Source organism: Flammeovirga pacifica, assembly GCF_000807855.2.
Lineage (GTDB): Bacteria > Bacteroidota > Bacteroidia > Cytophagales > Flammeovirgaceae > Flammeovirga > Flammeovirga pacifica.
The window spans coordinates 3950489-4008159 of record NZ_JRYR02000001.1; the positions used below are offsets into that span (position 1 = coordinate 3950489).

Genomic DNA, 57671 nt, shown 5'->3' on the forward strand with positions numbered 1-57671 from the left:
TAGCTTCTAGCTTCTAGCTTCTAGCTTCTAGCTTCTAGCTTCTAGCTTCTAGCTTCTAGCTTCTAGCTTCTAGCTTCTAGCTTCTAGCTTCTAGCTTCTAGCTCGTATTTCCTTATTACCTATTAGGTATTACTTATTTTATCGAGTAACAAAAAGACCTGATTTACTTCAATGTAAATCAGGTCTTTTTGTTTTGTTGTAAACCAACCTAGTTTTTAGTTTGATCTACAGCTTGCTTTGAAGCTAAAATTTCTTGTTTGATGTCGTTTTTAGCATAGGTAGGACAAGTCTTGTATGTTCTGCAAGAAGATAATGCAAATAAACCTAGGCAAGAACTGATAATTAAAAAGCGTTTCATATTATTAAATTATTGTACCATCAAATTACAACCTCTAATATCGGTATTATCGAATCGACCTAAAACATAAAAATGATTAAAGTCTTTTCCAGGAGCACCGATGTCTTTTGTTTCAATAAAACAGCAAGATTCAATATTGCCTAAATCAACAATATTAATTCCGCCCCTTTTTGTAGTAGTTAAAGAAAATGGATCGTTGATTTCTCTAAAATAAATCTTCATCCATGGTGGTGTTATAAATTGCTCATCACCTAAAGAGTAACCTTGTGAAAGTAGTTCAGTCATGCCATATTCCGAGTGTATATTTTCAGATTTGAATGCATGCTTTAATTGATCGTGTACTTCACTTCGGGTAAGTTCTTTTCGTCTACCTTTCATACCTCCAGTCTCCATAATGATAATATTAGAATAGTCACCAGGATGTTTTTCAGCAAAATCTAATAGAGCAAATGTAACCCCGAATAAGATTACTTTCTTACCACTATTTTGTAAATCCTGCAATTTATGAGCCAATGTTTGATAATCATCTAGATAAAAATTGGATTCACTAGAAGATTGCTCCATAAAGTCAGAGACCATACGAATAAGAGAAGCATCATTCCTTTCTAAATAGCTAGGAAGGAGGGCTAATATGTGTATATCTTTTAAAGGTCCGTATATATTTTGGAAGTAGTTTGTTGTAATATTTTTATAATGATTTAAATCGGCAACATAGTGCTGACTCTTAGTCGATCCTGTTGTTCCACTACTTCTGAAAATTTGTTCTTCAGTTATATTTTCACAAATTACTCTTTGAGTCTTAAAAAACTCAATAGGCATAAATGGAATTTCAGTAATCTTATGTATATTATTAATAGAGATATTTAAATACTTTAAATATTCAGCATAAACAGGATTATGAATCGCTTGAAACTTAAAAGCCTCTAAAGTAGCGGTTTCAAAATCTTGTTCACTTTTAATGGTGAATATTTTTTTCTTAAATTGTTCAATGAATTCTGTCGGCTGCATATGTATGAACTTTTATAGATTTAATTATCTTTCGAATAATATAAAGAATTTACTAAAAGTGACGTAGATTAACCTATAAAAATAGATCATCTGTTTATGACTTCGCTAAAATATATAACACAGTATATAAAAAATATACCTTACTTGTTAATACTTCTTTTGATGAGTTCTTGTTTTGGAGAACCTGAATTTCCACTCGAGCCTGAAATTGATTTTGCATGGATAGAAAACCGTTCAGGTATGGAAGGAGATTCACCTCAGGGTAAACAAGATTCTATTTATATCGCCATTAATTTTAGAGATGGAGATGGTGATTTAGGCTTATCAGGTGAAGAACAAGATCCGCCTTATTCAGGAACTATTCCAGATCCTAATAATCCCGATACAACCATAGTCAATAAATACTATAATAATTATTTTATAGATATTTTGAGAAAAAGATCTGATGAAAGTGATTATACCAAAGTTGAATTTGATGATGGTGCAACTTTTAATGGTCGTTTTCCTATACTAAATACCTCCGGAAGAGATCGCCCTCTAGAAGGCGAACTTAGATATGAAGTAAATCTGGTAGTGGATGAAAATCTACAAGACCGTTTTCTAAAAGGAGACTCCGTGAAATTTGAAGTTCATATTTGTGATAGAGCACTAAATGAAAGTAATCTGATTACAACCGCAGGAATTGAAATTGGCACTTCAAAATCACGAGATGAAGAAGCCTCTACTGATTAATATCAATAGAGGCTTCTTGCCTTTAAAATATATATAGACTATCCTTCAAAATTAATAATGAAAGATATTTTATGTGTCCTTATAGCATCTACTGTATGCATAATTAATGAATTGTCAGGTTTATCTGCCACATTTATTAAACCATGTGATACTCTGATTTCTGGTGATAAGCAAAACATGCTGTTATAAATGTGAAATCCAAAGCCCCAAGTAAGTGACATATTGAATTCACTTAAAGTAATAAAATATTCTTTTCTTGATGACTCATGTTTTGAAGCAACCATGTAAGATGGAGTAATACCACCTAGTAAGTACATTCTATGGTTCTTTCTCCTATCAGATTGGTACTTAAGAAGCAAAGGTACTTCTAAAGTTGTATTTGATTGTAATTGAGCTACATCTCTAGAATCTAAGTTTCCACCTTCTAATAAATCAATCTCAAATCTTCTTGAATAAAAAGAGACATTTGGAGATGTTCTAAAATGCCAATGATTATCTTGAGATAATTTGATATTCATTAAAAAACCTAACAAAAAACTAGCAGTAGTCTGAGGAGTAATATAAGTCAATGCTTGTTGAGGATCTCCATTTTCATCAGGAATGATGATATAAGGATTATCAGATGGGTCTAGCCCTACAGGAGACGAAATGTATCCAATTTGAAATCCGTAGTGGAAAGTCTTTTTGTCAAAACTCATTAAATTATATACAGTACTTTCTGTTTTTTTCCTTTTTTGTTGAGCATTTGTTGTGTTAGCAAAAGAAAAAATTAGGAAAATACTTACAACTGAAAAAATTACTTTTGTCCTGTGTAAACTGAACTTATACCAAAAGTGAGTGCTGTACATGTGACTGATTTATAACCTAACTTACTAAGTATATCTGTAAATGCTTTTCCATAAGGAAATTTCTCAACAGATTCAGGAAGATAAGTATAGGCAGAGTTATCTTTTGAAACTAATTTACCTATCAAAGGTAAAACATGCATAGAATAGAATCTATATAAATGCTTGAATACAAAATTTGTAGGTTGCGAGAATTCAAGTACAACTAATGTGCCATTAGGTTTTAATACCCTATGGATTTCAGCTAGTCCTTTTTCAAGATTTTCGAAATTTCTAACACCAAATGCAACTGTAACAGCCTCAAAAGAATTATCTTCAAAGGGTAAATTTTCAGAATCACCAATTTGTAAATCAATAACATCTGATAACCCTCTTTTCGCAATTTTTTCACGACCTACCTCAACCATACCAGCAGAAATATCCGCACCAGTAATTTTTTCTGGTTTTAGTGTTGCCCATGCCTGTAAAGCTAAGTCACCTGTACCAGTAGCTACATCTAATACTGTTTTTGGTTGCTGACTTTTAAGTTTATTGATAGCTACCTTTCTCCAGTAAATATCAATGCCTCCACTAAGAACACGATTTAGTAAATCATACTTTGTAGATATGTTATTGAACATATTTGCTACCTGTTCTTTCTTGCCGTCTTCGCTATCTTTATATGGTAATACCGTCATGTTTTTTTCTAATTGATGTTTTCAGTAAATTGTACTGAATTAAGTCAAAGTATAATATCTTTGATTACTCGAGTGCAAAATTACAATTTTCAATGTTTAGACCAATGCTTTTTGCATTTTAACTGATAATTGTATGATTTTGTTTGCATTATCTAGCTAGACTTCACGACAATTCTATTTTTTTTAACATGAATCTTACTATAAGGCATATTTTTTTATTGATATTATGTACAGTATTATCAAGTGTTGTATTCTCTCAGAAAGTTAAACATACCTCAGATTTTAAAAAAGCGATTCGATACGCCAAGGACTATATGAAGTATGATGAGTTTCATCACGCTGAAGAAGTATTGAAACATGTAGCTGAGGAAGGAAAATCTAACGAGGAATGGAATTATTTAATGGGGTATGTGTATATACATTCACCTATCTTAAATAAGAGTCATGCACTCCCTTATTTAGAAAGAGTAAGTGATTTTATTACTTATCCAGAATTACAGCGATTAAAAGCGATATCTCTTCAGTATAATCATCAATTTAAGGATGCATATGATTATTATGATAACTATTTATCAACGATCAATACGAGGGATAAAAAGTTAATAAAAGAGATAGAGTTATTAAAAAAACAATGTCTAACTAGTATTGATTTAATGAATGATTCATTAGAAATGATCATCATGAATCTAGGCCCAGAAATTAATTCACAATATCAAGACTTTGCACCAGTGCTTTCGGCAGATGAAAAAACATTGATTTTCACTTCTAGAAGACCTGATAGTAAAGGAGGAGATATTGATCCTATAGATGGTCTTTATTATGAAGATGTTTATATCGCCCATAATGATGATGAAGGTGAATGGCAAAAAGCTAACAATATTGGTAATGTTGTCAATACAAAAGGGCATGATGCAGCTGTAGGTTTATCGCCTTCAGGTAATTCACTTTTCTTATATAGAAATACAGGTAGTCATTCTGGAGATTTATTTTTAAGTCAATGGAATGGAAAAGATTGGTCAAAGCCAATGGAGTTATCTAAAAATGTTAACTCAGACAATTGGGAAACACACGCAACATTAACAGCAGACGGGAAATCACTTTATTTTACAAGTAATAGAACAGGGAAGGATACTCAAGGTGGAAAAGATATTTATGTTATTCACAAAGAGGAAGATGATACTTGGGGGGCTCCTCAAAACTTAGGACCTGTGATAAATACTGAATATGATGAGGAATCACCTTTTATTCACCCCAATGGTAAAATACTATACTTTAGTTCAAAAGGGCATAATGGTATGGGAGGTTATGACATTTATTTCTCTGAGTGGGATGAAAATAATACTTCTTGGTCAACACCTCAAAATATTGGGTATCCTATAAATACAGCAGGTGATGATATCTTCTATTCAATATCTTCAGATGGACAGAGAGGATACTTTTCTTCAATTCGTGAAGATAGTTATGGAGGTCAAGATATTTATGTAGCGATGATACCATCAAAAACGGTGGAAGCAATTGCACTTATAGGAGAGGTGAGAGATGCTACATCAAATAATTTAGTAGAAGCATACTTATCTGTAGTGGAAAATGACACAAAAGAAATTGTAGTGTCATCTAGTGCAGAAGGAGGTAAATATCTATTATATCTAGAACCTAAGCATAATTATGGTTTTAGAATAAAACAACCGGAGTACCTTTTTCATTCAAAGAACATCAATATTAAAGAGTTGGATCAATATCTTGAAATCAATGATATAGTGAAATTAAAGAGAATTGCTCCTCAAGAAAGAGAAGAACTGAATAATATTTTCTTTGATGAAAATAAAAACATCCATAGTAACTCCGAAGCAGAATTAGAAGATCTATCTTTATTTATTAAAGAAGTGAATGATTATAAAATAGGAATTCATGTGCATGAAGCTCAATCCGATAATGATTCGATAGAGATATTTAATTTAACTCAAGAAAAAGCAGAAAAAATCTATAAAGATTTAATTGCTAGAGGTGTAAATGCGGATAAATTAGAGGCTAAAGGTTTTGGTTGGCAGCATCCAATAGCAACTAACAAAACAAAAAGTGGTCGTTTAAAGAATCAAAGAATTGAATATGTATTTTTACCGAAAGATGTAGAAGAAGTAGTATTTGTTGAGGTAAAAGAAGAAGAACCTCTTCCTGAACTTACACCAACTTTAGGAGAAGTATTGGATGTTGTAGGAACCATTCATTTTGCATTTAATAGTAATGCAATTACCTCAGAAAGCTATAGAGTAGTTGAACAGATCTTCGATGTAATGTATAGATATCCGAATCTAGTCATTGAAGTTGGAGGGCATACTGATAATAAAGGTTCTGCTACATTTAATACTATCTTAGGAGAGAAACGAGCAAGAGCTATTGTGCAACAATTAGTGATAATGGGAATTGAAAAAGATAGATTGACCTATAAAACATATGGGTTTACTCAACCAATTGCAGACAATAGTACTGAAGAAGGGCGAAAAAAGAATCGTAGAATTTCATTTACTCCTCTAGAATTTCGTAATTAGTGGTTTAATAATCTGACTTTCTCAAAATGAATTACCCCAAAAAAAGACTGTTACTTCTACTATTCTCTATTTTTACTGCTTCACACCTCATTGGTCAAACGGTGAAGTCATCTGATAAAAAGGCGCTTAAAGAGGCCGAAAGGTATTTAAAATTGCAAGAATACCATTTCGTTGAAGATGAAATGCTTGAAGCGACTAAACTTAGTCAAGGTAATGCCTTGATGTGGTATTATTTAGGAATTGCAACTTATCATTCTCCAACAAAGAATAAAGTGGATGCACTCCCGTATTTTCAAAAAGCGGATGCCCTAACCCCTGATTTAAGACAAATTGATTACTGGTTAGGGAGAAATTATCAACTTATAATGGAGTTTGATTCTGCCATTTTATACTATAAAAAAGCACAAGCTTTATTAGAAAAAGAAACGGAAGAATCTTTAAAAGAGGATAAAAAATTGGCTGGATATACTGAGTATTCTAAAGAAGAACTCTCAAGGTATATAGATCAATGTGAAAGAAGCCCTGCTTTTTTTAGTAAATCGGATAATAAGTTATTGCTAAATTTATCATTAGCGAATACTTACTTACCAGATTTAGCACCAATTATTACTGTAGACGGATCTAGGTTATACTTTACTTCTCACCGTCAAGATATTTCTAGTCATCATGAATTAGATCCTTATGATCAACTTCCTTATCAGGATGTTTATTATATGGATAGAAGGGAAGATGGTTTTTGGCATTCTCCTAAAGAATTTAAAGAAATTAATACGGAAGAACACGACGCTGCTATTGCTTTATCCTCAGATGGGAAAAAGTTATTTATGTACCGAAGTTATGGTAAAAGTACTAGTAACCCAGGTAATATTTATGAAACTCAATTTGAAAATGGTAAATGGTCTGAACCAGTAGCTGTTAAAGCTCCTATCAACTCAACCGCTCATGAGACACATATGAGTTTGTCTAGAGATGGAAAAGTTATTGTATTTGTGAGTGATAGAGCCGATGAAAATGCTCAAGGAGGGAAAGACCTTTATATCATTAGAAAACTTCCTAATGATGAATGGGCTGTTCCTCAAAATTTAGGTAATGTAATTAACTCTGATTTAGACGAAGAATCACCTTATATACATCCTAATGGAAAGACTTTATATTTTAGTTCTCAAGGACATCATAGTGTAGGTGGTTTTGATGTTTTTAAAATTGACATAGACTTAATGTCTGGGAAATTAGGAGAACTAGAGCAGTTAAATTACCCTGTAAATTCACCTGCTGATGATATTTTTTATGTGATGTCTGCGGATGGAGAGGAATCCTATTTTTCTTCTATTCGTCCTGAAGGCATGGGAGGATTGGACATTTATTGTGTGAAAAATAATGAAGCCAATCAGCAGAAAGTAGTTTTCTTTAAACTAAAGGCAACAACAGAAGACAACAAAAATGTTCCAATCAATCTAAAATTGATCAACATTGAAACTCAAGAAGTAGAAAAAGAAATCAATTTTGCTAAGATTGATACCCCTGTTGAGTTTATGATGCGTTGTAAAGGGAATTATGGTATGATCTTAACGGCAAATGATTATTTATTAAAATCTGAACGAATTGATTTTAATAAATATTCAACGGGTACTGTTAATTATGAGCAATCGTATACATTACAAACCTTTGATATTAATAAGTCGGAAGCTCTGAACAATATTTATTTCAAAAATAATGAGTTAGATATGGCTGCATCAGCTATAGAACTAAAATTATTGAAAGAGTTTTTAGATACTCATGATAAGGAAAGTATTGAAGTAATTGGACACAGTAACTACGATTCTGACAAAAGTGACTTAGTCTTAGAGTTTGAGTCTAAGACAAGATCTATGGAGTCTCAAGAAGGTATGGAAACCAAAGGCTTTAGTGATGATCAATTAGTCAAACAAAATATTGGTTATGGTACTCGTTTCCCGATATATCTAGCAGATGATGAAGATGCATGGAGAAATGAAAGAATGGAATATATTGTACGTCCTAAAGGATATTCAAAAAACTTATCTAGAGCAGCTAATTGTCAACATGGAGAGGTAGATTTAGCTTACCATGAATTAGATGGTTCTGGAACAGAGGGAGATCTATTAGATATAAATAAGGATATTTTAAATGTACTTTTGAATGAGCTAAAAAACTGTGCTGTCTTGGAACTCGTTATTACTGCAGATAATACTAAAGAAGGTTTGGCAGAAGTCAATAAGATTATTCAGTACATGCAGGAGAATGGTGTAGAAAGAGAGCAGTTATCTTCAAATTTAGTTGATGGAGTCAAGACAGGAGTTAATTTACGTTATATCGAAAATCCAAATTCAGAAGATGGTTACGTAAATTATGATCCTGAACACGATCATGAAGAAATTCATGATGATATCATCCAACCAGTTTCGAATGAAGATTTAGCCTTTGAGAAAAGAATTGAAGAAATGACGATTCAATTCCCTTTTGATTCCAAAGAATTTAAAGGAGAGAAGAAAGTCATCTTACAAGAAATATTAGATTACCTAGAGAAAAACCCTAATAAGTCAATAAAAATTACGGGACATACTGATAGTGCTGGTCCTGCTGTTTACAATACTTATTTAGGAATGGAGAGGGCTAAAGCTGTAGGTTTCTTCTTTAAGGATATATCTAACCCTAACAGAATTTTAGTGGATAGTAAAGGTGAAGATGAACCTTTAACCTCAAATGCAACTAGAGAAGGAAGGCAACAAAATAGAAGAATACATTTTAAATTTGGTCGAGTAGAAAATGGCCAATAAAACAAAAGGGCTGATCAGTAATGATCAGCCCTTTTGTTTTATTTATAAGTAAGTTGACTAACAAAATTCTTTATAAACAGCAGTTAAGTGTTCAGCAATCATTTCAGCAGAACGACCTTCAATATGATGTCTTTCAATAAAGTGTACTAGCTCACCATCTTTGAACATTGCAATACTTGGTGATGATGGAGGGTAAGGAAGCATTAATTCTCTAGCTTTCCCTACAGCTTCAGGATCTACACCTGCAAATACAGTGGCTAATTGCGTTGGCTTTACATCTGATTGTTGTAATGATTGCAATACACCTGGTCTACAAGTACCAGCAGCGCAACCACAAACAGAGTTGATTACTAATAAAGTTGTTCCTTCTTTAGCAATTGTTTCTTCAACTTGAGAGGCAGATGTAAGGTCTGCAAATCCATTATCAGTTAACTCCAGTTTCATTGGAGCTGTTAAATGTTCAGGATACATAATTTCCGTTATTGTTTATACGTTTGTATTTTCTATAAAAAACCGAGCTCTAACTTTGCTTCTTCAGACATCATGTCTGTAGTGTAAGCAGGCTCGAAAGTAAGCTCAATTTCAACATCACTCACTTCTTCCACACTTCTAACAACTTGCTCAATTTCACCTGGAATTTGCTCCGCAGATGGACAAGAGGGTGTAGTCAGTGTCATTAAAACATGCACTTTATTAAGTGGTGGAATGATGTTGATATCATATATTAATCCCAATTCAAATACATCAACTGGAATTTCTGGATCATAAACTGTTTTTATAGCAGCAATGATTTTATCTTTTAATTCCTCTGTAGTGCTCATAGTATTTACAGATTCGTTATTATTTTCTGACATGTTATTTTTGATTAGTTTTTAGCACTGTAAGCCAATGCATAAAACTTCATTTGTTTGATCATTGAGGCAAAACCATTAGAACGTTGAGAACCAATTACGCCATTCATTCCAATTTTATCAAAAAAGAATAATTCTGCATTCATGATTTCTTGAGGAGAACGACCATTTAATACTCTAATCAATAAGCTTATTAAACCTTTTGTGATATCTGTATTACTATCTGCCTTGAAAATAATTTGACCATCCTCAAATTCTGTCGTTAACCAAACCTTAGACTGACAACCTTTGATCAAATTTTCATCAACCATATGTTTTTCATCTAATGCCGATAACTCTTGTCCTAATTCCATGATATAAAAGATAGTTGACTCTCTATCACCATCTAACAAATCAAAATCGTCGATGATATCGTTTTGTACTTCTTCTATACTTTTTGTTGCCACTGACATATTTATATCTTGTTTTTTAACCAAACATTTTAACTATTCTTTTGAGTGCCTCGATAAATTTGTCGATTTCTTCAAAAGTATTGTAAACTGAGAATGATGCCCTAACGGTTCCCTCTAAGCCATATCTTGCCATCAAAGGTTGTGTACAGTGATGACCCGTTCTAACAGCTATTCCTCTTGCATCCAGCATCATTCCAATATCGTAATTATGGATGTTGTCTATTATAAATGAAAGTACGCTTACTTTGTTTGATGAAGTACCAATAATTTTTGCAGTAGGTACCTCTTCAATTAGTTTTTTTGTAGCGTAATCCAATAACTCCTTTTCTCTTGCAGCAATATTTTCTTTACCATATCTATTGATAAATTCAACTGCCTTAGCGTAGGCTACTGTATCTGCAATATTTGGAGTACCTGCTTCGAATTTGTAAGGAAGGGTATTAAAAGTTGTACCATCAAATGATACTTCTTTAATCATTTCCCCGCCACCCATAAATGGAGGCATATCGTTTAAAATTTCTTCTTTTCCGTATAAAAAGCCCATTCCAGTAGGTCCGAACATTTTATGTGCAGAAGTAACAAAGAAATCACAGTCTAAAGCTTGAACATCGATAGGTAAATGGGCAGCAGATTGTGCTCCATCAACTAAAACTACCGCTCCAATTTCATGTGCCTTTTCAATTATTTTTTCTACAGGATTAACCGTACCTAAGGCATTTGAAGCATGTACAACTGATACAATTTTCACTTTATCAGATAACATTTTTTCAAATTCCTCAAAGATGATCTCACCTTCATCAGAAATTGGTATGTTTCTAACTGTTGCACCTTTTTCTTGAGCAATCATTTGCCAAGGGACAATGTTAGAGTGATGCTCCATTGTTGTTACAATAATTTCATCACCAGCTTGTATGTTAGCTCTACCATAGGTATTGGCTACTAAGTTGATTCCTTCTGTAGTACCTTTTGTAAAAATGATTTGCTCCGATTTTGGAGCATTGACAAACTGTTGTAACAATTCACGAGTTTGCTCAAAAGCTTGTGTAGCTTTATCTGCAAGTGAATGTGCCCCTCTGTGAACATTAGAGTTGTACCCTTTATAATATTCTGATAAAGCATCAATTACTGATTGAGGTTTTTGATTTGTAGCCCCATTATCAAAATATGTTAGCGGATGACCATTTACCTCTGTTGCCAATATTGGGAATTCGCTGCGAAGTTGTTCAATGTCAATCATTATCAAAAAAAGTTATTTAGAATAAATCTATATATGTATTAACTGCAAATTTGTGCAAAAGTTCTACGTATTCAAAGTTCTTGACGTTTTCATCTAGAAAAATCCATCAATATAAATGAAAATATGATGAATTATTAATGTTTGAATAGATGTTTAGCGTCAAATTCTAGTGTGAATTTTATTTTTGGAGGTATGTTAGCATAAATTATGTAAATGCAACCACATCTTAATTGCAACAAGTTTGCAAATAAACGAAACACATTTTACTTTTGTTTCATGATGAAGTCCCTAAACAATAGAATTGAAAAATACGCAGATCAAATAGGTTTCACAGGATCATTATTCTGTTTAATCCATTGTATCCTAACATCTGGAGTAATTATCTTCAGTTCTGCGGTATCTCACATGCATGAGGGGCATGATCATAGTCATGCACATTCATTAGACTTTTTTGGTATGCTCGATATCTCTATGGTTTTAATAGGAGGTATTGCGGTGTATTTTGCTTCAAAAAAGACGCATGTTAAATGGATGAAGGTAGGTATGTGGTTATCTTATTTAGTGTATGCTACAACAATGTTGGTAAAGTACGCTGGATTTGAACCAATGTGGTTAGCAATAATTTCATACACCGCATCATTTTCATTAATTGCATTACACTTAATGAACTTGAAAAAAGCCCATTCAAATGAACATTCTTGTGATTCTGAACTTTGTGTAGCAAAGGTAAAATAATATAGAAATAGATATACCACATTTATATTATAAAGGTGGTGAAATAAAAAAGTCTTATCTGATTTAATCGGATAAGACTTTTTTTATGTTCAAAGAATAGGTATGTATATCCAACCATTTCTTAGTACAAGAAATAATGATTTTTTTAGTCTTCTACTTTGATTAATTCTGTATTTTTCAATTTGTAAATTAAGCTGTAAAAGTCGTCTCTATTAAGTACAAGTTGTCCTCTGACTGTCACTTTTTTGTTGACTTGACTTTGAACTTTCGGGACATCCAATTCCATGACAGTTTCAGGGCCTGCATTTCCGCAAAAGAAGCAACTAGCAAACGGCATATACGATAGTATACTAGTGCCATCTTCACTATCAACAGGTAAAATATAGCCTGAAATAGTAATGAATGATCCATCAAGCATTTCTACTTCTCCACCGAAAATAGGTTCAGATACTTCAAATCCCAACATTTCATCCATGTAGGTTTTCATTTGTACATGCCCTAATGTTTTCCAAGGGTCAGAGTTATCTTGTCCAAAAGTAGTGGTAGTAAGTATAAAAAATAATAGAATGGAAGTAATATGTTTCATGTTATTCTGATAATGCTTGAGATATGTTTGTACGTGCAGCTTGAATGGCAGGAATTACTGAGGCTAAGAAGCCAATTCCTAATGTACTTGCAAATAAAATGATTTCTCCTGAATTAAAAGCTGTTCCACCAATGTTTAGTGCAGATAATGTATCTATTTGAGTGGCGGCAATATATATACTTCCGTGACTGAGAATCATACCAATGGCAAAACCCATAAAAGCACAAATTAAACCTTCAATTAATAGTAAACTGAAGATATAAGATTGAGGAGTACCTAAAGACCTGAGATAAGCCAATTCATATTTTCTTTCTTTTAAAGAATTGTACAATGAAATAAAGATACTTAACCCAGAAACAACCATAATGGCAATAGCTAATGCTTTTAATGCAGTAATAGCATCTCCTAAAAGAGATAATAATCTAGAGGTTTCATATGCAGGCGATGCTGCCTGCATCGATGTTTGTTCATTCACCATTCTAGGAAGTGTAATGGCTCCCATCGGGTTTCTAAATTTGATCAAAAGGTTTGTGATCTCTTTTTCATCCGCTTCTTTTTCTACCTTTTTATCCGATAGATTACCAAAGTTGGCTTTACTTGGTTTTTCATGTTGATGAACATCCCAAATAGAAGATAAGCTTGTCAATAAAAGTTGATCAATTACAGTACCTGTAGGTTTTAGAATACCGACAACTTTAAAATGTTCATGGTCATGATCGTGTCCACCTTCTCCAATACCATGGGCAGAATGAAAATCATCACCAATTTTTAACCCAATTTTTTTAGCTACAGCAGCACCAACAGTTACTTCTAAGGATTTATTTTCATCAAACATTTTTCCTTCTGCAATTTCAGCTTTATACAGCTCAGGATATTCGTGGGTTGTTCCTACAATTCGATACCCCTTGTAGGAGTCACCTAATGACTGAGGAATAGCTTTAGCAACTAACGGATGTTTTTTTAATTTTTTTGTTTCTGATAAACGGATGTTTCCAGTAGGTGTATCCACTTGGTAAATGGCACATAAAATTAACTGTAAAGGACTCCCTTTGGCCCCTACAACCATACCTATACCTGCTTGATTTTTTTTAAGTGTTTTCTCAAAATAATCTTGAGTAAGCAATAATGCAGATATAATACTTACACCAAATGCAAAAAGAATAAGGTTAAGTGATGTATTTAAAGATTTATGCCAAAGGTTTTTCCAGGCAAATTTAAAGATATTCATAATTCGATTAGTGAAGTTTTGAAAGAGTAAGTGTTCGTTCAGCAAAAGCCTCTTTTAATCGGCTATCATGAGTAACAATCACTAATGCTGAGTTTTCTTCTGAAGCCATTTCTCTTAATAATTGAATTACTTCATTGGCATGTTCATCGTCCAAACTAGCTGTGGGTTCATCAGCTAGTAATAAAGCAGGCTTATTGATGAGGGCCATGGCTACACTCATTCGTTGTTTTTCGCCTTCACTCATTTTAGATGGACTTTTATCAATATGTTGACTTATCCCTAATCGATCTAATAAATGATGTATTCTTTTATGATCTACTTTTCTTCCAGCAGCTTTTTGTGCAAAGGCTAAATTTTCATGTAAGGTAAGCGCACGAGCAAAATGTGGCTTTTGGAAAATCACGCCAATGTTTTCTCCTCTAAATTGATCTATTTTATTTCCTTTGAGTAGAGTAATGTCTATATCATTGATGATCACTTTACCTGATGTTACTGGAAGTAAACCTCCCAATACATGCAGTAAAGTGGTTTTTCCACATCCGGAGGCACCAAGAATCAAAATTTCTTCTCCTGATTTAATTTCAAAATCAGGGAAACTGATTTCGATACCCTTAGGGTATTTATATTTAAGTTGTTGTATATGAATCATATCGATTAGTAATTTCCTCGTAAAATTACAAGAGAATGCAATATTATCGCATTAATTATTGTAGTATTCTCTTAAAAAAATAGTCTTATTCTTAGTTTTTAATGAATTATAAGAATAAGCTAAAAATAACTAAATATCATTTAGCTGAAATGTTAATATGATGCACTAATTTCAACAAGCAAACTTATCAACTTCAATTATTCTGATAAGCTAAATTTCTAATCATTTTTTTATTTTTCAATAATGAAAAACTATTTATTAACTATTTTATTGGCTTTTTCTTGCCTTTTTTCTTCAGCCCAACAAAATCCTGATTGGAGTTTTCCAATCGAAGGAAAAGAAAAGCAAATTTTTGTTCACAATTTTACGGGTATCACAGTTTTAGAAACGACTAAATTCTATTATGGACTGGACCCGGTAAACAAAACTAAATTATGGGAAATTCCTAAAGATGCTACTAACGAGGCATTAAACACAGCAAGTAACGTGTCTTCAATGGCAGGTGCTGATGTAGGATTGGATAAATTCGCAAAAAAATCATGGGACCCAATTCCAAATTCTCCATTAGTATCTATTGATCAGCAACTTGTAAATGTAACTACTGGTGAGGTCTTAGTTTCAAATGGTAGTTACAAAGAGGTATTGAAGAGTAACTTTATTGCTACTGCATTCACAAGTGTGATTGAGGTTGTAACTGAAGACAATATCAGAAAACTTTATAACATTGACCTAAATACTAAAAAAGTAGTTTGGGAATCTAATTTAGGAAAGTATTCTACAGCAGCTCAATTGGCAAATAAATCGTCGTCAATTCCTTCTACTGCTTTGACTCCAAAAACAACTAAAAATGGAGACTTACTTTACAAAGAGAAAAAAGACTTAATTCTTTTTGATGGTAAATCAGGTCAAGAAAAGTGGAGATTAGAGTGTAACCCAGGTTCTTTCTTCTTAAATGAAGCAGAAGATATCGTAGTAGTAGTAGAGGCTCCATCGGGCTTAAAAGCGGCAAGTTCTTACAAGCCGAAGTTAACTAAGAAGATCATGTCTGTAAACTTATCAAATGGTAAGCCTTTATGGAAAAAGCCAATCAAATTAGAAGATAACTTCATCGATGCTCAAGTCGTAAATGCGGATGAATTCCTTGTGAATTTTGGATCAGGTATCAATATTTATGAGTTTAAATCAGGTGATCAGCGTTGGAAGAAGAGCTATAAAGCGAAAAACGTGAAAACAATCAACCAAAAAGGGGATGAACTAGAGGTATTCTATAGTAACAAGGTTATGATGGTTTCTGCTGAATCAGGTAGCGAAATCTGGAAGAAACCAATCAAATTTGATATGGATGAGGACATCGAAGGTGGTGTTATCAAAAAAGAATATGATCAAGGCATCTTGATGGTTCATGGAAGTGGTGTTGGTTTCTACAATAAAGAAACAGGTAAGAAAAAGTGGTTTGCCAAAGTAGAAACAGACAAAGTTGCGTTTAATGATGCAAAAAACATTGTAGCTGTTTTAGATAAAAAGAAACTATACTTATTTAATCCAAACGAGGTAGTTAAGAAATTAGATAAACTGAAATTAGATATAAACAAGCCAGATGAAATGGTAGCGTTTAATATCTTAGATAATGGTTATTTCTTAAGAGGTTTGAATGAGTACTTAACATTAGACAAAGATGGTAATGTTTTAGGACAAGCTTATTATAAGCAACTAAAAACAGATAGATTGTTAAAAGCAGCATTAGCGGCATCTTCTATTGGCATGAATGTAGCTTCTACAGGTGGGTCTTACGGATTCTTTATGTCTCCAGAAATGGCAGAGGCAGCTGGAGATATTTCAGACATTCAATCTGAAGCTTTAGGTAAATTATACGATCAATCTGCTTTAAGAGGTAACTCTCAAGAAAGTAAGTTATATGCTTATTTTATGGAAGGAATCAAATCTGAGGAAGGTGCTTCTTTAGAGTTTGTTAAAGTAGAAAAAGCTTCTGGTAAAGAAGTAAATCGTATTAATGTTGGCCAAAACAGAAAGGTAATTTACAAGATCTTACCAATGCAAAGTATGTTGTATGCTGTTGTTGATGGTAAACTTAACGCATATATCTTAGATTAAATATCTAAGAATTGAAGTTGATAAAAAAGCCACCTTAGAAATAAGGTGGCTTTTTGAATTAAAAATTATATAATTTGATAAAAGAAGTTTGTATTTATTTACAACTATTCAATAGTTAGTGATATTTGTTGTCAAATTGTTTAAGAATAGTGATTTTTGATTTAAATTATCGAAAATTTCGAGAATAGGTTGGGAATTAACTTTCTACTCACTACTTTTATCGCATAATGAATAATGCAATCAAAAATATCGTTTTGTCGTGGTGGTGGCGCTCAGTTAATTCCAATTGAGTGAACAGTCGCGTATAGCTATATTTTCAAGATATATTTCTTTAAGAAGCTCGCTGATCACTCAGCGAGCTTTTTTTGTTTTTTCACTTTGCTTTTAAAAAAATAAATTAAATATAACATGTACCGTTTCATTAACACACACGCTGAATTACTAGCCGATACGGTGACTCCAGTAAGTATATACTTAAGGGTGAGGGATCGATTTGCCAATAGCTTATTATTAGAAAGTTCTGATTACCATGGAGCAGATAATAGTTACTCTTTTATATGTTGTGAACCTGTAGCAGAGTTTGCTGTAACCGATAAGGAATTAAGAATTCAGTACCCTGGAAAAAGTGAGGAGAAATCTACTTTAGAAAGTTATGACCAAGCTTTAGCTGCACTTTCGACTTTTTCAAAATCATTTGAATATAAACAGGAGGAGCACCAAAAGTTTGCATCACACGGCTTGTTTGGTTACATGACTTACGATGCGGTACAATCTTTTGAAGAAATTACTTTTGATAAAGAAAAAGTAGACACAGAAATTCCTCAAATTAGATATCAAGCATTTAGATATGTAATTGCTATCAATCATTTTAAAAATGAACTACACATTTTTGAACATATTCCTGAGGAAGAAAATAGTGAAAGCAACATAGAAGAAATTAAAACACTGATAAAAAGTAAAAACTTCCCTGCTTATCATTTTTCAAGAATAGGAGAGGAAACGACCAACTTTACGGATAAAGAATTTTTAGAGGTAATTAAAAAAGGAAAAGACCACTGTTTCAGAGGAGATGTTTTCCAGATTGTTTTATCCAGACGTTATCAACAAAACTTCCAAGGCGATGAGTTTAATGTCTACAGAGCCTTGCGTTCGATTAACCCATCTCCTTATTTATTTTATTTCGATTACGGTACGTATAAGATCTTTGGATCATCGCCAGAGGCACAAATTATAATCAAAGATAAACAGGCTACTATTCATCCAATTGCTGGTACTTTTAAACGTACAGGTAATGATAAAAAGGATGCTGAAATTGCTCAAGAATTATATAACGATCCCAAAGAAAACTCGGAACATGTTATGTTGGTTGATTTAGCCAGAAATGATTTGAGTAGAAATGGTGATAATGTAGAAGTAGAGGTCTTTAAAGAAATTCAATATTACTCTCATTTAATTCATTTGGTATCTAAAGTGAATGGTCAGCTGACAGAAGGAACAGATCCTTTAAGAGTCGTTGCTGATACGTTCCCAGCTGGTACTTTATCAGGATCTCCTAAATACAAAGCCATGGAGTTAATTGATAAATATGAAAACGTTAGAAGAAGCTTCTATGGAGGGGCCATCGGGTTTATGAGTTTTGATGGTGACTTTAACCATGCTATTATGATCCGTTCTTTCTTAAGTATTGACAATCAATTGACTTATAGAGCAGGTGCTGGAGTAGTGGCTCAATCGTCTGAGGAAAGTGAATTGCAAGAAGTGCACAACAAATTAGCTGCACTGAGAAATGCATTGGATAAGGCGGAGAATTTATAATAAGAGAAAAGAAGAGATAAGATGAAGAAGATATTAGTGCTCGATAATTATGACTCTTTTGTATATAACCTAGTACATTATTTAAGAGAACTAGGGCAAGAGGTAGATATATATAGAAACGATAAAATTACCTTAAAGAAAATAGGTGAATACGATAAAATTTTACTTTCACCAGGTCCTGGTATACCGTCTGAAGCGGGTATTATGCCTCAAGTGATTAAAGAATTTGCCTCATCCAAAAGTATTTTAGGTGTTTGTTTAGGGCATCAAGCCATAGGAGAAGCTTTTGGTGCAACTCTAGAAAACAATTATCCATTACATGGTGTAGCTGATACTGCTCAGGTTACTACTCCCGATGCTCGTCTGTTTCAAGGGCTTCCAAATACTTTTAAGATTGGTCATTATCATTCATGGGTGATACAATCGGATAGTTTAGCAGGAACACAGTTACAAGTGACCGCTAGAGACGAAAAAGGGTATGTAATGGCTGTACAACATAAAGAATTTGATGTTCAAGGAGTACAATTCCATCCAGAATCAGTGTTGACAGAACACGGTATGGAAATGCTGAAAAATTGGGTGCAAGGATAAATCAATAATTATGAAAAAGATTTTAAACAGACTTTTTGAGTATGGTTCTTTGTCGGAAGTAGAGGCAAAAGAAACCTTAACTAAACTGGCAAAGGGTGAGTTCAACCCTTCACAAATAGCAGCGTTTTTAACGGTTTATTCTATGCGTAGTATCACTGTTGAAGAATTGACAGGTTTTAGAGATGCTATGTTGGAATTATGTTTAAGAATTGATTTGGATGATTTTGACGCCATGGATTTGTGTGGTACAGGTGGTGACGGTCAAGATACTTTCAATATTTCTACATTATCTTCTTTTATCGTTGCAGGTGCAGGACAAAATGTTGCCAAGCATGGTAATAATGGTGTGTCTTCTGTCTGTGGATCATCCAATTTGATGGCCCATTTCGGATATGACTTCACTAATGATGTGGATACGTTAAAAAGAAATTTAGAAGAGGCAGGGATTTGTTTTATTCATGCTCCATTGTTTCACCCAGCAATGAAAAATGTGGCTCCAATTCGTAGAGAATTAGGTGTGAAAACATTTTTCAATATGTTAGGACCAATGGTGAACCCTTCTTTTCCTAAAAAGCAGATTGTAGGTGTATTTAGTTTAGAGATTGCCCGTTTGTATGGTTATTTATATCAACAAACAGATAAGCAATTTGCCATTCTTCACTCATTAGATATTTACGATGAGATTTCTTTAACCTCTCCATTTAAGATGATTACTAAAGATGCGGAGAAGTTATTGAAACCTGAAGATTTAGGATTAAACTACCAAACAAAAGAATCATTATTTGGTGGTGGATCAATTGCAGAATCAGCCAAAATTTTCACAGATATATTAGAGAATAAAGGAACAGAACCTCAGCAACAAGCGGTATTAGCGAATGCAGGTGTAGCCATTGCTACTGGTAAGGGTATTTCTTTATTAGAAGGTGTAGCTCAAGCAAAAGAATCTTTAGAATCTGGAGCTGCATTCAATTCATTCAAAAAATTAATAGCACAATAAAAGGTCGATATCAAATGACTATTTTAGATAAAATCGTTGCCCATAAAAAGATTGAGGTAGCAGCAAGAAAAGAAATTTTAACGGTGGCTGATTTACAATCAAGACCATTATTTGATAAAGAGCCAGTATCGGCGAAATCTTGGATCGGTAGTCCAACGAAATCGGGAATTATTGCTGAGTTCAAAAGACAATCGCCTTCTAAAGGATTAATTAATGGTACTGCCAAAGTATCTGATGTTGCCGAAGGATATTTTAAAGCAGGAGCATCTGCCATGTCTGTACTTACAGATCAAGAATTCTTCGGAGGTACAGTGGATGATTTATTGGCGGCTCGTTCAGTATCGCCAGTGCCTATTATCCGTAAGGATTTTATAGTAGATGAATATCAAATTATTGAAGCAAAATCGATTGGAGCTGATTTTATTCTTTTGATTGCTTCATGTTTAACTCCTGCTGAGAGTAAAAAGTATGCCGCTGTTGCTCGAAATTTAGGAATGCAAGTTCTTCTTGAGGTACACAACGAAGAGGAACTAAATGCTCATGTAGATCCATGTATGGATTTAATTGGAGTAAATAATAGAAACTTGAAGACTTTTGAGGTAAGCATTGAAACTTCAAAAGCTTTAGCAGATAAGATTCCAAATGAGTTTGTAAAGGTGTCTGAAAGTGGTATCAGTAATATTGAAAACATCAAGGAGCTAAAAACGTATGGTTATAAAGGCTTTTTGATTGGTGAAAATTTCATGAAAACTGAAAATCCGGCTAAAGCAGCCATCGACTTTATTGGTCAGCTTTAGGTTTATTGAAAAGAGTTTTTTTCTCAGAATGAAAACGAAGGCGATTGACCTGAGGGTAATAATCAAAAGATCTGTAAAAAGTATCTTTTGTGCCAGGCATAGTATACTTTCCTAGCACTTTGATGTTACCCCCTTTAATATAAACCTCGGAAGGTCCGTCTTCTGTACCGAAAACCACCACTAAGCCAGATTTGTGATGAAGATCAATTGAATCGGCTGAGATTTCGATTTCGGGACCTATAAATCGGGCATTTCCTCTGAGACAGAGCATGTTTTTCTTCTGATCGATATAGGCATTATCGGCAGTATACTCTAGAGATCTTTCTCTATCATAATACTGACGGTTGCAAGAACTGATAAATATCAGAATGAATAAGATGAAGCAAAACATATTTTTCATACATCAAAGATAAAAAGTAAGATGACAATAGAGAAGTTTAAGTGGAAAGTATGTGGTATGAGGGCAGAAAGTAATATTGCTGAAGTGCTACAGTTAAACCCTGATTATATGGGTTTCATCATGTACCCACCTTCTTCCAGATTTATAGAAAGAGAAGATGTTTCTTTCTTACAAGAAAAATGGCCTAGTGATATTCAAACCAAGAGAGTAGGTGTATTTGTGAATGAAAAGGAAGAGATCATCCTTGATTTTGCTAAGAAATACCATTTAGAGGTCATTCAATTGCATGGAAAAGAGACTCCTGAGTTGTGTCAGTCTTTAAAAGAAAAAGGCTTTGAGGTGTTTAAAGTTTTCGGAATTAAAGATGAGTTTAACTTTGATGAACTCAAGCCCTACGAATCTTTTGTTGATTATTTTCTTTTTGATACAAAATCGCCTCAACACGGTGGAACAGGAGAAACATTTGATTGGGGAATTTTAGAACAATATAATTCAACAAAACCTTTTCTCTTGAGCGGAGGTCTATCACTAGAAAATATTAAGAATATCAGAAAGTTAGATCACTTACCTTGCAAAGGAATTGATGTAAATAGTAAATTTGAGAGATCACCAGCTTTAAAAGATGTCACGCAGGTAGCATCTTTGGCAGAGTGGGTGAAATCCATCAACGATAAATAAAGAAATATGACTTATCAAGAACCAGATCAAAATGGCTATTATGGCCAATTTGGAGGAGCATATATTCCAGAGATGCTTTATCCAAACGTAAAGGAATTGAAAGAAAATTATGAGGCAATGATTGCCGATCCAAAGTTTAAAGAAGAGTTTGATGGATTGTTGAAAGACTATGTAGGTCGTCCAACACCTTTATACTTTGCGAAAAAATTATCTGAAAAATACGGAGCAAAAATTTATCTTAAGCGTGAAGATTTAAACCATACAGGTGCACATAAAGTGAACAACACTATTGGTCAGATTTTATTAGCGAAAAGATTAAACAAAAAGAAAATTATTGCCGAAACTGGTGCAGGTCAACATGGTGTGGCTACAGCTACAGTTTGTGCTTTAATGAACTTGGAGTGTATCGTGTATATGGGAGAAATTGATATTGCTCGTCAGCGTCCTAATGTTGAACGTATGCGTTTGTTGGGAGCGACAGTGATACCAGCAAAAAGCGGTTCGAAAACATTAAAAGATGCAACAAACGAAGCAATGCGTCATTGGATCAACAATCCAACAGATACACATTATATTATCGGATCTGTTGTAGGACCTCATCCTTATCCAGATATGGTAGCTAAATTCCAGTCGATCATTTCAGAAGAAATGAAATGGCAGTTACAAGAGAAAGAGGGCAGAGAAAATCCAGACCATGTAATTGCATGTGTTGGTGGAGGATCAAATGCTGCAGGTGCTTTCTATCACTATTTAGATGCACTAGATGTAAACTTGGTAGCTGTTGAAGCGGCAGGGTTAGGTGTTGAATCTGGTGAGTCTGCTGCAACAACTGCTTTGGGTACTCCAGGTGTATTGCACGGGTCAAAAACGATTTTGATGCAAACAAATGATGGACAAGTAGTAGAACCATATTCTATTTCTGCAGGTTTAGATTATCCTGGTATTGGTCCAATTCATGCACATTTATTTGATTCTGGAAGAGCTCAATTTAAATATGTGACAGACGATGAGGCAATGACTGCAGGTGTGGAATTGTCAAGATTAGAAGGTATTATTCCTGCTGTAGAATCGGCTCATGCTTTTGCTGCATTGGGTAAAATGGACTTTAAACCTGATGATGTAGTTGTTGTAAACTTATCAGGAAGAGGTGATAAAGATTTAGAAACATACATTAAGTGGGGAAATTATTAGACCTCAGTTAATGAGAATATACAAGAAGCCATGGGTGAATAACTCATGGCTTTTTTTGGTCTTTAGTAGGAAATAAGTGGAGCTTTTTAGGAAATATTGTACTACAATCTTCTCGTTATAAAAGATATCTAATTCATAATTATTGTTCACTCAAATCAATTTAAAGATGAAACTAAAACAATTAATTACTCTAGTTATTTTGATGATCTCTTCAGCATCATTTGCTCAACTTATTCCTGTTGAAATAGATTTATCTAGAAAAAATCCTACATATCCTTTCACTCCAGGAGGGATGCCTGCTTTTACAAATAATACTGATGATATTCATTTATCATACCCTGTTTCTGTATTGACAGAGGATGGAAATTATGTAAGTGGCGATATCAAATTTGTCTCAGGTAGTTTGGATAATATTGTGACTCAAATTCATGTCAAAGATCAAACTTCAGGAGAGAAGGTGAAATTGAAATTGGAGAACATAAAATCAATCATAATTGGTACCTCAAAAGATGTCAACCTAAATGCAATGGTGAATCAGCATCAATCCATCAGTTATGTAGGAAATAAAGATTTGTCTAAAGTATTAGTGACTAAAGATCAGATCTCTTATTTCGAAAAAATCAGTATTAAAAAAGGGAAAAAAGAAAAGTCAGTTTTACTTCAAGCAATTAATTACGAGCAAAATAATGAGGTAACGGTATTCTTTGATCCAAAAGGAAAAAATACTCAGGTAAAAGTCAATTTATCGATTAACGAACCTGGTTATAAATATAAAGGTGCAGTAATGGAGTTTGTACCGAATTCATTCTATGTGAAAAATCATAAAAATGGAGAAGTAGCACAGATGTCTGAAAAAGAATATAAAAAGTCTGGAGGTAATTATCCATCAAATATTTTTACTGATCAAAATACTATTACTAGGTTAAAAGAGGGAAATGCAGCCTCTGTGAACAAATACTCAGAAGATAATTGGGCGTTTTTCTTAATGAATGCCATCAATTATAATCAATTTGCTACTGCTGATGTTGAATCTACAAAATAAGTGATACTTCATAAGATCTACTTATTTAAACCATTGTTTACTTTGAATTAGTAAGCAATGGTTTTCTTTTTTTACGGTTGAACGTCTCGATATTTTTGAAAATTATGTAGCTTTAAGTGCTAACTATTAATCAATTGCCAAACTTGAAAGCTATTGGTTGTGATGGACATGTTTATTATGGCCAACCTTCAAAAAATATTATGAAAATAACATTACAATTATCTCTCTTTCTCTTCTTTGCTATATTTTCCTCATATGGTCAGGTAATAGAAAAAGGGTATTCTAAATACAAAGGCACTTACTTACATCAATTTAAACCTTTCGACAATGATACCACTGTTTACGACTGTGAGTATTTTTTAATCTTTAACGATAAGTTCTCGTCTTTTGACAATAAAGCCCATTTTGAATTCTCTGAAGAGGTTGATAAACTATATTCAAAAAATAGTAAAGAAAGTGAATCGGTATATAGTATGTTGAATTCAAAAAATAAGTTACCAGCCGAAGCAGCTTTCAATAACTTTACAATAACTAAAGAGTACAGTACAAAAAATGCGATTTATGTCTATAATTTAGGATATATAAGCAATTGTAATTTTAATGAAAATTATGGGTTGTTAGAATGGTCCGTTAAATCGGATTCGAAAAATATTAATGGCTACAATTGTATTTTAGCTACTACTAAATATGGTAAATACGAACTAGAAGCGTGGTTTACACCAGAAATACCTGTATCTGATGGCCCATACCTATTTGGTGGTTTACCTGGGCTAATTGTATCGTTACGTGACACTGAAAATATTCACGTATTTACTTTGACAGAATTTACTGAAGAATCAACTATTTTGCTTAAAGATGTAGCGACAGATAGACAAGGTCTTCATCCGAATAAACCCAATCAAGCTATGAATAAGATGAAGAAATTGAGACAGCAATTGATTTCGGGTTATGATATTAGTAAATCAAATATTTTGTACCCATCACAAAAATTACCTAGGCTAGAAGATGCATCAGATGATAATATTAAACGTTTGATGTTGAAATTTACATTGTATGATCATCTACTTTTTAAATATTCAAAGCAAAATAAAGTGTTTTAGAAAAGCGGCTTAAACTAACTCAATAATCATTTGATAATGAGAAATATCTTATTGGTTTTTTTATTCATTTATTCTTTTCAATCATTCTCACAAAGTATTAAGGGAACTATCAAAAATGAAAAGGGTGAACCTATAATTGGAGCATCTATTATTGCTTATCAGTTGAGCACTAATACAATGCTTTCGTATAGTATTTCTAATGAAAATGGATATTTCGACCTATCAATAAAAGAATTGCAAGATAGTGTTAAAGTGACTGTTCGGTCTCTTGGTTTTGAATTATCAGAAAAGGTAATAAAACTTTCTGATGATGGTAAGGAAATTAATTTTCAGTTGACACCTTCTGATATGATATTAAAAGAACTGGAGGTGCAATCTAAACCAATTACTGAACAGGGAGATACCTTAAACTATAATGTAGAATCTTTTGCTAAGGAAGGAGATGAATCAATAAGTGATGTACTTCAAAGAATGCCGGGTATTGAGATAAACGATGAAGGAATTATTTCTTATCAAGGCAGAACGATCAATAAATTTTATGTGGAAGGTAAAGACTTAATGGGAAGTCAGTACAGTATTACTTCTAAAAACTTACCTCAAAATGCGGTAGCATCTGTGGAAGTATTAAAAGATCATCAACCTATAAAAATGTTAGCAGATGTCGTACATTCTGTTGATCCAGCCATTAATATTGTTTTAAAAGAAGGAGTTACTGTAACAGGTAATGCTGAATTGGGTGGGGGTGCACCTTATATTTGGTTTGCGAAGGCATCTCCAATGGTATTTAATAAAAAGCATCAAACAGTAAATGTTTTGTCGTCTTCAAATAGTGGACAAGACGAGTTGAGTACTTTTAGTAGTATTAATTTATTTGATTTTTTAGAGTTTGGATTAATAGAAAGTAAGCCTACATTTTTACTAGGTAATACTCCTCAAGAAAGTTCTTTATTCAAGAAATCAGAATATAACGATCATCAAACACATAGTACATCTACTAATTATTTAACAGGACTAGGAAAGGGTGATTTGAAGATCAATATTGATGCATACCATGACACAAGGTTTCAAGATTTATCATCGAATACTTATTATTTTATACCCAATGATACCTTAGCTATACATAACCTTCAAAAATCGACATTCACAAATAAATATCTAAAAACTAGATTAACCTACGAGCATAATTCAGATGAAAACTATTTTAAAAATAGCTTTCATTTTAAAGTTTTGGATAGTAAAGAGAATTCTCAATTTTATCAGAACGAAGAATTAATACCTCAAACATCATCAAAGAATTTTTATAACGTAGGAAACAAGCTTACTAAGGTAATCAAACTAGGTAATAGTTATTATAAGATGAATGTTTATGCAGAATATACGAATTCTCCTGAGCAATTGAATTTTAAAGGCGGTCCACTCATTAATTTACCCTCACAAAATACATTGACTTCCATACAGCAAGAAACACATCAAGATCACTTTAAATCTTATGTAGGTACTCATGTGATTAAGCAATGGAAAAACCTTACTTTTAATACAAAGTTAAGTTTAAATTATGATTGGAGGCAGCTTACTTCTACACTTCCAAACACTACAGAAGAGGATGCTATATTATATAAGAATGACTTAAACTATATGTCATTTATTCCAAAGATATCTCCATCGATAGATTATAGATTTAAAAAATTACATTTTAGTTTAATTCCTAATTTATCGATGCAACTACGAAGTTTACAAAATCATATTTTATCAGAGAAGAGCGAAGTAAATAGCATAGTGTTTGAGCCAGTATCCTACATCAGTTATGACTTTTTAGGGGTGAAATTAAATGGAGGATATAACTTTAATAATTACTTTACCGAATTACCTCAAATCTATAGTGGTATTATTATCAGTAACTTCAATAAAGCCAACCAACAACATATACCAATATTAGAAACAAAGGAGCATTTTTTTAATGGCGGATTTGGATACGAACTTATTGCTTTGTCTCTTAATATTTACGGGAACTATGAATACAAATTAACCAATAAGGATTGGATTAGTTCTTATGTTATTAATGAAGATGGGGTGGCTTTTATGGAGACTCAATCATTTAATGAAAATACAGGTGTACATCAAAAAGTGAAAGGAAATTTTGATTGGTTCTTACTGGGATTAAAAACAACACTGGAAGGAGATTTTGAAGTAGGACAAAATGAAGAGAATGTCATATTAAATGATGTGGCGAATAGAAATACGAATAAACATTTAAGCTGGGAAGTGTCAATAGATTTTCCAATCGCTAAAGGCTTGACTTTTTCTTCATATTACAACGAATATATTTCAAATAACATCTATCAAGATTATAATCAGGTAGATTGGTCTCAGAAAATTATCGGTGCTGAGCTTCAATTTTCAAAGAAAAGGCACTTGATAAAATGGATCAATAAATGGATTGATCATACTTTTCTTGAAAATCAATTTTTGTATGTTGATTTTTCCTATCAATATAAATTTAATAAGAAAACAAGTGTAATAGTAATAGGGCAAAATCTACTTGATCATCAATATTATAATCAAACAACCATGAATGTATATCAAAGTAACCAAACGTATTTTTACCTAAGACCGAGACAAGTGATGGCAAAAGTGAGGTTTGGTTTTTAATAATTGATGATTAAAAGAAAGGAAGTTTAAAAATTATGTAGCTTTAAGCTCTAACATTAATCAAAAAAACAATGAAAATTTACTTTTCTGGTGCTATCCGAGGAGGAAGACAAGATGCCCAATTATATCAAGAGATTATTGCTCACCTTAAAAATTATGGCGAGGTCTTGACAGAACATATTGGTCAGATGGATTTGCAAGAAGACAACCTATCGGATGTTCAAATTCATGATCAGGATATGGCATGGCTTACCGCATCTGATGTGATTATAGCTGATGTGACTGTTCCCTCTTTAGGTGTAGGATATGAAATTGGTAGAGGTTTGGAAATGAAAAAACCGATTTATTGTTTTTACCGAGGAGAAAAAACGTCAGCAATGATTTCGGGGTGCCAAGATTTTAAGACGTTTAAGTATGAAACTTTGGAAGAGGTGAAAGGGTTGATTGATGGGGTGTTTGAAAGTATGGGATAAAAATGGTTTTAGTCTTTATAGAATAGATTCTTTTTAAGTTGTTGTAAAAAAGTAAGAAAAAATAGTATTTAAGTTGTAGTATTATATAATACTTTATTCTTTCTTTGATTTATTTAAATTCATTAACAATTTTTGATTTTGTAATAAATTATACTGTTTAATGATTTAAAAATGAAATTCTTACCTTCTGAGCTGGTTAAGGTAATGATGCCCAACTATTATTCTGAACTAAACAAAACTTCAAAATCAATTTATATCAGATTGTTTTTTTTTGTATTTTTTTAGGGTGTCTACCTATAATTAAAGTACCAATAACGGTACAATCTTATGGCATTGTACGTCCTGTACATGAAAAATTTCAATTACAATCTCCTTTAACGGAAAAAGTACTTGATATTAAAATTTTTGATAATTCTAATGTAGAGAAAGGTCAAATTTTACTTGTATTGGATACTATGGAGTTATTCTTCAAGAAAAAATTCTTTCTAAAACATCATCAATTATTAAATTTAATTAGGAATAAGTTAATTCACAGAGGATATTTTCTGACTAAAAATTATGAAGATTATTTGAATGATATTTCTTTTTTGGAAGAGGAAGTTCGAGAGGTTAATGTAGGTAATATGTATCATTCAGGTGTCTCAGGGTATGGAGATGCTGTTGGTCCAATTGGAACATTTATTTTTGGTTTTATGGATGGTTTAATAGCTGGAATGTAAAATAATTATCTATGATAAAGTTAAAAAATGAAGAACTCCAATTAATTAATGGAGGATACAATATGAATGACGGTTATACAGTTGGAAGGTAAGCTGCACAGTATGCAAAACTGCAGCGACAATATTAGGGTTAGCAGCTCTTTTTATTTTATAATCGGAAAACTCTGTTTTTATTGAAATTCTATGAAAATAGAGTTTATTTATTGTTAGACATATCATTAGGAAAATCCATGATAAAGTATTTTAATTCATCTTATTTAGCAAAATTAGATCGTTCTGAAACATTTTTTTTGATATTCAAAATATTATTTTTCTTTATATTTTTTAGTTTTATTAAAGGGATATATCTCGTTCATTTTTTAGGACAGGAGAATAACAATTTTATGTATGGAGAATATAGTTATGCAACTATTTTGTTATTAGGTACTGTGTGGGCTCCCTTAAAAGAAGAATTCACTTTCCGTTATTTTTTAGATAAAAAGAAATATACTGCCGTTATTAGTTTTTCTCTTTTTGTAGCAACTGTTTTATTGATAATTACCAAAATGATTTTTTCTATTGGTACGTTAAGTTATCTTCTATTTTGTATTTATGCTATAATTATATCACCGGCTGTTTATTATTTTGTTTTAACTAAACGATATGTATGGAATGAGAATAACATTTTATATTCTTCAGTATTATTTGGTTTGGTTCATTTAAGTAATTTTAATCAGGATCAATTTACATTAATTGAATATTATCCATATTTAATTTTTTATATAATTTCTATTTCCTTCATGGGTTATATTTTTGCAATCATAAGAATACGTTTTGGTATGAAGTATAATTTACTAATTCATTCACTATTTAATCTATTAGTCTTTATTTAAGGGGTAATGATAAAAATAATGATACTACAAATTTTATGTCTGTGAGCTGAAATCTATGAAGTTTTATTTCTATTAGAATGACAAAACAGAATATCAAAATACACCATTCAGAAGTACAAGAATTTGTGAAAAACAGATTTACTAACAAAAATCTATTTATAAAATCACTAATACTCTTTGAGAAAGTTGGTGTATTAATATTTATAATTCTTTTTGTTTATGCTTTGATCCTTTTTATGAATGGTCAATTCTTACCAGTTACTTTTTTAGGTTTTTCTATATTTTTTTCTTTTTCATTATTAATTGTCATACATGAATTAATACACTATTTAGGGTATTTAATTCTATGGAAAAAAGATGCATATATAGGTAAAGTAAAGGGACAATTATTATTTTATGTTACTACAAAAAAAAGTAAACGGTTATCAGTATCTTTTTATTGCATTATTACCATGTATCTTGATAAGTTTATTTTGTCTAATTGCCATTTTATATAATGCCGATTTATGCTTTTTTACTATACCGATTCTTATATTAAATTTCACCTTTAGTAAAGGTGATTTTGCCTTTTCTGATTTTGTGATTCAAAATAATGTAGCAAATTTTGAATTAAGAAATGTAGGAGAAGAAATTATAATCGAATATTAAAAACTCAAACTAATACAGTGGAACATCTCAAAAGCTATTTTTCCCTTTTCTAAACGTCATCCTATTTATCATTATCGACTGAATGCTAATTTTATTTCTTATTTGATTTATAATAAGAATAGTAAAGTCAAAATTATTGCAGATGATACGGATACAACTATAATTTCCTTAAATCAATAAAACTTTAGAATACGAAAAAAACCGTTGAGAGATTTAAAAATCAACCCAACGGTTTCCTTATTTATAAACTATTAGTTATTCTAAAAACTTATTTTTCACACGATTCAAAGACTTTTGAACTAATGCTCCAAACCGTCTCAACTCTTCTCGGCTTCATGCTTAAACCTCTAGTGTTGGTATTGATACTCCCTAGAAGATCAGAAAGTGCGTTGGGAGTTTCTCCTCTAGACTGACTTCTAACACCATCCACATTAAATAACATTTCAGCATTTGGAATAGCTTCCTCAGAAGCAAGTAGAAACATTTTATCTACACCAGACCCTGAAACAGTAAAATCAATATATTGTCCTTCGAGATTGACAGGCACTACATCTTTAGCATAACCTTCTAAAATATTATCCGATTTATTATCCGAAAAGTTGTACGGTAGTACCAATTGCATTCCACCATCGTTATCGATAATAAATACATAAAGGAACATATTCTGTTTTTTCCAATTAGAGAATAGAGGTGTATTTTTCTTAAAAGCCAATCTCATATTTTGTCCCTCATAAACTTTCCCTTCATCAATTACTTCATTATTATCTAAATTGATAAGACATAAATCGTAAGGGAAGGCCATTTTTGATGGAGATTGAAGAGTCATCCACTTTTTAGCAGCACCAATTTTTTGAGCTTGACTTTCTAAATTAAACACAAAGTTTCTTGATGATGCATTTTGAGGATCAGCATATAAAGGCAATGTTCTAGTTTCATTGTCCTGAGAAGCATCAGCTGATAATAATACCCAAGAGTAGGCTAAATTATTTTGATTATCAAAACCAGATAAATTATATAATGCTTCGTTTTCATTAGAAGTGATTTGAGTTGATGTCTCTTCTAATGCTTTTATAACAGCTGCTGATTTACTTTTTGATAAAGGAAGTTGAATTGCGATAGGATCTTTTTTAGTACCACCCAATTTTTTAAGCATGCTTTCTAAGTTTTTCTGATCAAAAGAAGAAGCAGTACTTTGATTAGCATTTTGATCTGTCATTACCCATTGATCGTTGGTTTTCTGGTAAGCCAAAGTAAAACGATGTGTTTCCCATGGTTTAACAATTGCCATCGAACTAGATAAAGAATGAATGATGCTAGAATAGTTAGTTAATTGTGCATCCGTAAATTCACTTGTTGGAAGGAATACTTTAAGATTAGCCGTTCCTTTATGTACAAGGGTTTTAATTTCGAAGGCATCTCCTTCTTTTATATTAGAAAGCTGTCCTTTGGTTACTTTAGCATAGGAATTAGTCATACCGTCTAAAAGGGTAATTTCAATTTCATTGCCATTATCATCACTCAGAATACTTCCTTTTGTTAACTGTAAAGCAGCTCCACCTAGTATTTTTAATTCCCCATTGGTTCCGTTAATTTTTTCTACAAAGAATAACGGTGAGTCAGAAGTAGCAACTACTTCACCAAATAAAGAGGTTTTCATACGACTTTCATCTCCTTCAAAAGTAGGTGTTTGTGCTTTGCCACTAAACCTTAATAAAGAGCGAATTCTTTTTTCTAAAGTGACTACATTTTCTTGAGCAGGAGAAGCATTGATCGCTTTTAAGAATGCATCTGTAAATGCCCCTTGTGGCAAACCTTCTTGGTTTACTGTTTCAGAAGCCAATTCGTTATTTTGAGCAGCAGAAATGATTAATGCACCTTGTGTAGAAGGCGGTATTGTTTTAGCTACTTTTGATTTGATATCAGGAAAAGTATAATTCAAACTTCTTGTCACAGGGGCAGGTGATGCTCCCGAACTTGCTCCTCTAGAAACAGAACCACTATGACAACTATCAAAAATTGTCGTTAGTTTAGCTTGTTTTTTTGTGATACCGAGAAAGTACTTATTAAGCTCAATATCTAAAATATAATTTTGATCTCCTTTGTAGGCATCAGAAGGTACAATACACTCTTGCATTTTATCTGCCTCAAAATGAAGACTATTTTCTACTTGAGATCCATGCCCTGCATAATAAACAAATACAATGTCTCCTTTTTTAGATTGATCAACCAACCATTGGAACGAGGCTTTTAGCTCAGCCATAGTGGTTTTATTAGGCGCATCTAGTAAACGTATCTCATCAAACTGATATTTACATTTGAGTACATTGGCCATTGCGTTGGCATCTCTAACTGCACCATTTAGATTTTTCCAAGTAATTTTTTGAGCCACCTGTTCTGTTGGGACATAGGTGTCAATACCAATAACAAGAGCAATTTTTTTGGCTTCTACTTGGAATGAAAATGCCAAGAATATAGTTAATATGTATAAGGTAGAATAGTTTTTCATAAGGAATCAGGAATATCACAATTTTAAATCAAATTGTTTGAAACATCTAAATTACAAAAAAAAATAACGGTAATAAGGTAAATTTCATTGTAAAAAGATTATTAAACCTTACGTTTTGTTGAGATATTTTAGAAAATACGTATATTTGCTTATGATATTTTCAATAAACACCCATTCATTCTTATTGAAAATCGAAAAATTGTAGGAGTGCGAAAAGAGAGTAAGATGATCTATTATAGTACTAAACGACAAGCCGAAGAGGCTAGCTTAAAGAAAGCCTTATTTAAAGGATTACCTGAAGATAACGGGTTATATATGCCTGAGATGATTGCTAAATTACCTCAGGAGTTTTTTGATAATATCGAAAAACTATCGTTTCAAGACATTGCTTATGAAGTAACTAATACTTTATTAGGTGAAGATGTTCCTTCTGAAGAAATTCGTAGGATTGTAGACGAAGCAGTTAATTTTGATGCACCTATTGTAAAGGTAGTAGATCAGATTTATTCTTTGGAGTTATTCCACGGACCAACACTTGCATTCAAAGATTTTGGAGCAAGATTTATGGCTCGTTTGATGTCTTACTTCTTAGAAAAAGGAGAAAAGCTTCATATTTTGGTGGCTACTTCTGGAGATACAGGTAGTGCAGTAGCACAAGGTTTCTTTGGCGTAGAAGGTATTCAAGTTACTATCCTTTATCCTAAAGGAAAAGTAAGCCCGATCCAAGAACAACAATTGACAACTAATGGCGGAAACATCAAGGCAGTTGAAATTGAAGGTACTTTCGATGATTGTCAGAGATTGGTGAAAGAAGCATTCTTAGATAAAGAACTTTCAGAGGCGTTGAATTTAACATCAGCGAACTCTATCAATATAAGTAGACTAATTCCTCAGTCTTTCTATTACTTTAATGCATTTGCACAGTTAAAGAAAGAAGGATTTAAAAAAGTGATTTTCTGTACTCCTTCAGGTAACTTCGGTAACTTGTGTGGTGGTCTTATCGCTAATAAAATGGGATTAAAAGTAGAACAATTTATTGCAGCAACAAATGCCAATAAAGTTGTACCAGTTTACCTTAAAACAGAAATATTCCAACCTCGTCCATCTGTAGCGACTATTTCAAATGCTATGGATGTAGGAGATCCATCTAACTTCCCACGTTTATTAGAATTAAATGATAATTCTTTTGAGAAGTTACAAAAAAGAGTGGCTGGTGCTTATTTCGATGACGAGGAAACTCGTAAGACAATGAAAGAGGTATACGATCAAACAAATTATGTAATGTGTCCTCATTCAGCAATCGGATATCAGGCACTTAAAGATTACATGGACAAAGAAGAAGTAGGTAAAAAGACTGCGGGTGTATTCTTATCTACTGCTCATCCAGTTAAATTTGTTGAAATTGTAGAGCCAGTAATCAATAAGAAATTAGAGATCCCTCAAAGGTTACAAGAAATTATTGATCGTCCTAAAAAAGCTACCTTATTGGAAGCGGACTTCAAGCAATTTAAAAAATACTTGTTAGCTGCTGTAACAGCAACAGTTTAGCATAGTATTATCACATCTATACTCTGAACTCCTTTTATGTTTACATAGAAGGAGTTTTTTTTTGTAACTTCATTATTGAATAATTAGATGAAATAGATAATGATGAAGGATCAATTAGTTGTAGAAGTGTTTGATCGAGATAATTGGATTAACGAAGTAGCTCCACAATTAAATTATGAACTTAAGGGAGATCGGAAAAAAATATTATTCGATAACGAGGAGATTGGTAAAGTTCACTTAGAAATAATAAACATAGAAGAAGGCTTATTTATTCGATATTCTGATATTTTACTTAATCAGGACATTGTTTTTAAAGAGTATGGAAATAATAAAGGCCTCAAATATTATGTTTTCGAGTTTGCTTTTCAAGGTTATCCCGACGGAACTGTGATAAGTGATTTACCAGGGAAATCTCTCTCTGAGAAAAAAAATATCTATTTATACTCTGACAATTCCTCTATAATGGGGAAGTTTCCTTCAAATATTCAACATACGTTTATGACTATTTTTGTAGGTGATCAGTGGTTAAAAAGAAATTTCCAAGATTTTCTAAACCTTCATCCTTATTTTAATGTCAGCTTGGAGTCCAACAGGACATTTTTTAAGAAGATGGAATATGGAGTCAATTTTGAAAAAACATTAGAACAATTGATGTCAAGGAGTTACTCTGATGAGTTAAGAAGGCCCATTTATAAGGGAGTAGTTCTAATGATTGTTTCTGAAGTATTATACAGGTTTACAGAATTAGATTCAGGTAAGTATTCTTTTGAAAAAGAAATTCAACAAAAGTTAGATGATTTAGAAGAGTACATCAAAGAGAATTTGAGTAATGAAATAACTGTAGGGCAATTGTGTAAAAGAATAGGGTTTTCAAAAACTAAACTCCATCATTTATTCAAAGATTATTTTAAGTATTCTATGTATGATTATATCAAACATCTAAGAATGACTAAAGCAAAATCATTACTAATGACAACTAGTTTAAGTATTGCTGAAGTAGCTAATATGGTAGGGTATAATTCAGTGACTCACTTTACCAATTTATTTAAAAAAGAAAATGGTATTACTCCGAGTAAGTTTAAAAATGGAGGGTATTCAGATACCTTTGGAGGTTTTGTTAAATCAAAGTAGTTTATGTATAAACAATAAGAACTAATCAATAGATTGTGTTATTGTTATTGTTTTTTTGATAAGTCATTTTTGATAAGAATGTCTTATATAGTATTAAAAATCAGTATTTAGTGTGGTTAATTTGTAAATATAAATCATTAAAGCTTAACAATAATCAAGTGAACAATCGCATAATAACATTTGATATTTTGAATAATTATTTTGTTTAAGCTTGTGTTACATTTGAAGTGAATCAATTACTTATCGAGGAAATAAATAAAGCGGAATTATTTTGATCAATATTTATTCATTTATAATTCTATTTATGCCTCATTAATCTTTTACTTCACTGATATGAAAAAAATAACTACCCTTTCTGTTATCATGATGTCGATTCTAGCGACGTTACCAACAAATGCTCATGCTATGGTGAGCCCAGAAAAAGTAAATTCTGTAGCTGAGATTATGTCTTGGGTTGTGATTTGTGTAGTTCCTGTAGTATTTGCTTGGGTATTCTGGAAAATTCATGTTATCCCAGAGGAAATTGCAAAAAAGAGAAATCACCCTCAACAAGATTCTATCCACATGATGTGTCTTTTATCTCTAGTGATGGGTGGAATGCTATGGCCAATTGCACTTATTTGGGCCTATTCTAATCCAATGCAATTTTATCAAACTCAAGAGTCTTCTTTTGGAAACTCTAAAGAGGAACCCGTAAAAGAAGTAGCTTAATTCAATCCCAAAAAATAATTTCTCATGGTAGATTTAATATTAATAGTATACTGTTTAATCGTTTGGTTAGTATTTATCAAATTTAAACTGATTGCGTGGAATACCACTTCCAAATTAATTGTTTTTATAATACCTGTAGTTGGTATAACAGCCTTAGTGTTAGCTATGAATATTTATATGCCTTCCTCTGATGATGTTAGGGTATACAATAAATCTGTTCAAGTAAAATCCAATGTTAGAGGTAGAGTAGAAAAGATATTTGTTCAAGAAAACTCTTCAATTTTAAAAGGAGACACCCTTTTCTTAATAGAACAAAAGCCATTTCTTGCCCAAATTGAAGGTCTAGAAGCCTCTATCGAAAAAGCAAGAGCAACAGTTAGTGTTCAATATAAAAATGTAGATGCTGTTCGTGCCAATAGAAAAGCAGTAGAAGCTCAATTAGATTTACAAAGAACCCGTGAACGCCAGTTTCAAGAGTTAGTAGATGCCAATGCTGGTAATCGTTTTGATTTAGAACAAGCTCAAAATAATGTAAAGCAATTAGAAGCACAATTAATGCAATTAAAGGCACAAGAAGCTTCTATTTTAGCAACAATTAAAGCAGAGTATAAAGGAGAACAAGTTTCTGTAGCTGAACTGACTGCTAAGTTAGAAAAAGCAGAATGGGATTTGGAGCAAACGGTAGTAAAATCTCCAATTGATGCTACTGTTGTTAATTTACAATTACGCCCTGGTGCAATGGCATTACCTCTTACAGATTTAATGACATTGGTTGAGGGGAAACAAAATATTATCGCATCGTTTGATCAAAACGAATTGCATAAGATGAAGGAAGGAGATGAAGTTGATTTAGCTTTTGTGACTAGACCAGGTGAAATCATTAATGGTAAAATTGAGTCTATCGTTTGGGCATCAAGTAGAGGTCAATTATTACCTTCGGGAAAGATTCCTACTATGGATCAAAATATTCAAAAGCAAGGGAAGTACTTTGTGAAATTTTCATCTGAGGAAAATAATATTCCAATGGGAGCAAATGGTTCAGTGGCTGTGTATACATCACAAACACAACCGTTCTACATCATTAGAAAAGTGATGATCCGTTTGTCTTCGAAATTCAATTACTTGATTTTAAAAGCACACTAAAAGAAACATCATGAAAAAGAAAACCATATTCAGTTTCTTTTTGGTGAGTGTCTTTACTTTTACGAGTTGCTTAAACTTGAAAGAGGCACCTAATCAAGAAGAGATTAGAGAAGATAATACAGCCCTAGATAACATGAGAATACCTGATGATTGGGTATTTCAAGACATGGATTCTACCCAAAAAATGAATTTAGATTGGGTAAAAGAATGGGAGACTCAAAATATCGATGCACTTATCGAAGAAGCTTATCAATACAATGCCGATGTTCAGATTGCATCTTCTAGAATTGAACAAGCCAACCAAGGTTTAAAACTTGCTAAATCAAGAATGAAACCTCAAGTAGGTGCAGGAGGATCAGCAGGGTACTTACCTGTTCAAAATTCAGCTGGACCAGCGTATGGAATAGTCAATGCATCTTGGGAAATAGATCTTTGGGGTAAACTACGTTATGGTAATAAATCTGCTGAAACAATGATTTATTCTGCTGAATATGCACAAAAGAAACTGAAACAAGTTTTATCTGCTTCTATTGCCAGAGCATATTATACTTCGATCTATATAGTCGAACAAAAAGAGTTATTAAATGATGCTATCGAAACGACGGAATCGATGTCAGAATTTAATAAGGCTCGATTAAAAGTTGGCGTAGCAAAGGAATCTGATGTACTACAAATGGATGCTCAGATTGCCAAGTACAAAGAATCTTTGGTGATCTTAGATCAAATGGAATTGGATGTGAAACGCTCTATTGAGTTATTAATGGGACGTTATCCAAAAGGAGAATTGGCAATAGAAGAATCATTAATGGATCTTTCTACTGAGTTGCCCGAGGAGTTTCCTATGAGTTTATTAGAAAACCGTCCTGAAATCATGATTTCTCAATATGCTGTAGCAAAAGCCTTTTATGATAAAGAAGTAGCAAAAGCCTCAAGATGGCCATCTGTAAGTTTAAATACTTCTTTTGGTGGAGTAAATCAGACTTTACAAGGAATGTGGCATTTGTCTAATCCTATTTTTACTCTAGGAGGTAGTTTGGTAACACCAATTTTCACAGGTGGGGCAATTAAAGCAAATATTGCTATCCAAAATGAGCAACAAAAACAGGCTGTTTTGTACTATGCTAAATCCTATTTAAATGCGTTGAGCGAAGTAGAGACTAGTTTAAATGGTGTTCAAGCTGTAGAAGGACGTTTTGAACAATCAAATATAGCATTAGAAAATTTACAAAGAACTTACGAATTGTCTGAAAAGCAATATCAAGTAGGTAATGAAAATATGTATACGTTGCTTCAAAAGCAGCTACAATTAATTGATGAATCCACAAACCAATTGAATTTAAAATATGAGAAAATAGCCCAGAGAATTAATCTTTATATGGCTTTAGGTGGAGACTACTTATAAAATAAGTTCAAAGTTATTTTTCGGTGAACTTGTGTTCGTAATAATGATGTTGATACATACTACTACTTATCTCTTAAATAGAGTGACATAATTATAGCAAGGAAATGAATTGAAATTCGATTGATCTCCTTAATAACAAAAACCACCTTTTAAAGTTTCATAATCACTTTATAAGGTGGTTTTTATTGTGTATCCAATTGGATAAAATATTATAGATTATTTTCTACAAATTCTGTCATTTGTGTATACAAGTGCAATCTAGTGTTACCTCCATAGATACCGTGGTTTCTATTTGGGTAGTAGAATTCTCTAAATTGCTTGTTTGCATTGATTAATGCTGATGATAAATCAAATGAATTTTGAACATGAACATTATCATCACCAGTACCATGAACTAAGAAGAATTTACCTTTCAATTTATCTACATGATGTATCGGTGAATTATCATCATATCCAGATGCATTATCTTGAGGTAACGCTTGGAAACGCTCCGTGTAAATAGTATCATAATATCTCCAATTTGTTACAGGAGCAACAGCAATAGCCATTTTAAAGTAATCAGCACCTGTAAATAAACAAAGAGATGACATGTAGCCACCAAAACTCCATCCCCAAATACCAATTCTTCCTGCATCAACATAATTTTGCTCTCCTAACCATTTTGCTGTTGCAATTTGATCGATCGCTTCATATTTACCCAATTGTTTGTAAGTAACATGTTTAAAGTCTCTACCTCTAGAACCTGTACCTCTAGGATCTACCACACAAACAATATATCCTTTCTGAGTCAACATTTGATGCCATGCATAATTGCTTCCTCCCCATGAATTAGCGACTTGATTAGAGCCAGGTCCTGAATATTGGAACATGAGTACAGGGTATTTTTTAGAAGCATCAAAATTGGCTGGCTTTAGCATATAGCCATATAATTCAATATCATCTTCCGTTTTGAACGTGAATAATTCTTTGTTGACAAAACCATACTCTTCAATAGTTTTTGAGAAGTTAGCGTTATCAACCAATACTTTTACCAATTGATTTTTCTTTGTCTTGAATAAAGAAGTGGTAGAAACTTCATTGGCATTAGAGTGAACAGCAATATAATAGCTGAAATCATGACTCATATTTACCAAGGTTTGTCCAGCCTTCGTACTTAAACGCACTTTTTTCTTTCCATACAAATCGATAGCATAGAAATCGCGGTCTAAATCATTCTCCTCGTTCGAGATATAATAAATAACAGGCTTTTTGATGTTTTCATTGATACCAACAATAGAAGTCACTTCCCAATCACCATTTGTAATCTGACGAACTAATTTGCCATTGATATCATAAAGGTAGATATGCTTGAACCCATCTTGTTCAGAAGTATAAATAAAATGTTTACCATCTTTTAAGTACGTTAAATCATCATTATAATCAAGGTCAACATAAGTTTTTGCTTCCTCAGAAAGAATTACTTCACTACTTCCAGTTAATGCACTAGCATGAAGTACTTCTAATTTATTTTGAAGACGATTCATTCTAATCATGGATAAGATACTAGCATCTTGTGTCCATTGAATCCTAGGAATATAGATATCAGTTTCTTTTCCGATATCCATTTTTTGATGCTTACCTGATGTTAAATTCACTACAGATACAGAAACGATAGAGTTTTTCTCGCCTGCTTTAGGGTATTTAAATCTGTAATCTACAGGGTAAAGCTGACCCCAATATTGCATATTGTATTCAGGTACTTCAGTTTCATCAAAAGTTTGATATGCAATTTTTTCGCTATCCGGAGACCATGCAAATGCTTTTGCCATAGAAAATTCTTCTTCATAAACCCAATCAGCAGAACCGTTGATAATATGGTTAAACTTACCATCTTTCGTTAACTGAGTTTCTTTCATAGAAGCTAAGTCCACAACGAAAAGGTTATTCTCTCTAACAAAAGCAACTTTTTTACCATCAGGTGATAAAGTAGCATACGATTGTTTTCCGTTATCAGAAAGTTTGGTTAGTTTTTTAGAGCCAAAATTATAAATAAAATATTCAGCTTTGAAAGACCTTCTATAAATGGCTTCTCTTTCTGTCATTAATAAAACTTGAGATTCATCTGCAGAGAAAGAGTATCCAGCAATTTTAATATCTAAATCATTTCCATCAATAATTGTTGCTACAGCTTCGCCTGTGGCTACATTATTTTTAATGATTTGATTTTTTTTCAGGCTTGAATAAAATCCTCCATCATTCATCCATCGAACAGAATTGACAGAATTAGGATAGAATTTATATTCTGACCAAATGTTTTCTAGAGTAATATTTTTTGTTTGAGCAAATGAACTGATGCACAATAACGTCATCAGTAAACTCATTAGCATTGTAGTTTTCTTCATTCCAGTGTTAATTGAATTCTTATGAAAGTTTAAATTTTTCACAATTAAGTAAAAATCATTGATCCATGAAATAGAATCTAACTCTTGAGTCAATATATATATGATTTCTTCTAATTACATAACATCTATTTTTATACAAAGTATCATTTTTTTAATGAAAAAAAACTTACTCTTGATATGTCAAAAGTAAGTTTTTCAATGATTACAGAAGAATGATATTTCTATAAATTGGTGTTATAAATATTGAATTGGAAATTTAATTCTTTTGGTAGCCAACACATCAAATTATTATATTAATAAGCTAAATCTCTATTGTCATTTTGAGAATTATCATTAGGTATCATTTCTACTTTATCATTCGTATATTCCTCATTTTTATGCATTTCAAACATAGAATTTTGTTCCACTTCATTATTGAAATTTTCATGAGGTTGTTGTAAATGATATAGTTCATCTTCTAAGAAATAGATGTGATTTTGCATATCATCCATTTTCTTATTTTTATCATAAACGGTTTTGTGCAATTTGTCAATGTAACGCTGACTGTCTTCTAACATCTTTTTTAGTCTCTCGATGTAAAGGTCTGGAGATTCATTCCAACCTTGTTCGAATAAAGTTTGTTTCTTTCGGTTAAGTTCAGCTTGACGTGAATTCTTCGGATATAGATTGCCAGAATTTTTCATATTTAAATTTAAAAAAATGATAAGTAGTGAATACTATTGAATTTCAATTGTGTTATCAGAATAAACCAGTTTGTTATTAGATTTATAGATGAATAGGTATTAGGTAATTATGTAACACGTTTGCTAGGTATGTATGCAAAATTAGCAGTTGTGTAAACATTTGCAAATAAATCGTAATGTTTTATTAAATAACAATCCTTAAAATAATTAAAAGATAAGGTTGAAGGATAGATTAGGTAAAATTCCAAGCTGAGATACATCAGTGAGTATAAATTCCAAACTATTAGTACCTAAATTAGTAATTTGTCTTTCTTCTGTATTTTTTTGATTGTACACATCATATACTGTAAGTACAATTTCTCCTTTCGAACGTCTGCCAATTTTGAAATTATATTGTGATGTAAAATCCAATCTATGATACAATGGTACTATATAAGGAGAATAGTTAGAAGGGTTTTCAGTGTTAGGAGAAGAACTGTTAGTCAAATTTGATAGATCATAATTCACATCTTTAAGAATCCACGTCAACCCTACTTTCCACCTTTTTTTTGAATAGACAGAAGCTAGTTGTACAAGTTGTGTTTTCTTCTTTTCGTTCTTTTCGGCTGTAAATGTTTTGATGTTCTGATTAAAGCCATAGCTTATATAATTGTACCAATTTTGATGATTGAATTCATAGATAAAGTCAATCCCATAACTTTTACCAGTTCCTACATAATCTTTGAAAAACACGGGGTTTCTAAAAGCTAAATCAGACATTTCTCCATCGCTAGTTTTTAAATAGGTTTCTACATTTAAAGAATGTTGATTATGGTTTGCTTTAAAACCACCAATATAATGATTGGCACTAATAACAGGGATTTTATCACCATCAGAAATGATCCAATAGCTGTCATAGGTTAATTCATCAGATAATTCTCTTATGAATTGGTAATATCTACCCATTGAGAAAGTAAACGCATATTTATATTCAGAATCTAAGGCAAGTTCTCCTAATATTCTAGGGGCTACATACGGTTTTGAAGTAGGGTGATAATACCACAACCGACCTCCTGCAGTTAATGAAAATCGATTTTTTTGAAAGGTATATTGAGAATATAATGCTACCTGATGAGATTGAGTAATACTATCAATATTATTAGAAAAATAAGATTGAGGTTTTATACTTTTTGTTACGTTATATGATGAATAAATTGCACCAAAGTCTAGAACACCTTTATCAAAAATTAAAGTTTGATCTGAATGTACACTAAAGTCTTGCAAGGTCTGCTTAGTTTCCCATGTTTTCTTTTGTGGACGTACCTTAGTACTATCTCTTACATGAAAAATTTTGTTTCTATACCTTTTGTTTTCGGAGTAGGAGGTATATACTCTAGATTTTAAATTTCCTTTTTCTTTCAACCACTCAAAAGTAAAAGCATTATTTTCCCAAGAACGCTCATCAGAATTGGTAAATTTAAGACGCTGAAAACGCTTAGGAACGAGATCGTAAGATGTATAATAATTATCTCTAGAATTGAGAAAACTAAACGATAATTGGTCATACTCACTCATTTTATATATCATTTTAGCATTTGCGTCATGATAATCAATCTCAGGAGAAATCTGTTGTTGATACAGTGCTAATTGATTTGGATTGTAATCTGCACTTTCAATATCGGTTGATTTTGCTCTATCATAAAGATATTTTTCTATTGCCCCATGATATTTTCGGTAGGACCCTAGTACAGCCAATTTTCCTTTTATTAAAGGAACAGATAAATATCCTTTATACCCGAGTAAGCTGATACCAACATTCCCTTCAGCATAATTTAATGGAGGATCTTTTAATTTTACATCTAAAATACTAGAAATTCTAGCACCATATTGACTATCAAATCCTCCAGCATAAAAGGTGGCAGATTGGGTGATATCTGGGTTGATTACATTTTCTAAACCAAAATAATGGTCTAATTGATACATTGGGAATTTATCGACCAAAGTGAGGTTTTGGTCTGCTTCTCCACCACGAACTTCTAGAGCCGATGAAAAGCCTGTGTTGCTCACACTAGGTAATAGCTTAACAGCGTAATATAAATTTTCTTGATCTGCATTAGATAAGTTACCAATACCTGAATTCTTCACTTCTTTGCCCATACCAGACGCTTGGTTTAGTTGGGCTACTTCAGTCAGTTGTTTTTTATACACCAATTCTGGTAATTCTTGCGTATTCCTTTGCAGTTTTATTTTCCCATTTTTATCAATGACTTGTTGTATACTTAAGGTCTGTGTGTCGTAACCTAGATAAGAAAATGATAAACTATCATTTTCAAAAAAAGCTAATTTGAATTGTCCATTTTGGTCTGTTGCTAACCCATTATTTTTGACTTTAATAAAAGCGTAGGGCATAGGAGTATCCGTTTCGTCTAAGACAAGACCTTCTAAATTGATTGTAGCATATACTTTAACTTTAATTACAATAAATTGATCTTCAACCTCTTCAAAAGTAAAAGGTGAACCTGCAAGTATTTGAGTAAGTGAAGTATATAAATCTGCATTTTCTATTGTTGCAGTAACTGTTTGATTATTTAAGGTCTTTTCATGATATGAAATATAGACTTTAAATGTATTTTCTATTTCTTTAAAAACATGTTCTACCGCCTCCTCATTATATTGAGCAGAAAAAGTGACTTCTTGTGCGGTTAGATTTAAATTGAAAAGCAGAGAAGTGATAAATAAAAAGTAACTACATAGATACTTCAACCTCTTGATTCTTTTTAATTTCGAAGTTTATACCCATTGTTTTGGAAATAACTTTCATAGTAGTCGATAAAGATTTATTTGTAATGGTACCGGTAAATCTCAAATGTTGTATTTCTTTATTTTGATAAATAATACGAACATTAAATTGTCTTTGTACCTCCTGAAAAACTTGTTCCAAAGATTCATTTTTATAAGTAAAAATACCTTCTTGCCAAGAAGGAGTGTCTCCAAAAGTATCTAAAATAATAAATTCTCCTTTGGCATATTTTACACCTTCGCCTTTAGTTAAAGTCACAGTTTTTCCTTTTCGGTCTTCCACAAGAACTTTTCCAGAGAAGCATTCTATCACCCAAGAATCTTTGCGAGCAAAAATATTAAAGCTAGTACCTAAAACAGTAACGTTACCTTTTGCAGATTGAACCTGAAATAAAGACCCTTTTTTTACATCAAAAAATGCTTCTCCATTTAATTCAATACGTCTTTCATCCGTAAACTCATCTTTATTATACGAAATGGAAGTCCCTGCATTTAAAGCTACTTTTGATCCATCAGGCAGTTGTACATCCTTTGTAAAACCTTGATGTGCCATTTCTACATGGTTTGATGGAACAAAGTTGTAGTAATAGAATCCAATCATTAATCCCAAAGCAATCATAGCCGCAGCATATTTTACCCAAGGCAATTTTACTTCCTTTACTGTTTTTGACGGAACTATATTAGATGAGATTTGATCCCAAATTTCCTTTTCTCTTTGAACTGAAAAATAAGGTTCTTTAATTTGAGTTTTTTGAATAAAAGCTTTCGCCTCTTCTACATCATCTTTTTCTTCTGGATGCTGTACAAGATATTGCTGCCATTGTTCATCATAGGAACTATCACCTAACGCCCAATTAACAAAATCTTTATTTTCTATGTATTTATCTATTGACGACATCTTTATTTCTTCTAGGTATATTCAGTAAAGTGAACAGAATGAGGTTTGTACTGTATTTTTATTGAAAATTTTCAATGAGGAATCCGATAAGTAATAAATTAAGTCCATCACCCATATTATTTCTCATTTTTTTTAAGGCAGAAGCTTGTAAATTCCTTACAGACTGATTGCTAATATTCATAACTTCACTCACTTCTTCAGGAGTGAAACCATTATAAAATCTTAGATAGATCACCTCTTTTTGCCTTCCTGAAAGGGATGCTAATGTTTTTAATAGTTTGTCTTTATTTATTTTATCTGTTTCAGAATGGATGATGGATTCTTCCATTGTAAAAGAAACATCGAAAGTATCTTCAATTTGATCATCTGAAGTGACTTTATTATTTTTTTTGAGTTTTTCGAAAATACTTCTTTTAAGAGAAACCATTAGATAAAGTTTTACATTATCGGTCTCGCCTAAACTTCGTCTTTTTTCCCAAAGTCTTAGATATAAATCCTGGACACAATCTTCTACAAGAGCAGCATCTTGACAAAAATGGTAACCATATTTATAAAGAAGTTTAATGTATTGATCGTAGAAATATTTCAATGCATTTGCATCGTCATTTTCTTTTAAAGCTTTCCAGTGTTTTTGCTCCATTAAAAAATTATGATCTGTTTATTGTAGATGTCTTTCAACCTACTAAAATCAATATTTGAATCCAAAACTAATAAATATTTTTTTTATCAAATTTTAAACAAGATGCTGAAAACAGCATTAGTAAATAGATGAATTAAAGAAAACTTCAATGTGTTTTTTAGGTGAGGGTAATTTTGATTTAGTTTATGAATAAAATGAGGAGTAAAATTGCATTTTTAATGGATAATATTGGTGATTAACTATTAATCATGCGACATGATTTGATTTTTTAAGCTTTTACAAACAATGAAATGAAACCATTATTCCCATTTATTTGCCTATTTATTCTCACTAGATGTTTATTAGCTCAAGATATTATTTATGAAAATAATTTTGAGGAGTACAAACAAGGAGACGATTTATTGAGAATGGAAAAAATTAAAATAAAGTCTTTTAAAAATGAAGAGGCTTTAAGAACAGTAACCATCAATAAAGAGTATGGTACTAATTATTTGACATTTGATATTCCTAATGCTGATACAAGCAAACCTTATAACACCTTAATTACATGTGCCAATGAAATAAGCTTTGCTAGAGGTAAAGTTTACACAATTACTTTAAGAACAAGAGGCACTTTTGAAAGAGGTATAAGAATAATTAATAAGTCCTCCAATAGAGCAATTGCTAAAGGAGGAAACTACAATGTTTCAAATAGTAAAGTTCTTGCAGAGAAATGGCATGAACATACATTAGAATACACTCCTTTTGAAGATTTTATTGGTTTTGTAGGTGTTTTAAGAAGTTGGAATGGGGCATTAGATATCGATGATATTAAAGTCACTTCTACAGAAAATAGAAGAAGAGCAACAGGACAAGATTTACCTTATGTGATTTATCAAACTGATTTTAATAATATAAATCAAGATAAGGTCAATACATTATTTAAAGTAGTGCCTTTTCAACAAAATCAATTGAAAAGAGAATTACTTTTGAATGAACAATACGGAAATAATTATTTGACCTTAGAAATGGAGGATACAAAGGAATCGGCAAATACTATGGTTTTTCTGAATACGATTTTTTCATTTAAAGAAGGAGAGAGTTATACTGTTACCGTTAAAACAAGAGGTAAATTTAAAAGGTTGATAAAACTTATTGATATAGAAGATAAAAATGCTGTCATCGCTTCAAAAGATAGTGATGCTTCAAAATTAAATAGTAAAGAGTGGTTTAATCATTACTTGTTTTTTACAGCTAAAAAAGACTTTGAAGGACAAATTGGTGTTATAAGATTATGGAATAATAATCTGGATATTGATGATATCGTGATTAAAGGTACGGTAGTACCTCAATAAATAGTAATCATTTTTTATTATGAAAACAGCTTTCTTGATATCAAGAAAGCTGTTTTTTTATTTTTATTAAAAAAAGTGATTTTTTTTTGAGTACAAAAGTAGAGCAATACCCTTTATTGAATTGAAACCGGGATTCGATAATAGAATTATAATCATTATTCAAAAAACTAAAGTTATGAAATTTAAAAAAATTGCTCTTATCACTTCAGTCTTAGCTATATCTGCAATGTCTTGTGATTCTTTAAATAACGATGCAGACTCTTTAAGTTCAACTCTTGATGCTGAAAGTACGGACTTAATTCAATCTGCTTTGGAGGCTCAAGATTACACCAACAATATATCTGAAGATATGATGGAATCTAGTACTGCTTCATCGTCTTCATCATTTAGAACAACAGAAAGCGATGATGATGAAAGAAGAAGACCGTTTAGACCTGGTACTAGACGCTTCTTTGCTCGTCATCATGCTGACTGTGCTGATATCACAGTAACAGACGAGAATGGAACTAAAACAGTAGTAATGGACTTTTCTAATGGTTTGTGTGAAAACCGTGAAGGAGAAACTATTAGCGGGATAGTAACAGGAGTACATACTTTTGGAGAGTCAAGTATGTCTCATAATACAACTTTTGAAAATTTTACTAGAAATAGTAATACAGTAAATGGTACTTCTTCTACGGTAGGTACTGATATTGTTTTTGAAGAAGCGGTTGAAGAAGGTAAGAAACCAAAAGTTAGTTCAGGAACAATCACTAAGTCAACTAATCTTACAATTGATCATCCTGCAGATGAAGAAACAGCTGCTTATACAGAAACCATTACAAGAGCATTACAAGAAGAAATTGCTGGAGGATCTAGAACAATAACCGGAACACTAACAGTGTCTACAACAGGTGTTCGTCAAGGGTTTTCATCAGAAATTACATCACCTTTGATTTTTACACCTAAATGTTCAGACGATCGTCCTGTTTTTGTAGCATTGCAAGGAGTTGAAGTAATAACAAGAGGGGAGAATACAATCACAGTAGACTATGGTAATGGAGAGTGTGATTATTTAATTACTATCACTTCAGAAGATGGAGAGGTTCAAGAAGTGGATTTATCTGAAGCATATGACTATTATGGTTTTATCGGAGTAAAAGGTGGTTTTAAAGCACGTAGAAAGAATTAATTATTGATATAATCACTAGATGAGTTTTTTCTTCATCTCATCCAAACAAAAAGAGGTGGTCTCATTTAACGATGAGACCACCTCTTTTTGTTAATAGCATTTTTGGTGATTTTATTCTTCCTTTTTAATCCCAAATTCCGGATCAATATTTAATTTGAATGCCCAAATTAATCCAGGAACTCCAGATAGAACAACAATAAAAAAGAAATTAGAGTAACCTATTAATTCTTGAATAAATCCACTTACCATACCAGGAATCATCATTCCTAAAGCCATAAACCCAGTGCAAATTGCGTAATGAGCAGTTTTATATTCTCCTTGAGAAATATAGAGCATGTACATCATTAATGCAGTGAAACCAAAGCCATAAAAGAATTGTTCGATGGCAATAACAGTACCTACAGCAAAGGTATTTTCAGGTTGGAAACTTGCCAAAAGCCAATAACCTAGATTAGGAAGGTTAATAGATAAAAGCATAGGAATAAGCCAAAATTTTAATCCTTTTTTATATATCGCTATACCACCTAAAACTCCTCCAATCACTAAACATCCTAAACCAATACTACCATATAAAAAACCGAGCATTTCGTTGTCTAACCCAATTCCTCCATTATTTCTTTCTTCTAAGAGAAAAGGATAGGCAATTTTTACTAATTGAGCCTCTCCAAGTCGATAAAGCAAAATGAAACCGACCATACTTGCTAAGCCTTTCTTATTAAAAAAGGTTTGAAGTGGTGATTGTTTAGTTTGTTGGTGATCAATAGTTGACTTTTTGAATTTAACGACTAAAAAAACAATAGCTATCAAACCAAGAAGTAGAAATGTTACGGTAGGGTAAGCGATCTCAAAATAATAATTGATACTTATCCCTAATAAGGCGATGAAAGCTAAAATGAGCATCATTAAGCTGCCTTCTTTTATTCCTTTTTTTATTTCTTCTGGTGATCGGGATACTTCAACATTAGGTAAGATCCATTTATGATATATAGAAAAAAGAACCATACCAATACCTAAACCTAAAAAGATATTACCCCATGCCATTTTATAATCACCGTAATACTCGAAGAGCCATCCACTTAATACAACAATAGCACCTTGTCCAGTCCACATGGCAATACGATAAAAAATACTTCTAATTCCTACAAAAAGAGATTGTTCATCCTCTTTTAGAGCAATCATATAAAACCCGTCTGTGGCTATATCATTGGTAGCAGAAGTAAAGGCAACTAACCAAAGTGCGGCTAAAGAATATTGAAAAAATTCACTCATTGGTAAAGTGAGTGATACAGCTGCAAAACCACCACCTATTATTAATTGCATGGTAAATATCCACCACTTTTTAGTTTTCAAAGCATCAATAACAGGACTCCAGAATGGCTTAATCACCCATGGTAAATACAACCAAGAAGTATATAAGGCAATTTCTGAGTTGGGAACGTTTAAGTTTTTATACATGATCACAGATACTATCATCACGATAGTATAAGGTAATCCTTCAATAAAATAGAGAGAAGGAAGCCAGGTCCATGGGGTTTTATTTTTATTCATGTGATGTGCAACGAAAAGTGAAATAAGAGATTAATGAACGACTTTAACTTTATTACTGAAAAATCCTCCTACTTTAACTGTAATGGCATTACTTCTATTACTTTCGATCTTATTACTACTTAATGCAGTAACGAGGTAAGTATATTTTTTTCCTTTTTCAATGTTTTGATCAATAAATTCTTGTGAAGCATAAGGCGATTTATCGACGATTTTATAGATAAACTGACCATCTAATACTCCATAACCAAAATCTTCGTAGCGATAAATAATGTATTTTTTAGCGTTACTGTTAGAGGTGTTGTCTTCCCAATTTATTTTGACTCCTTTGTGAAAATCTCCTTCGGTTTGACTAATGCGTACTTTCGAAGGAGGAGTTTGATCCATTTTTAAACTAGAAGGAGGGAGGGCATAAAAAGGATAATTTCTTTGTAGCGTTTGAACAATATTTTTAGGGTTCTCAAAAAGATATTTTGCACTAAAAAAGGCACTTCCAGAAACATTGGAGTATTTCTTATTAATATCTAATTGTGCTGCAATCTCATCAGAGGCTTCCCATTTATTGATTTTATAAAGAGCATGTCCAATATATAAAGTAGTGCCATAAGAATTGTTATTCCACCATTTAACCACTTCTTCATAAGGGGCAGCACCTAATTTCCTGTGCCAATAGACTTGAGGGATTACATAATCAAGCCATCCTCGTTTCATCCACTTTACCACATCAGCATAGAGGTCGTCATAATTTGTAATTCCAGCTTTAGTTTTGGAGCCAGTAGGGTCAACATCTGAATTTCTCCAAACTCCAAATGGACTAATCCCGAATTGAACATCAGGTCTTTCTTCTTTAATTCTCTTGGATAATGTTTCTACAAAATAATCTACATTTTCTCTTCTCCAATCTTCAATAGTCTCTATTTTATTGGGGTTATGCTCTTGGTAAGTAATTGAATCAGGAAAAACTTCTCCTTGTACTTTATAAGGATAAAAATAATCATCGAAATGAACAGCATCTAAATCATAATGTCTGACCACCTCCATAATAGCATCTAATACATACTCTCTAGCTTCTGGCTCACCAGGGTTGTACATATATTTGTTACCATATTTAACAAACCATTCTCTGTGTTCATAGAAGGGGTGTTTTTCAGATAATAGAGTAGTATCAGCATTCATTGTTGCTCTGTATGGATTAAACCAAGCATGAAAATCTAAGTCTCTTTCATGAGCAGCATCAATCATAAATTGTAATGGATTGAAGTATGGTTGAGGGCTTTTTCCTTGTTCACCTGTTAAATATCTACTCCAAGGTTCATATCCTGAAGGATAGAATGTGTCGGCAACAGGTCTTACTTGTACGATAACGGTATTGAGTCCTGAAGTTCTGATTTTGTCTAAATATCTGATATAATCTGCCTTCATATCGTTTACGTTCATAGAACTGTTGGCAGGGAAATCAATATTATTTACAGTGGCAATCCAAACGGCTCTTAATTCTCTTTTTTGAGCATTAATGGAAGTATCAAAAATTAGGGATAGGAATAGTATTAATATACAATAACCACGCATGGGGAATGCTATTTTAGTTTAAAAAGTAATTCATGTCAATTTACATGATATGGTAAAGTTAGTGGAATGAGGTTATAAATCAGTTGTTTTTTTCCATGTGATAATCAATTAATCCTTGTGAAGGAGATTTTACTATTGTAGGTGCCTGTAATTCAAACTTTTTGAATGCCTCTTCAATAAAATCATTAAAATGATGGGCAATGCTACCTGTAATACAGATTAATTCTTTTTTCGATCTAACAAATGGAAGTACATAATAATCTACAAACAAACTCATCTGTTCTTCTAACATCTGTTTTATTGCATCATCTAAAGAGAAACTTTTGATAATGAAAGGAGCAAATGAAGCACAAAAAGCATTAGGACGTTCTTCTTTGTATAATCTTTTTAATATATACTCTGTACTGTAATCAAATTCTTCGATAAAAGAATCTACAGTAGTAATATTTAACTTATTGGTAAGGAGTAATTTCAGAAAAGCTAAGCCAATGGTTGCCCCACTGCCAAAATCGCTTAATAGATAACCTAAAGAAACAGGTCTATTCGCTAACTTTTTACCTGTATAGTAACCCGAATTTGCTCCAGTGCCTAAAATACAAGCAATACCTCTGTGTGATTGTAGTAAACCACGAGCAGCACCAAACAAATCATCCTCTACAAAGATACTTTTAGCATAGAAAACCTTTTTTAGAGCAGATAAAATAATTTCTTTGTTTTCTTCGCTTCCTAAACCTGCACCATAAAAAAATAGTTGTAGGTCAGAGTTTTTAATAAATGGAGCAATTTGTTCTTCATCTTGTATGAATGAAGTTAAAAGGTCTTGTTCCGACCAAAAGAACGGATTATATCCCGAAGAGGTAAGAGTGAAGATCACTTTCTTATCAGTTGGAGAAATTAATGTCCAATCTGTTTTAGTAGATCCGCTATCTGCAATTAAATGTAAAATATCTTTTAAAAATTAGTTTAGATCTTTTTCCACTGGTTATACTTATTATCTAATAGATAATATCTATCAAGATAGGAAATATCTGTTTAAGTTACCTCATCTTTTCTTTGAGATCGATTAAATAGGAGGAAATCATTATCTGATTTTTGTAATGCAAATACAACAAAAATTATTAAGGCGATAACTAAGACAATACTAGTAACAGATATCAATTTATATAAATCTGTATTGGCTTGCGTCTGTAGTTCTTTTTCTTTGTATTGTAATTGTTGTTTTTGAAGTTCTTTTTGTTGAGCTAATTGTAATTGTAAATCTTTATCATTGGCTTGTAAAGTTGCTATATTCAAATTAGCTCTAGTGGTGGCTAATTCCTGCATAAGATTAGAATACAATGTTTTTTGATTACGGAGGGCCTCTTGTGTAGATTGTTCTGACTGTTCAGCCATTTTCTGTTCTTTTAATGCCTGAAGGTGTTTGCCTTGTATACTTTGTAATTGCTCCTGCACGTCTTTTAATTGCTCTTGTGTTTGCTTTAAGAGTTCGTTTTGTTCTTTAGATCGCTGACTCATATCTTGAATGACACGATTATTTTCATCAATATTCCTTTGCATCCTGTACTTGTCGTCTTTCAATTCAGAAATGCGTGATTCAAGAGATCTTATTGAACCTTGTTTCATGTCTAAAGTTTGGTCGTGTGTGGTAAGTTCAGCTTCTTTTACATTCAATTTTTTCTCAAGTCTCAGGATATCATCTTTTAAATCTAAAATTCTATCGTTTTGATGTTTGATTTTGGATAGATATGCATTTCCTTCTGCTTCTACTTGCGCATTTCTTTTTTCAAGTTCATTGATACGCATTCTTTGTTGCTTACTACCGTCGGTTCCGCTAAAAACAGCATAAGTAACCATTGCACCACAAAGTACAATGCCTGCGATACCCATTCTGATCCAGCTTTTTTGTTGCAATAGTTCTTTTTTGAAATCGGTAGTATTGTTTCTCATTTATTTATAAAAGTATATGAATAGTAAAAGAGCATTAAAATCTGAGTAAGGACTGTGGGTTTACTACTTACAAATTATTGAATTTCTTCCCATTTCAAAAGGAATTGAACTGAAAAACAATACAGTAAATGAATTATTTTGGGAAGCCATCCATGTGATGGTTTTTTACTAGTTGAATTATTTCACATTTTTTAGCTGAAAATGGAAAATAACTTACGTTATATATTAAATAAAAGTTAATGAAATTAAATGAGGGATAAAAATATCATCATCATAAAATGATATGAATTCTGTTATTTATTAAAAAAACGATGGTCGTTTACGGTGTTATCTATGAATAGTTATATTTTTTGTTAGTATATTCACAAATGGCGGTTGTTGAAAAAATAGAGTAAAAATTTTTTTATTACAGATGTCTATTTTATATTTGCAATCGGCATTTTGAAAAACAAAAATTCAATCTGTAAATCGCTGATAATCAGCACAAGCGTCAGACGGACACTTGATGTTTTCACGAAATAAACTTTTAATGAGAAAGTTTTTAATTATTATTTCCATACTAGCATTACCCTTTGGAAACCTTGAATTAGCTTTTGCTTCTTCTAATAATTCAATTGTAAGTGTAAAAGATACGGATCAAATTAAAAGAGAGAATTACATACGTTTATTGTATAAGTCTTTCGATCCAATCTGTAGAAAATATGGAATTAATACCAAAGTAGCCATCTCTCAAGCAATTGCTGAACAAGGTTGGAACCTGAGAAAAGATTTCAGAATATTCAACATTGCTTCATCAAATCCATCTAGAAGTAAATTAGTTTATGATAATGGAGAACAAAGATTCCGTAGATATAGAATATATTCATCTTTGGAACAAGCTGTAGAGGACTACTGTAAAGTGCTAACTAGTTACCATACTTATAGAAACAATGGTTTATTCGACACATTCGATGCAAATGAGCAAATACAAGCTATATCGAATGGAGGTTACGCAACCAATCCTAAGTATTTACAATTAGTGTCATCAGTTATGGATCGCTTTGTTGCTCCAGTGGTTGATGAATTACGCGAAGAAGAGGCAATTGCTAGAAGATCTGAGGAACTTCAACAAGTAGCTTCGGTTAGTAGTGTAGAAGCACAACATATTAGATTCTGTATGCCATCAGGTTACTAGAATCTAACTTATTTCTTGGCATTTAAAGGCAAAGCCTTTTACATAGGAAGACCCCGTTCTTGAACGGGGTCTTTTTCATTATAAAGGTTTCTAAATTAATTCAATTGAATGATATCCTAAAATTGGATATTAAAAAAGGGGTGCATCATTTTATCATCTGACGTATTTCCCCATCCATAGCTCTAAGGCCACTTCGGCCTAAATCTCTCACTACATCTCCTTGTGCTAAAAGTTCTTCCCAAATACTTTGGCGGAGAATTTCGTAAAACTGCTCCTCGTCTTCTTTGTCAGCAAACTTATACAACTCCTTTAATCCCCTTCTTTGGATTTCGTTGTCGATCAGAATGTCTTTCATTCTTTCAATCAGCTGAGCACAGACGCCTAATTCAAATTCTGAGTTCGCTCTAATGTTAACATTGAACTCATAATCATTTCCTAGGGCAGATGCAGTCACTTTTGGTTTTACAAAATGCTTCATGAGGCTCTGTTTATGTAGTTTTTAGATTTTTTTCGAGAACGATACACTGTTATAAGACGGGTATCCTCGAAGATAAAGATAAAGGACTTATACTTTCGTTTGTCCCTTTTGCAATGACTACCATAGCATTCTGATTTATATGCTTGGTAAACGATGTTTAGATAATCTTTCTTTCTCCAATGACGACATCTCTTGGACATCGCACTAAAAGCGTGGTCTGTGATTTCAATAAACATATAGAAGGATGTAAAAAACGTACAATCTCCCGTCTAGAGTATGCACGTATAACCAAATAAAAAATTATACTTGATGTGCGGTGCACGGTAGCAATTGACCAAAATTATGCTTAAAAGTAAATGATATTTCGATCATCTGCTTAACATTAATTTACGATTTATATCTTATTAATCAAAATATAATTCCGTTTTAATTAATAATGGTAAAATATAAAGTAGATTAACTTGATTAAATCAGAATTATATTAACAAAAAGTTAATTAGTGATTTATGGTATTTCAAATTCTTTCTAGTATATTGAAAGTCCGTGCCTATCAAATCTCTTTTTTTGAAGAGGTAAATATTTTTTAAAATAATGAGTGATCAGAAGCTGAAAGAAGGAGAAGACTACTACATAGAAAATGGTCTCTATGTTTTTACAAAAGCCTATCATCTAAAAAGAGGACATTGTTGTAAAAATCAATGTAAACACTGCCCATGGGGATTTAAAAAAAATAAAAAGCGTATTTCCATTATTTAATAAATATGAATAGAGTAATCTTTTCATAATGAGAAAGTTGTAATCAAAATTAAATCATTCCATATTTGCAACTTATGACACATACATTACCTATAGTGCACCCTATCTCGGCATAGACCGACAGGTGCGATTTCCATTTTAATACACCTTTGTTAAGGTACTAAAGAAGTACCTGTCGGTTTATTGTATCCTAACTTTCCATTTCGACTTTTTAAAAGCTGATGTGTTGAGAGTTTTCAAAAAATCATACATTTAAACAAAGACAAAATTGGAAAATAAAATTTCTAACGCCGCTTTAGGCTTTCCAAAAAGTATATTAAATAATTATCAAGAATTTAATGAAAATGACTTTGGTAGAGTTATCGAAGAGCATAAAGAACGTTATGTTGTTCAAAATGAACTAGGGTCTTTTTCAGCAGAAATTACTGGTCAGTTAAGATTTACAGCTACAGATAGAAGTAGTTTTCCCGTAGTTGGAGACTGGGTAAGAATGCAAATTTTTGATGAAGATAAAGCATTAGTTCACGAAGTAGTGCATAGAGAACGTGCACTTACACGCCAAGCAGTAGGTAGAGATGCTGAAGTACAATACATTGCTTCAAATATTGATACCGCATTTATTGTGGAAGCTGTAAACCGTGACTTTAATTTGAATCGTATGGAGCGTTATATGACGCTTTGCTATGATGCAGGTATTCATCCCGTATTTATATTGAATAAAGTAGACTTGATTTCTGAAGATCGCTTGGAAGAAATGAAGTTTGAAATAGAAAACAGATTATTCGGGATGGATCTGATTTGTACATCGGCCACCTCAACCGAAGGGATGTCTAAATTGAAAGATACAATTGAGGAAGCCAAAACCTATTGTTTCTTAGGCTCGTCAGGTGTAGGTAAATCTAGTCTCATTAATGTTCTTTTTGATGATCAATTACTAGCTACAGGAGCTATTGGTGATGGGAACGATAGAGGGAAGCATACAACCACCTCACGTTCACTTCATGTCTTGCCTTCTGGTGGTATTCTGATAGATAACCCAGGAACAAGAGAAGTAGGAATGGTGTCTGATAACGATGGGTTAAGTACAACTTAT

The 57671-nt window shown here is 32.3% G+C and carries 51 protein-coding genes (1 of these 51 cut by a window edge); 28 read left to right on the top strand and 23 right to left on the bottom strand.

What is annotated here, in order from left to right:
- Positions 1–208 precede the first annotated feature (208 nt).
- Together NH26_RS25615 and NH26_RS15460 are read right to left on the bottom strand one after the other, a co-directional pair.
- Complete coding sequence (locus NH26_RS25615) at positions 209–358, bottom strand: hypothetical protein (RefSeq protein ID WP_174549709.1); 150 nt, start codon at positions 356–358, stop codon at positions 209–211.
- 9 nt (positions 359–367) lie between these two features.
- Positions 368–1366: a hypothetical protein gene (locus NH26_RS15460; protein ID WP_044228179.1), complete on the bottom strand. Its 999-nt coding sequence runs from the start codon at positions 1364–1366 to the stop codon at positions 368–370.
- A gap of 162 nt (positions 1367–1528) precedes the next feature.
- On the opposite strand from NH26_RS15460, the gene NH26_RS15465 reads away from it, so the two are divergent.
- Positions 1529–2098: a hypothetical protein gene (locus tag NH26_RS15465; RefSeq protein ID WP_044228182.1), complete on the top strand. Its 570-nt coding sequence runs from the start codon at positions 1529–1531 to the stop codon at positions 2096–2098.
- A gap of 38 nt (positions 2099–2136) precedes the next feature.
- Here the strand turns inward: NH26_RS15465 and porT are convergent, their stop codons facing one another.
- Both porT and ubiE read right to left on the bottom strand, forming a co-directional pair.
- Positions 2137–2946 (bottom strand): type IX secretion/gliding motility protein PorT/SprT, encoded by an 810-nt coding sequence (gene porT / locus NH26_RS15470; RefSeq protein WP_044228185.1) that lies wholly within the window; start codon positions 2944–2946, stop codon positions 2137–2139.
- Positions 2895–3620 carry a bifunctional demethylmenaquinone methyltransferase/2-methoxy-6-polyprenyl-1,4-benzoquinol methylase UbiE gene (gene ubiE / locus NH26_RS15475; protein ID WP_044228187.1) on the bottom strand — a complete coding sequence of 242 codons (726 nt, stop codon included), beginning with the start codon at positions 3618–3620 and terminating at the stop codon, positions 2895–2897. The genes porT and ubiE overlap by 52 nt, the downstream gene beginning before the upstream one ends.
- Before the next feature lie 188 nt (positions 3621–3808).
- On the opposite strand from ubiE, the gene NH26_RS15480 reads away from it, so the two are divergent.
- Positions 3809–6166 (top strand): OmpA family protein, encoded by a 2358-nt coding sequence (locus NH26_RS15480; protein ID WP_071397187.1) that lies wholly within the window; start codon positions 3809–3811, stop codon positions 6164–6166.
- A gap of 26 nt (positions 6167–6192) precedes the next feature.
- Positions 6193–8961: an OmpA family protein gene (locus NH26_RS15485; RefSeq protein WP_044228191.1), complete on the top strand. Its 2769-nt coding sequence runs from the start codon at positions 6193–6195 to the stop codon at positions 8959–8961.
- Between the two features lie 57 nt (positions 8962–9018).
- On the opposite strand, the gene NH26_RS15490 is transcribed toward NH26_RS15485, so the two are convergent.
- The 4 genes from NH26_RS15490 to NH26_RS15505 are packed head-to-tail and all read right to left on the bottom strand — an operon-like array spanning position 9019 to position 11501.
- Positions 9019–9432, bottom strand: coding sequence for a BrxA/BrxB family bacilliredoxin (locus NH26_RS15490; protein WP_044228194.1), 414 nt, complete (start codon positions 9430–9432; stop codon positions 9019–9021).
- A gap of 32 nt (positions 9433–9464) precedes the next feature.
- Complete coding sequence (locus NH26_RS15495; protein ID WP_084812200.1) at positions 9465–9815, bottom strand: iron-sulfur cluster assembly protein; 351 nt, start codon at positions 9813–9815, stop codon at positions 9465–9467.
- An 11-nt stretch (positions 9816–9826) separates the two neighbouring features.
- The gene (locus NH26_RS15500) at positions 9827–10264 is read right to left on the bottom strand and encodes a SufE family protein (RefSeq protein ID WP_044228313.1); all 438 of its coding nucleotides are present in this window, start codon (positions 10262–10264) and stop codon (positions 9827–9829) included.
- A gap of 16 nt (positions 10265–10280) precedes the next feature.
- On the bottom strand, positions 10281–11501 hold the full coding sequence (locus tag NH26_RS15505) for an aminotransferase class V-fold PLP-dependent enzyme (RefSeq protein WP_044228197.1): 1221 nt from the start codon (positions 11499–11501) through the stop codon (positions 10281–10283).
- A 276-nt stretch (positions 11502–11777) separates the two neighbouring features.
- Between NH26_RS15505 and NH26_RS15510 the strand changes: the two genes are divergently transcribed.
- A complete protein-coding gene (locus NH26_RS15510) occupies positions 11778–12236 on the top strand; it encodes a MerC domain-containing protein (RefSeq protein WP_044228200.1) in 459 nt (152 codons plus the stop codon).
- 145 nt (positions 12237–12381) lie between these two features.
- On the opposite strand, the gene NH26_RS15515 is transcribed toward NH26_RS15510, so the two are convergent.
- The 3 genes from NH26_RS15515 to NH26_RS15525 are packed head-to-tail and all read right to left on the bottom strand — an operon-like array spanning position 12382 to position 14699.
- A complete protein-coding gene (locus tag NH26_RS15515; RefSeq protein ID WP_044228203.1) occupies positions 12382–12822 on the bottom strand; it encodes a hypothetical protein in 441 nt (146 codons plus the stop codon).
- A 1-nt stretch (position 12823) separates the two neighbouring features.
- Positions 12824–14050: an ABC transporter permease gene (locus tag NH26_RS15520; protein WP_044228206.1), complete on the bottom strand. Its 1227-nt coding sequence runs from the start codon at positions 14048–14050 to the stop codon at positions 12824–12826.
- Positions 14051–14057: 7 nt separating this feature from the next.
- A complete protein-coding gene (locus NH26_RS15525; RefSeq protein WP_044228209.1) occupies positions 14058–14699 on the bottom strand; it encodes an ABC transporter ATP-binding protein in 642 nt (213 codons plus the stop codon).
- A gap of 243 nt (positions 14700–14942) precedes the next feature.
- Here NH26_RS15525 and NH26_RS15530 point away from each other — a divergent pair, with 243 nt between their 5' ends.
- The 5 genes from NH26_RS15530 to trpC all read left to right on the top strand — a co-directional run bounded on the left by NH26_RS15530 (position 14943) and on the right by trpC (position 21011).
- On the top strand, positions 14943–16811 hold the full coding sequence (locus NH26_RS15530) for an outer membrane protein assembly factor BamB family protein (RefSeq protein WP_044228212.1): 1869 nt from the start codon (positions 14943–14945) through the stop codon (positions 16809–16811).
- Between the two features lie 408 nt (positions 16812–17219).
- Entirely contained in the window at positions 17220–18626 is a 1407-nt protein-coding gene (locus NH26_RS15535) for an anthranilate synthase component I family protein (RefSeq protein ID WP_044228215.1), read from the top strand.
- A 21-nt stretch (positions 18627–18647) separates the two neighbouring features.
- Positions 18648–19217, top strand: coding sequence for an anthranilate synthase component II (locus NH26_RS15540; RefSeq protein WP_044228218.1), 570 nt, complete (start codon positions 18648–18650; stop codon positions 19215–19217).
- Between the two features lie 10 nt (positions 19218–19227).
- Positions 19228–20214, top strand: a complete 987-nt coding sequence (trpD, locus tag NH26_RS15545; RefSeq protein WP_044228220.1) for an anthranilate phosphoribosyltransferase — start codon at positions 19228–19230, stop codon at positions 20212–20214.
- Between the two features lie 14 nt (positions 20215–20228).
- Positions 20229–21011, top strand: coding sequence for an indole-3-glycerol phosphate synthase TrpC (gene trpC, locus NH26_RS15550; RefSeq protein ID WP_044228223.1), 783 nt, complete (start codon positions 20229–20231; stop codon positions 21009–21011).
- Here trpC and NH26_RS15555 read toward each other — a convergent pair.
- Positions 20995–21402, bottom strand: coding sequence for an LPS-assembly protein LptD (locus NH26_RS15555; RefSeq protein ID WP_139263111.1), 408 nt, complete (start codon positions 21400–21402; stop codon positions 20995–20997). The two genes, trpC and NH26_RS15555, sit on opposite strands and share 17 nt — an antisense overlap.
- A gap of 30 nt (positions 21403–21432) precedes the next feature.
- On the opposite strand from NH26_RS15555, the gene NH26_RS15560 reads away from it, so the two are divergent.
- From NH26_RS15560 to NH26_RS25865, 9 genes are all read left to right on the top strand, one after another.
- Positions 21433–22089: a phosphoribosylanthranilate isomerase gene (locus NH26_RS15560; protein WP_044228228.1), complete on the top strand. Its 657-nt coding sequence runs from the start codon at positions 21433–21435 to the stop codon at positions 22087–22089.
- Between the two features lie 6 nt (positions 22090–22095).
- Positions 22096–23280 carry a tryptophan synthase subunit beta gene (gene trpB / locus NH26_RS15565; protein ID WP_044228230.1) on the top strand — a complete coding sequence of 395 codons (1185 nt, stop codon included), beginning with the start codon at positions 22096–22098 and terminating at the stop codon, positions 23278–23280.
- Positions 23281–23446: 166 nt separating this feature from the next.
- Positions 23447–24322: a hypothetical protein gene (locus NH26_RS15570; protein WP_044228233.1), complete on the top strand. Its 876-nt coding sequence runs from the start codon at positions 23447–23449 to the stop codon at positions 24320–24322.
- Positions 24323–24438: 116 nt separating this feature from the next.
- The gene (locus tag NH26_RS15575) at positions 24439–25422 is read left to right on the top strand and encodes a GLPGLI family protein (protein WP_071397188.1); all 984 of its coding nucleotides are present in this window, start codon (positions 24439–24441) and stop codon (positions 25420–25422) included.
- Between the two features lie 36 nt (positions 25423–25458).
- Positions 25459–28071 carry a carboxypeptidase regulatory-like domain-containing protein gene (locus NH26_RS15580; protein ID WP_044228235.1) on the top strand — a complete coding sequence of 871 codons (2613 nt, stop codon included), beginning with the start codon at positions 25459–25461 and terminating at the stop codon, positions 28069–28071.
- Positions 28072–28142: 71 nt separating this feature from the next.
- Entirely contained in the window at positions 28143–28544 is a 402-nt protein-coding gene (locus NH26_RS15585; protein ID WP_044228239.1) for a nucleoside 2-deoxyribosyltransferase, read from the top strand.
- Between the two features lie 455 nt (positions 28545–28999).
- Positions 29000–29263, top strand: coding sequence for a hypothetical protein (locus tag NH26_RS15590; RefSeq protein WP_044228242.1), 264 nt, complete (start codon positions 29000–29002; stop codon positions 29261–29263).
- Between the two features lie 383 nt (positions 29264–29646).
- Positions 29647–30135: a CPBP family glutamic-type intramembrane protease gene (locus NH26_RS25860; RefSeq protein WP_158021948.1), complete on the top strand. Its 489-nt coding sequence runs from the start codon at positions 29647–29649 to the stop codon at positions 30133–30135.
- Between the two features lie 396 nt (positions 30136–30531).
- Complete coding sequence (locus tag NH26_RS25865; RefSeq protein ID WP_139263115.1) at positions 30532–30783, top strand: metalloprotease family protein; 252 nt, start codon at positions 30532–30534, stop codon at positions 30781–30783.
- A 268-nt stretch (positions 30784–31051) separates the two neighbouring features.
- Here the strand turns inward: NH26_RS25865 and NH26_RS15610 are convergent, their stop codons facing one another.
- Entirely contained in the window at positions 31052–33289 is a 2238-nt protein-coding gene (locus tag NH26_RS15610; RefSeq protein WP_044228250.1) for a caspase family protein, read from the bottom strand.
- Positions 33290–33496: 207 nt separating this feature from the next.
- On the opposite strand from NH26_RS15610, the gene thrC reads away from it, so the two are divergent.
- The 5 genes from thrC (at position 33497) to NH26_RS15635 (ending at position 39224) form a co-directional block, all read left to right on the top strand.
- A complete protein-coding gene (gene thrC, locus NH26_RS15615) occupies positions 33497–34837 on the top strand; it encodes a threonine synthase (protein WP_317040986.1) in 1341 nt (446 codons plus the stop codon).
- A 102-nt stretch (positions 34838–34939) separates the two neighbouring features.
- Entirely contained in the window at positions 34940–35968 is a 1029-nt protein-coding gene (locus tag NH26_RS15620; protein WP_158021949.1) for an AraC family transcriptional regulator, read from the top strand.
- A 333-nt stretch (positions 35969–36301) separates the two neighbouring features.
- Positions 36302–36679 (top strand): DUF3302 domain-containing protein, encoded by a 378-nt coding sequence (locus tag NH26_RS15625; protein ID WP_044228255.1) that lies wholly within the window; start codon positions 36302–36304, stop codon positions 36677–36679.
- Between the two features lie 24 nt (positions 36680–36703).
- Positions 36704–37822, top strand: a complete 1119-nt coding sequence (locus tag NH26_RS15630; protein ID WP_044228258.1) for an HlyD family secretion protein — start codon at positions 36704–36706, stop codon at positions 37820–37822.
- 10 nt (positions 37823–37832) lie between these two features.
- Positions 37833–39224: a TolC family protein gene (locus tag NH26_RS15635; protein WP_084812202.1), complete on the top strand. Its 1392-nt coding sequence runs from the start codon at positions 37833–37835 to the stop codon at positions 39222–39224.
- A 209-nt stretch (positions 39225–39433) separates the two neighbouring features.
- Here NH26_RS15635 and NH26_RS15640 read toward each other — a convergent pair whose 3' ends face one another.
- From NH26_RS15640 to NH26_RS15660, 5 genes are all read right to left on the bottom strand, one after another.
- Positions 39434–41605 (bottom strand): S9 family peptidase, encoded by a 2172-nt coding sequence (locus tag NH26_RS15640; RefSeq protein ID WP_044228322.1) that lies wholly within the window; start codon positions 41603–41605, stop codon positions 39434–39436.
- 293 nt (positions 41606–41898) lie between these two features.
- A complete protein-coding gene (locus NH26_RS15645; RefSeq protein ID WP_044228265.1) occupies positions 41899–42288 on the bottom strand; it encodes a hypothetical protein in 390 nt (129 codons plus the stop codon).
- Between the two features lie 207 nt (positions 42289–42495).
- Complete coding sequence (locus NH26_RS15650) at positions 42496–45030, bottom strand: TonB-dependent receptor (protein ID WP_044228267.1); 2535 nt, start codon at positions 45028–45030, stop codon at positions 42496–42498.
- The gene (locus tag NH26_RS15655) at positions 45014–45964 is read right to left on the bottom strand and encodes a FecR family protein (protein WP_044228270.1); all 951 of its coding nucleotides are present in this window, start codon (positions 45962–45964) and stop codon (positions 45014–45016) included. Before NH26_RS15655 ends, NH26_RS15650 begins: the two co-directional genes overlap by 17 nt.
- Before the next feature lie 58 nt (positions 45965–46022).
- Positions 46023–46604, bottom strand: a complete 582-nt coding sequence (locus NH26_RS15660) for an RNA polymerase sigma factor (protein WP_044228273.1) — start codon at positions 46602–46604, stop codon at positions 46023–46025.
- Positions 46605–46894: 290 nt separating this feature from the next.
- Here NH26_RS15660 and NH26_RS15665 point away from each other — a divergent pair, with 290 nt between their 5' ends.
- Both NH26_RS15665 and NH26_RS15670 read left to right on the top strand, forming a co-directional pair.
- Positions 46895–47938 (top strand): hypothetical protein, encoded by a 1044-nt coding sequence (locus tag NH26_RS15665; protein WP_044228276.1) that lies wholly within the window; start codon positions 46895–46897, stop codon positions 47936–47938.
- A 175-nt stretch (positions 47939–48113) separates the two neighbouring features.
- Positions 48114–49109, top strand: coding sequence for a hypothetical protein (locus NH26_RS15670; RefSeq protein WP_139263117.1), 996 nt, complete (start codon positions 48114–48116; stop codon positions 49107–49109).
- Between the two features lie 111 nt (positions 49110–49220).
- Here the strand turns inward: NH26_RS15670 and NH26_RS15675 are convergent, their stop codons facing one another.
- The 4 genes from NH26_RS15675 to NH26_RS15690 form a co-directional block, all read right to left on the bottom strand.
- Positions 49221–50657: an MFS transporter gene (locus tag NH26_RS15675; protein ID WP_044228282.1), complete on the bottom strand. Its 1437-nt coding sequence runs from the start codon at positions 50655–50657 to the stop codon at positions 49221–49223.
- Between the two features lie 30 nt (positions 50658–50687).
- A complete protein-coding gene (locus NH26_RS15680) occupies positions 50688–52223 on the bottom strand; it encodes a glycoside hydrolase family 10 protein (RefSeq protein ID WP_044228285.1) in 1536 nt (511 codons plus the stop codon).
- Between the two features lie 79 nt (positions 52224–52302).
- Positions 52303–53097, bottom strand: a complete 795-nt coding sequence (locus tag NH26_RS15685) for a hypothetical protein (RefSeq protein WP_044228287.1) — start codon at positions 53095–53097, stop codon at positions 52303–52305.
- A 158-nt stretch (positions 53098–53255) separates the two neighbouring features.
- A complete protein-coding gene (locus NH26_RS15690) occupies positions 53256–54170 on the bottom strand; it encodes a coiled-coil domain-containing protein (protein WP_044228290.1) in 915 nt (304 codons plus the stop codon).
- 529 nt (positions 54171–54699) lie between these two features.
- Between NH26_RS15690 and NH26_RS15695 the strand changes: the two genes are divergently transcribed.
- The gene (locus tag NH26_RS15695) at positions 54700–55344 is read left to right on the top strand and encodes a glucosaminidase domain-containing protein (RefSeq protein ID WP_044228293.1); all 645 of its coding nucleotides are present in this window, start codon (positions 54700–54702) and stop codon (positions 55342–55344) included.
- Between the two features lie 145 nt (positions 55345–55489).
- Here the strand turns inward: NH26_RS15695 and NH26_RS15700 are convergent, their stop codons facing one another.
- A complete protein-coding gene (locus NH26_RS15700; RefSeq protein ID WP_044228296.1) occupies positions 55490–55822 on the bottom strand; it encodes a hypothetical protein in 333 nt (110 codons plus the stop codon).
- Positions 55823–56413: 591 nt separating this feature from the next.
- On the opposite strand from NH26_RS15700, the gene NH26_RS25475 reads away from it, so the two are divergent.
- Positions 56414–56578, top strand: a complete 165-nt coding sequence (locus NH26_RS25475; protein WP_158021950.1) for a DUF5522 domain-containing protein — start codon at positions 56414–56416, stop codon at positions 56576–56578.
- A 268-nt stretch (positions 56579–56846) separates the two neighbouring features.
- Positions 56847–57671, top strand: partial view of a ribosome small subunit-dependent GTPase A gene (rsgA, locus tag NH26_RS15705; protein WP_084812204.1) — the 5' portion only. 240 nt of this gene lie beyond the right edge of the window; only the first 825 of its 1065 coding nucleotides appear in the window; the start codon lies at positions 56847–56849; its stop codon lies off the right edge, out of view.

Excerpts from the sequence above, each read along its gene's own strand:
- NH26_RS15635 (WP_084812202.1), top strand. The coding sequence starts at position 37,833 with ATGAAAAAGAAAACCATATTCAGTTTCTTTTTGGTGAGTGTCTTTACT.
- NH26_RS15530 (WP_044228212.1), top strand. The coding sequence starts at position 14,943 with ATGAAAAACTATTTATTAACTATTTTATTGGCTTTTTCTTGCCTTTTT.
- ubiE (WP_044228187.1), bottom strand. The coding sequence starts at position 3,620 with ATGACGGTATTACCATATAAAGATAGCGAAGACGGCAAGAAAGAACAG.
- NH26_RS15585 (WP_044228239.1), top strand. The coding sequence starts at position 28,143 with ATGAAAATTTACTTTTCTGGTGCTATCCGAGGAGGAAGACAAGATGCC.
- NH26_RS15625 (WP_044228255.1), top strand. The coding sequence starts at position 36,302 with ATGAAAAAAATAACTACCCTTTCTGTTATCATGATGTCGATTCTAGCG.
- NH26_RS15630 (WP_044228258.1), top strand. The coding sequence starts at position 36,704 with ATGGTAGATTTAATATTAATAGTATACTGTTTAATCGTTTGGTTAGTA.
- NH26_RS15535 (WP_044228215.1), top strand. The coding sequence starts at position 17,220 with ATGTACCGTTTCATTAACACACACGCTGAATTACTAGCCGATACGGTG.
- NH26_RS15690 (WP_044228290.1), bottom strand. The coding sequence starts at position 54,170 with ATGAGAAACAATACTACCGATTTCAAAAAAGAACTATTGCAACAAAAA.
- NH26_RS15700 (WP_044228296.1), bottom strand. The coding sequence starts at position 55,822 with ATGAAGCATTTTGTAAAACCAAAAGTGACTGCATCTGCCCTAGGAAAT.
- trpB (WP_044228230.1), top strand. The coding sequence starts at position 22,096 with ATGACTTATCAAGAACCAGATCAAAATGGCTATTATGGCCAATTTGGA.
- NH26_RS15580 (WP_044228235.1), top strand. The coding sequence starts at position 25,459 with ATGAGAAATATCTTATTGGTTTTTTTATTCATTTATTCTTTTCAATCA.
- NH26_RS15505 (WP_044228197.1), bottom strand. The coding sequence starts at position 11,501 with ATGATTGACATTGAACAACTTCGCAGCGAATTCCCAATATTGGCAACA.
- NH26_RS15480 (WP_071397187.1), top strand. The coding sequence starts at position 3,809 with ATGAATCTTACTATAAGGCATATTTTTTTATTGATATTATGTACAGTA.
- NH26_RS25865 (WP_139263115.1), top strand. The coding sequence starts at position 30,532 with ATGTTACTACAAAAAAAAGTAAACGGTTATCAGTATCTTTTTATTGCA.
- NH26_RS15525 (WP_044228209.1), bottom strand. The coding sequence starts at position 14,699 with ATGATTCATATACAACAACTTAAATATAAATACCCTAAGGGTATCGAA.
- NH26_RS15520 (WP_044228206.1), bottom strand. The coding sequence starts at position 14,050 with ATGAATATCTTTAAATTTGCCTGGAAAAACCTTTGGCATAAATCTTTA.
- NH26_RS15490 (WP_044228194.1), bottom strand. The coding sequence starts at position 9,432 with ATGTATCCTGAACATTTAACAGCTCCAATGAAACTGGAGTTAACTGAT.
- NH26_RS15645 (WP_044228265.1), bottom strand. The coding sequence starts at position 42,288 with ATGAAAAATTCTGGCAATCTATATCCGAAGAATTCACGTCAAGCTGAA.
- NH26_RS15510 (WP_044228200.1), top strand. The coding sequence starts at position 11,778 with ATGATGAAGTCCCTAAACAATAGAATTGAAAAATACGCAGATCAAATA.
- NH26_RS15660 (WP_044228273.1), bottom strand. The coding sequence starts at position 46,604 with ATGGAGCAAAAACACTGGAAAGCTTTAAAAGAAAATGACGATGCAAAT.
- NH26_RS15555 (WP_139263111.1), bottom strand. The coding sequence starts at position 21,402 with ATGTTTTGCTTCATCTTATTCATTCTGATATTTATCAGTTCTTGCAAC.
- NH26_RS15560 (WP_044228228.1), top strand. The coding sequence starts at position 21,433 with ATGACAATAGAGAAGTTTAAGTGGAAAGTATGTGGTATGAGGGCAGAA.
- NH26_RS15590 (WP_044228242.1), top strand. The coding sequence starts at position 29,000 with ATGGAGTTATTCTTCAAGAAAAAATTCTTTCTAAAACATCATCAATTA.
- NH26_RS15680 (WP_044228285.1), bottom strand. The coding sequence starts at position 52,223 with ATGCGTGGTTATTGTATATTAATACTATTCCTATCCCTAATTTTTGAT.
- trpD (WP_044228220.1), top strand. The coding sequence starts at position 19,228 with ATGAAAAAGATTTTAAACAGACTTTTTGAGTATGGTTCTTTGTCGGAA.
- NH26_RS15620 (WP_158021949.1), top strand. The coding sequence starts at position 34,940 with ATGAAGGATCAATTAGTTGTAGAAGTGTTTGATCGAGATAATTGGATT.
- NH26_RS15515 (WP_044228203.1), bottom strand. The coding sequence starts at position 12,822 with ATGAAACATATTACTTCCATTCTATTATTTTTTATACTTACTACCACT.
- NH26_RS25615 (WP_174549709.1), bottom strand. The coding sequence starts at position 358 with ATGAAACGCTTTTTAATTATCAGTTCTTGCCTAGGTTTATTTGCATTA.
- NH26_RS15655 (WP_044228270.1), bottom strand. The coding sequence starts at position 45,964 with ATGTCGTCAATAGATAAATACATAGAAAATAAAGATTTTGTTAATTGG.
- trpC (WP_044228223.1), top strand. The coding sequence starts at position 20,229 with ATGACTATTTTAGATAAAATCGTTGCCCATAAAAAGATTGAGGTAGCA.
- NH26_RS15570 (WP_044228233.1), top strand. The coding sequence starts at position 23,447 with ATGAAACTAAAACAATTAATTACTCTAGTTATTTTGATGATCTCTTCA.
- NH26_RS15695 (WP_044228293.1), top strand. The coding sequence starts at position 54,700 with ATGAGAAAGTTTTTAATTATTATTTCCATACTAGCATTACCCTTTGGA.
- NH26_RS15540 (WP_044228218.1), top strand. The coding sequence starts at position 18,648 with ATGAAGAAGATATTAGTGCTCGATAATTATGACTCTTTTGTATATAAC.
- NH26_RS25860 (WP_158021948.1), top strand. The coding sequence starts at position 29,647 with ATGTATGGAGAATATAGTTATGCAACTATTTTGTTATTAGGTACTGTG.
- NH26_RS15465 (WP_044228182.1), top strand. The coding sequence starts at position 1,529 with ATGAGTTCTTGTTTTGGAGAACCTGAATTTCCACTCGAGCCTGAAATT.
- NH26_RS25475 (WP_158021950.1), top strand. The coding sequence starts at position 56,414 with ATGAGTGATCAGAAGCTGAAAGAAGGAGAAGACTACTACATAGAAAAT.
- porT (WP_044228185.1), bottom strand. The coding sequence starts at position 2,946 with ATGTACAGCACTCACTTTTGGTATAAGTTCAGTTTACACAGGACAAAA.
- NH26_RS15640 (WP_044228322.1), bottom strand. The coding sequence starts at position 41,605 with ATGAAGAAAACTACAATGCTAATGAGTTTACTGATGACGTTATTGTGC.
- NH26_RS15485 (WP_044228191.1), top strand. The coding sequence starts at position 6,193 with ATGAATTACCCCAAAAAAAGACTGTTACTTCTACTATTCTCTATTTTT.
- NH26_RS15460 (WP_044228179.1), bottom strand. The coding sequence starts at position 1,366 with ATGCAGCCGACAGAATTCATTGAACAATTTAAGAAAAAAATATTCACC.
- NH26_RS15665 (WP_044228276.1), top strand. The coding sequence starts at position 46,895 with ATGAAACCATTATTCCCATTTATTTGCCTATTTATTCTCACTAGATGT.
- NH26_RS15610 (WP_044228250.1), bottom strand. The coding sequence starts at position 33,289 with ATGAAAAACTATTCTACCTTATACATATTAACTATATTCTTGGCATTT.
- NH26_RS15670 (WP_139263117.1), top strand. The coding sequence starts at position 48,114 with ATGAAATTTAAAAAAATTGCTCTTATCACTTCAGTCTTAGCTATATCT.
- NH26_RS15495 (WP_084812200.1), bottom strand. The coding sequence starts at position 9,815 with ATGTCAGAAAATAATAACGAATCTGTAAATACTATGAGCACTACAGAG.
- NH26_RS15675 (WP_044228282.1), bottom strand. The coding sequence starts at position 50,657 with ATGAATAAAAATAAAACCCCATGGACCTGGCTTCCTTCTCTCTATTTT.
- NH26_RS15500 (WP_044228313.1), bottom strand. The coding sequence starts at position 10,264 with ATGTCAGTGGCAACAAAAAGTATAGAAGAAGTACAAAACGATATCATC.